Source organism: Vibrio tetraodonis, assembly GCF_003350295.1.
Taxonomy (GTDB): domain Bacteria; phylum Pseudomonadota; class Gammaproteobacteria; order Enterobacterales; family Vibrionaceae; genus Vibrio; species Vibrio tetraodonis.
Genome location: NZ_QLYY01000010.1, coordinates 1 through 57,671, shown reverse-complemented (window position 1 = coordinate 57,671; position 57,671 = coordinate 1). Strand labels below are relative to the sequence as shown.

62 protein-coding genes (1 of these 62 running past the window's edge) are annotated in these 57,671 nt (G+C 40.3%); 21 read left to right on the top strand and 41 right to left on the bottom strand.

What is annotated here, in order from left to right:
- The 20 genes from DPF90_RS07455 to DPF90_RS07360 all read right to left on the bottom strand — a co-directional run.
- A protein-coding gene (locus tag DPF90_RS07455) for an HrpJ domain-containing protein (RefSeq protein ID WP_114785707.1) crosses the window boundary here: on the bottom strand, window positions 1-22 show its start. Its footprint begins 992 nt before the window's first position; only the first 22 of its 1,014 coding nucleotides appear in the window; its start codon is at window positions 20-22; its stop codon lies beyond the left edge, outside the window.
- Between the two features lie 2 nt (window positions 23-24).
- The gene (locus tag DPF90_RS07450) at window positions 25-687 is read right to left on the bottom strand and encodes a type III secretion protein (protein ID WP_114785706.1); all 663 of its coding nucleotides are present in this window, start codon (window positions 685-687) and stop codon (window positions 25-27) included.
- The gene (locus DPF90_RS07445; protein WP_114785705.1) at window positions 684-1,262 is read right to left on the bottom strand and encodes a type III secretion system domain-containing protein; all 579 of its coding nucleotides are present in this window, start codon (window positions 1,260-1,262) and stop codon (window positions 684-686) included. Before DPF90_RS07445 ends, DPF90_RS07450 begins: the two co-directional genes overlap by 4 nt.
- A gap of 2 nt (window positions 1,263-1,264) precedes the next feature.
- The gene (sctJ, locus tag DPF90_RS07440; RefSeq protein WP_114785704.1) at window positions 1,265-1,999 is read right to left on the bottom strand and encodes a type III secretion system inner membrane ring lipoprotein SctJ; all 735 of its coding nucleotides are present in this window, start codon (window positions 1,997-1,999) and stop codon (window positions 1,265-1,267) included.
- Window positions 1,996-2,304 (bottom strand): type III secretion system inner rod subunit SctI, encoded by a 309-nt coding sequence (gene sctI / locus DPF90_RS07435; RefSeq protein WP_240314485.1) that lies wholly within the window; start codon window positions 2,302-2,304, stop codon window positions 1,996-1,998. Before sctI ends, sctJ begins: the two co-directional genes overlap by 4 nt.
- Window positions 2,291-2,596, bottom strand: a complete 306-nt coding sequence (locus DPF90_RS07430) for an EscG/YscG/SsaH family type III secretion system needle protein co-chaperone (protein WP_114785702.1) — start codon at window positions 2,594-2,596, stop codon at window positions 2,291-2,293. Before DPF90_RS07430 ends, sctI begins: the two co-directional genes overlap by 14 nt.
- Entirely contained in the window at window positions 2,593-2,808 is a 216-nt protein-coding gene (gene sctF, locus DPF90_RS07425) for a type III secretion system needle filament subunit SctF (RefSeq protein ID WP_114785701.1), read from the bottom strand. Before sctF ends, DPF90_RS07430 begins: the two co-directional genes overlap by 4 nt.
- A 9-nt stretch (window positions 2,809-2,817) precedes the next feature.
- Entirely contained in the window at window positions 2,818-3,519 is a 702-nt protein-coding gene (locus DPF90_RS07420) for a helix-turn-helix transcriptional regulator (RefSeq protein ID WP_114785700.1), read from the bottom strand.
- A gap of 231 nt (window positions 3,520-3,750) precedes the next feature.
- The gene (locus DPF90_RS07415) at window positions 3,751-5,691 is read right to left on the bottom strand and encodes a lipopolysaccharide kinase InaA family protein (protein ID WP_114785699.1); all 1,941 of its coding nucleotides are present in this window, start codon (window positions 5,689-5,691) and stop codon (window positions 3,751-3,753) included.
- Between the two features lie 10 nt (window positions 5,692-5,701).
- On the bottom strand, window positions 5,702-6,190 hold the full coding sequence (locus DPF90_RS07410) for a tetratricopeptide repeat protein (protein ID WP_114785698.1): 489 nt from the start codon (window positions 6,188-6,190) through the stop codon (window positions 5,702-5,704).
- Window positions 6,191-6,251: 61 nt separating this feature from the next.
- Window positions 6,252-6,851 (bottom strand): type III secretion system translocon protein SseD, encoded by a 600-nt coding sequence (gene sseD, locus DPF90_RS07405; protein WP_114785697.1) that lies wholly within the window; start codon window positions 6,849-6,851, stop codon window positions 6,252-6,254.
- Between the two features lie 13 nt (window positions 6,852-6,864).
- Window positions 6,865-8,310, bottom strand: coding sequence for a type III secretion system translocon protein (locus DPF90_RS07400; RefSeq protein ID WP_114785696.1), 1,446 nt, complete (start codon window positions 8,308-8,310; stop codon window positions 6,865-6,867).
- Window positions 8,303-8,776: a SycD/LcrH family type III secretion system chaperone gene (locus DPF90_RS07395; protein ID WP_114785695.1), complete on the bottom strand. Its 474-nt coding sequence runs from the start codon at window positions 8,774-8,776 to the stop codon at window positions 8,303-8,305. Before DPF90_RS07395 ends, DPF90_RS07400 begins: the two co-directional genes overlap by 8 nt.
- An 8-nt stretch (window positions 8,777-8,784) precedes the next feature.
- On the bottom strand, window positions 8,785-9,576 hold the full coding sequence (locus DPF90_RS07390) for a secretion protein EspA (protein ID WP_114785694.1): 792 nt from the start codon (window positions 9,574-9,576) through the stop codon (window positions 8,785-8,787).
- 38 nt (window positions 9,577-9,614) lie between these two features.
- Entirely contained in the window at window positions 9,615-10,190 is a 576-nt protein-coding gene (sseB, locus tag DPF90_RS07385; RefSeq protein WP_114785693.1) for a type III secretion system translocon protein SseB, read from the bottom strand.
- 236 nt (window positions 10,191-10,426) lie between these two features.
- Window positions 10,427-10,771 carry a hypothetical protein gene (locus DPF90_RS07380; protein ID WP_114785692.1) on the bottom strand — a complete coding sequence of 115 codons (345 nt, stop codon included), beginning with the start codon at window positions 10,769-10,771 and terminating at the stop codon, window positions 10,427-10,429.
- 34 nt (window positions 10,772-10,805) lie between these two features.
- Window positions 10,806-10,994, bottom strand: coding sequence for an EscE/YscE/SsaE family type III secretion system needle protein co-chaperone (locus DPF90_RS07375; protein ID WP_114785691.1), 189 nt, complete (start codon window positions 10,992-10,994; stop codon window positions 10,806-10,808).
- Window positions 10,995-11,006: 12 nt separating this feature from the next.
- Window positions 11,007-12,212 carry a type III secretion system inner membrane ring subunit SctD gene (sctD, locus tag DPF90_RS07370; RefSeq protein ID WP_114785690.1) on the bottom strand — a complete coding sequence of 402 codons (1,206 nt, stop codon included), beginning with the start codon at window positions 12,210-12,212 and terminating at the stop codon, window positions 11,007-11,009.
- A 12-nt stretch (window positions 12,213-12,224) separates the two neighbouring features.
- Complete coding sequence (locus tag DPF90_RS07365) at window positions 12,225-13,676, bottom strand: EscC/YscC/HrcC family type III secretion system outer membrane ring protein (RefSeq protein WP_114785689.1); 1,452 nt, start codon at window positions 13,674-13,676, stop codon at window positions 12,225-12,227.
- Window positions 13,673-14,062 (bottom strand): hypothetical protein, encoded by a 390-nt coding sequence (locus tag DPF90_RS07360; RefSeq protein ID WP_114785688.1) that lies wholly within the window; start codon window positions 14,060-14,062, stop codon window positions 13,673-13,675. The genes DPF90_RS07365 and DPF90_RS07360 overlap by 4 nt, the downstream gene beginning before the upstream one ends.
- 189 nt (window positions 14,063-14,251) lie before the next feature.
- Between DPF90_RS07360 and DPF90_RS07355 the strand changes: the two genes are divergently transcribed.
- Together DPF90_RS07355 and DPF90_RS07350 are read left to right on the top strand one after the other, a co-directional pair.
- Window positions 14,252-17,038, top strand: coding sequence for a two component system sensor kinase (locus DPF90_RS07355; RefSeq protein ID WP_114785687.1), 2,787 nt, complete (start codon window positions 14,252-14,254; stop codon window positions 17,036-17,038).
- 160 nt (window positions 17,039-17,198) lie between these two features.
- Window positions 17,199-17,528, top strand: coding sequence for a BAR domain-containing protein (locus tag DPF90_RS07350; RefSeq protein ID WP_114785686.1), 330 nt, complete (start codon window positions 17,199-17,201; stop codon window positions 17,526-17,528).
- 109 nt (window positions 17,529-17,637) lie between these two features.
- Here DPF90_RS07350 and DPF90_RS07345 read toward each other — a convergent pair whose 3' ends face one another.
- From DPF90_RS07345 to DPF90_RS07320, 6 genes are all read right to left on the bottom strand, one after another.
- Entirely contained in the window at window positions 17,638-18,282 is a 645-nt protein-coding gene (locus DPF90_RS07345) for a two component system response regulator (RefSeq protein ID WP_114785685.1), read from the bottom strand.
- A 289-nt stretch (window positions 18,283-18,571) separates the two neighbouring features.
- The gene (locus DPF90_RS07340; protein WP_114785684.1) at window positions 18,572-19,621 is read right to left on the bottom strand and encodes an EscU/YscU/HrcU family type III secretion system export apparatus switch protein; all 1,050 of its coding nucleotides are present in this window, start codon (window positions 19,619-19,621) and stop codon (window positions 18,572-18,574) included.
- 2 nt (window positions 19,622-19,623) lie between these two features.
- Complete coding sequence (gene sctT / locus DPF90_RS07335) at window positions 19,624-20,406, bottom strand: type III secretion system export apparatus subunit SctT (protein ID WP_114785683.1); 783 nt, start codon at window positions 20,404-20,406, stop codon at window positions 19,624-19,626.
- Window positions 20,407-20,676 (bottom strand): EscS/YscS/HrcS family type III secretion system export apparatus protein, encoded by a 270-nt coding sequence (locus DPF90_RS07330; protein WP_114785682.1) that lies wholly within the window; start codon window positions 20,674-20,676, stop codon window positions 20,407-20,409.
- Window positions 20,673-21,323: a type III secretion system export apparatus subunit SctR gene (gene sctR, locus DPF90_RS07325; RefSeq protein WP_114785681.1), complete on the bottom strand. Its 651-nt coding sequence runs from the start codon at window positions 21,321-21,323 to the stop codon at window positions 20,673-20,675. Before sctR ends, DPF90_RS07330 begins: the two co-directional genes overlap by 4 nt.
- A gap of 128 nt (window positions 21,324-21,451) precedes the next feature.
- On the bottom strand, window positions 21,452-21,820 hold the full coding sequence (locus tag DPF90_RS07320) for a hypothetical protein (RefSeq protein ID WP_114785680.1): 369 nt from the start codon (window positions 21,818-21,820) through the stop codon (window positions 21,452-21,454).
- Between the two features lie 251 nt (window positions 21,821-22,071).
- On the opposite strand from DPF90_RS07320, the gene ccoN reads away from it, so the two are divergent.
- The 10 genes from ccoN to uspE all read left to right on the top strand — a co-directional run bounded on the left by ccoN (window position 22,072) and on the right by uspE (window position 31,018).
- Window positions 22,072-23,505 (top strand): cytochrome-c oxidase, cbb3-type subunit I, encoded by a 1,434-nt coding sequence (gene ccoN / locus DPF90_RS07315; RefSeq protein ID WP_114785679.1) that lies wholly within the window; start codon window positions 22,072-22,074, stop codon window positions 23,503-23,505.
- A gap of 13 nt (window positions 23,506-23,518) precedes the next feature.
- Window positions 23,519-24,139, top strand: a complete 621-nt coding sequence (gene ccoO, locus DPF90_RS07310; RefSeq protein WP_114785678.1) for a cytochrome-c oxidase, cbb3-type subunit II — start codon at window positions 23,519-23,521, stop codon at window positions 24,137-24,139.
- Window positions 24,140-24,154: 15 nt separating this feature from the next.
- Window positions 24,155-24,331: a cbb3-type cytochrome oxidase subunit 3 gene (locus tag DPF90_RS07305; RefSeq protein WP_114785677.1), complete on the top strand. Its 177-nt coding sequence runs from the start codon at window positions 24,155-24,157 to the stop codon at window positions 24,329-24,331.
- Window positions 24,328-25,314 (top strand): cytochrome-c oxidase, cbb3-type subunit III, encoded by a 987-nt coding sequence (gene ccoP, locus DPF90_RS07300; RefSeq protein ID WP_114785676.1) that lies wholly within the window; start codon window positions 24,328-24,330, stop codon window positions 25,312-25,314. Before DPF90_RS07305 ends, ccoP begins: the two co-directional genes overlap by 4 nt.
- A gap of 82 nt (window positions 25,315-25,396) precedes the next feature.
- Window positions 25,397-25,876 (top strand): FixH family protein, encoded by a 480-nt coding sequence (locus DPF90_RS07295; protein WP_114785675.1) that lies wholly within the window; start codon window positions 25,397-25,399, stop codon window positions 25,874-25,876.
- The gene (locus DPF90_RS07290) at window positions 25,860-28,256 is read left to right on the top strand and encodes a heavy metal translocating P-type ATPase (protein WP_240314484.1); all 2,397 of its coding nucleotides are present in this window, start codon (window positions 25,860-25,862) and stop codon (window positions 28,254-28,256) included. The genes DPF90_RS07295 and DPF90_RS07290 overlap by 17 nt, the downstream gene beginning before the upstream one ends.
- Window positions 28,257-28,261: 5 nt before the next feature.
- Window positions 28,262-28,426 carry a cbb3-type cytochrome oxidase assembly protein CcoS gene (ccoS, locus tag DPF90_RS07285; protein ID WP_114785674.1) on the top strand — a complete coding sequence of 55 codons (165 nt, stop codon included), beginning with the start codon at window positions 28,262-28,264 and terminating at the stop codon, window positions 28,424-28,426.
- A complete protein-coding gene (locus tag DPF90_RS07280) occupies window positions 28,423-29,094 on the top strand; it encodes a sulfite exporter TauE/SafE family protein (protein WP_114785673.1) in 672 nt (223 codons plus the stop codon). Before ccoS ends, DPF90_RS07280 begins: the two co-directional genes overlap by 4 nt.
- Window positions 29,095-29,184: 90 nt before the next feature.
- Complete coding sequence (locus DPF90_RS07275; protein WP_114785838.1) at window positions 29,185-29,934, top strand: FNR family transcription factor; 750 nt, start codon at window positions 29,185-29,187, stop codon at window positions 29,932-29,934.
- A gap of 130 nt (window positions 29,935-30,064) precedes the next feature.
- Window positions 30,065-31,018: a universal stress protein UspE gene (uspE, locus tag DPF90_RS07270; RefSeq protein ID WP_114785672.1), complete on the top strand. Its 954-nt coding sequence runs from the start codon at window positions 30,065-30,067 to the stop codon at window positions 31,016-31,018.
- Window positions 31,019-31,067: 49 nt separating this feature from the next.
- Here the strand turns inward: uspE and DPF90_RS07265 are convergent, their stop codons facing one another.
- The 5 genes from DPF90_RS07265 to DPF90_RS07245 form a co-directional block, all read right to left on the bottom strand.
- Complete coding sequence (locus DPF90_RS07265) at window positions 31,068-31,871, bottom strand: C40 family peptidase (RefSeq protein ID WP_205395175.1); 804 nt, start codon at window positions 31,869-31,871, stop codon at window positions 31,068-31,070.
- A gap of 204 nt (window positions 31,872-32,075) precedes the next feature.
- Entirely contained in the window at window positions 32,076-32,969 is an 894-nt protein-coding gene (gene ttcA, locus DPF90_RS07260) for a tRNA 2-thiocytidine(32) synthetase TtcA (protein WP_114785670.1), read from the bottom strand.
- A gap of 150 nt (window positions 32,970-33,119) precedes the next feature.
- The gene (locus DPF90_RS07255; protein WP_114785669.1) at window positions 33,120-33,779 is read right to left on the bottom strand and encodes a DUF2987 domain-containing protein; all 660 of its coding nucleotides are present in this window, start codon (window positions 33,777-33,779) and stop codon (window positions 33,120-33,122) included.
- A 16-nt stretch (window positions 33,780-33,795) separates the two neighbouring features.
- A complete protein-coding gene (locus DPF90_RS07250) occupies window positions 33,796-34,629 on the bottom strand; it encodes a glucosaminidase domain-containing protein (RefSeq protein WP_114785668.1) in 834 nt (277 codons plus the stop codon).
- A complete protein-coding gene (locus tag DPF90_RS07245; protein WP_114785667.1) occupies window positions 34,622-35,425 on the bottom strand; it encodes a DUF2189 domain-containing protein in 804 nt (267 codons plus the stop codon). The genes DPF90_RS07250 and DPF90_RS07245 overlap by 8 nt, the downstream gene beginning before the upstream one ends.
- A gap of 362 nt (window positions 35,426-35,787) precedes the next feature.
- Here DPF90_RS07245 and potA point away from each other — a divergent pair, with 362 nt between their 5' ends.
- From potA to DPF90_RS07225, 4 genes are all read left to right on the top strand, one after another.
- Window positions 35,788-36,924, top strand: a complete 1,137-nt coding sequence (potA, locus tag DPF90_RS07240) for a spermidine/putrescine ABC transporter ATP-binding protein PotA (protein WP_114785666.1) — start codon at window positions 35,788-35,790, stop codon at window positions 36,922-36,924.
- Window positions 36,905-37,765 carry a spermidine/putrescine ABC transporter permease PotB gene (gene potB / locus DPF90_RS07235; protein ID WP_114785665.1) on the top strand — a complete coding sequence of 287 codons (861 nt, stop codon included), beginning with the start codon at window positions 36,905-36,907 and terminating at the stop codon, window positions 37,763-37,765. The genes potA and potB overlap by 20 nt, the downstream gene beginning before the upstream one ends.
- Window positions 37,765-38,529, top strand: coding sequence for a spermidine/putrescine ABC transporter permease PotC (gene potC / locus DPF90_RS07230; RefSeq protein WP_114785664.1), 765 nt, complete (start codon window positions 37,765-37,767; stop codon window positions 38,527-38,529). The genes potB and potC overlap by 1 nt, the downstream gene beginning before the upstream one ends.
- A 290-nt stretch (window positions 38,530-38,819) precedes the next feature.
- Complete coding sequence (locus DPF90_RS07225; RefSeq protein ID WP_114785663.1) at window positions 38,820-39,857, top strand: extracellular solute-binding protein; 1,038 nt, start codon at window positions 38,820-38,822, stop codon at window positions 39,855-39,857.
- Window positions 39,858-40,206: 349 nt separating this feature from the next.
- On the opposite strand, the gene DPF90_RS07220 is transcribed toward DPF90_RS07225, so the two are convergent.
- The 5 genes from DPF90_RS07220 to cobB all read right to left on the bottom strand — a co-directional run bounded on the left by DPF90_RS07220 (window position 40,207) and on the right by cobB (window position 45,116).
- On the bottom strand, window positions 40,207-40,950 hold the full coding sequence (locus DPF90_RS07220; protein ID WP_114785662.1) for a M15 family metallopeptidase: 744 nt from the start codon (window positions 40,948-40,950) through the stop codon (window positions 40,207-40,209).
- Window positions 40,950-42,227: a TRAP transporter large permease gene (locus DPF90_RS07215; protein WP_114785661.1), complete on the bottom strand. Its 1,278-nt coding sequence runs from the start codon at window positions 42,225-42,227 to the stop codon at window positions 40,950-40,952. Before DPF90_RS07215 ends, DPF90_RS07220 begins: the two co-directional genes overlap by 1 nt.
- 31 nt (window positions 42,228-42,258) lie before the next feature.
- Window positions 42,259-42,690 carry a TRAP transporter small permease gene (locus DPF90_RS20595; protein ID WP_114785660.1) on the bottom strand — a complete coding sequence of 144 codons (432 nt, stop codon included), beginning with the start codon at window positions 42,688-42,690 and terminating at the stop codon, window positions 42,259-42,261.
- Window positions 42,691-42,764: 74 nt separating this feature from the next.
- Complete coding sequence (locus DPF90_RS07205) at window positions 42,765-43,811, bottom strand: TRAP transporter substrate-binding protein (protein WP_240314483.1); 1,047 nt, start codon at window positions 43,809-43,811, stop codon at window positions 42,765-42,767.
- Window positions 43,812-44,393: 582 nt separating this feature from the next.
- Window positions 44,394-45,116, bottom strand: coding sequence for a Sir2 family NAD+-dependent deacetylase (cobB, locus tag DPF90_RS07200; RefSeq protein ID WP_114785659.1), 723 nt, complete (start codon window positions 45,114-45,116; stop codon window positions 44,394-44,396).
- 288 nt (window positions 45,117-45,404) lie between these two features.
- Between cobB and DPF90_RS07195 the strand changes: the two genes are divergently transcribed.
- Together DPF90_RS07195 and DPF90_RS07190 are read left to right on the top strand one after the other, a co-directional pair.
- Window positions 45,405-47,297 (top strand): methyl-accepting chemotaxis protein, encoded by a 1,893-nt coding sequence (locus DPF90_RS07195; protein WP_114785658.1) that lies wholly within the window; start codon window positions 45,405-45,407, stop codon window positions 47,295-47,297.
- A 180-nt stretch (window positions 47,298-47,477) separates the two neighbouring features.
- The gene (locus DPF90_RS07190; protein ID WP_114785657.1) at window positions 47,478-48,554 is read left to right on the top strand and encodes a M23 family metallopeptidase; all 1,077 of its coding nucleotides are present in this window, start codon (window positions 47,478-47,480) and stop codon (window positions 48,552-48,554) included.
- Window positions 48,555-48,610: 56 nt separating this feature from the next.
- Here the strand turns inward: DPF90_RS07190 and DPF90_RS07185 are convergent, their stop codons facing one another.
- From DPF90_RS07185 to DPF90_RS07175, 3 genes are all read right to left on the bottom strand, one after another.
- On the bottom strand, window positions 48,611-49,204 hold the full coding sequence (locus tag DPF90_RS07185; RefSeq protein WP_114785656.1) for a hypothetical protein: 594 nt from the start codon (window positions 49,202-49,204) through the stop codon (window positions 48,611-48,613).
- 1 nt (window position 49,205) lies between these two features.
- Window positions 49,206-50,765 (bottom strand): FAD-binding oxidoreductase, encoded by a 1,560-nt coding sequence (locus tag DPF90_RS07180; RefSeq protein WP_240314482.1) that lies wholly within the window; start codon window positions 50,763-50,765, stop codon window positions 49,206-49,208.
- A 227-nt stretch (window positions 50,766-50,992) separates the two neighbouring features.
- Window positions 50,993-52,474: an FMN-binding glutamate synthase family protein gene (locus DPF90_RS07175; RefSeq protein ID WP_114785655.1), complete on the bottom strand. Its 1,482-nt coding sequence runs from the start codon at window positions 52,472-52,474 to the stop codon at window positions 50,993-50,995.
- Window positions 52,475-53,102: 628 nt separating this feature from the next.
- Between DPF90_RS07175 and DPF90_RS07170 the strand changes: the two genes are divergently transcribed.
- Window positions 53,103-53,828 carry an SDR family NAD(P)-dependent oxidoreductase gene (locus tag DPF90_RS07170; protein ID WP_114785654.1) on the top strand — a complete coding sequence of 242 codons (726 nt, stop codon included), beginning with the start codon at window positions 53,103-53,105 and terminating at the stop codon, window positions 53,826-53,828.
- A gap of 8 nt (window positions 53,829-53,836) precedes the next feature.
- The gene (locus DPF90_RS07165; protein ID WP_114785653.1) at window positions 53,837-54,688 is read left to right on the top strand and encodes an amidohydrolase family protein; all 852 of its coding nucleotides are present in this window, start codon (window positions 53,837-53,839) and stop codon (window positions 54,686-54,688) included.
- Window positions 54,689-54,692: 4 nt separating this feature from the next.
- Here DPF90_RS07165 and DPF90_RS07160 read toward each other — a convergent pair whose 3' ends face one another.
- Both DPF90_RS07160 and DPF90_RS07155 read right to left on the bottom strand, forming a co-directional pair.
- Window positions 54,693-55,868: a mandelate racemase/muconate lactonizing enzyme family protein gene (locus DPF90_RS07160; protein ID WP_114785652.1), complete on the bottom strand. Its 1,176-nt coding sequence runs from the start codon at window positions 55,866-55,868 to the stop codon at window positions 54,693-54,695.
- Between the two features lie 32 nt (window positions 55,869-55,900).
- Window positions 55,901-56,671: a class II aldolase/adducin family protein gene (locus DPF90_RS07155; RefSeq protein WP_114785651.1), complete on the bottom strand. Its 771-nt coding sequence runs from the start codon at window positions 56,669-56,671 to the stop codon at window positions 55,901-55,903.
- 772 nt (window positions 56,672-57,443) lie between these two features.
- Here DPF90_RS07155 and DPF90_RS07150 point away from each other — a divergent pair.
- Window positions 57,444-57,671, top strand: a 228-nt coding sequence (locus DPF90_RS07150; RefSeq protein ID WP_162813996.1) for a transposase, incomplete at its 3' end; no start/stop codon positions are given.

Sequence of the window (57,671 nt, the reverse complement as noted above, 5' to 3'; positions counted from 1 at the left end):
GCATGTTTGCATCGACTCTCATTGTTAATCTCCACTGGCAATCTGTTTCAAAGCTCTATTTTCTGAAAAAGAATCAAGCAACAGCTGTAATTGCAAATCTAAATCTAGTCGAATTACTAAAGATTCAGACGAAAGCTCAGCTTGAGCATCATGCAGTTCGGACTTGATCTTAACCTGTAATCGCTCTCCAAATGCATCTTCCATTACTGGATAGAGCTCTTGTGGAACAAAGAGTGTTAGGTCATGTTGGCTACTCTGTTGGGCAACCTGGTCGGTTAGTCTTTTGATCATAAATTGACTAATATCTTGCTTACTTGACCATTTTTCGATTACTGTTCGCATTTGCTGTCGGATTCGTTCTTTAAGGCTGTCAATCAAATTCCGTTCGATATTTTCTTTGTCTAACAACCAAGTTACAGCGTCACTAGCGGCCTGTTGTCGAGCTTCTTTTTTCCATTCTTCTTGTAACTGCCTAGCTTCGTTATGCGCTTCCTGTATTATTTTTTCCGCATGTTTATGCGCGTTGTCTCGTTTGAGCCGTGCACGGCGTAAAATTGTAGCGATTCGAGTACGAGCTTTAGACTCAATATTCGAAGAACGCACAGCCGACTCAATCGCTTGTCTTGAGGCTGTGTCCCCCACTTTTTTAAGCTCACAACATATAGCTGAAATAAAGAATGGACTCATAAGAATTTCTCCAGTCTGAACATCCAATTAATAACGTTCTCTACTTCAATCTGAGATACTTTATTAGGTATTTCCATTACAGGTAAACTCAGTGACAAAATCTTCCCAAAAGCGTGTCCACTCCAATACTCAAACAAAGCACTAGCCGAATAAGACTCTGCTTTAAATAGCATGGTATCTGGCAACCATTGAGGTGGATGCGTTGCGTGTGGCCACAATGCAATAAGCTGTTCAAGCTGAGTCTGGCTAAACCTCTTCTGCATAACTTCTCTATATTGGCTATCCCATATATAATCTGGGCAGTTTTGAGTGATTAATCCGGTGGCTACCAATAAAACTGGAAGTTTATTTATCACTGATAGCCATCTTTGGATAATTTCTAGATCTTCTGTCAGCCAAAAATGTTCAAGTCCAAAGCGGCTTAGGATTGCGTTATCAAGTCGTTGTTCAACTAAATCATTCGTTGTTGCTAGGTCTTTCCAATTCTCTAGATCTAACTTCTTCCACCACTCAGAGTGAAGTCTGGGGCTTATGTTACGTACAGTCTTGTTTAATTGAATAACGTCTATTGCCATAGTTAATCTTCCCTTTTACGTCTTATGGCCAAGCATGCAACGCCAGCAATAAATACACTTCCCAAACCGACTGTTACAGGCGTTTTATTGGCCGTAATCCAATTTTGAATGTCCCCCCAGCCAGAAGTAGAGCTCGGTTGCACTACGGGTTGATAACGAAAATCAGCAGGTTGTAGAAACAAACTGATGTTTTCATATTGGAGATCCGGAACTGCATTTTTAATCAAATTACGGATTTGTGTTTCAGAGCTGCTCAAGTTTGCCTCTGGTGAGTACTTTATATATACAGCAGCAGACTTATCTGTTGTGTTAGCACGGCTACTTGATGCACTTTTAACATTTTGAGCAATGGAAACACGTGCACTAATCACACCGTCCATATTTGATAATGTTCGTTCTAGCTGCTGTTCTTTTAGGTAGCTCATTTTCGCTTCTTCTTGAGCAGGAGAAGAGACCAGTTGGCCTGATGGAAAAAGTTGCTCAATATCAACATAGTTTGCTTTGGGGTAGCCATTTTGTCTTAGTAGTTCTACTGCATTGATAAACTGATCTTTTTCTATCTTTAACGTTACTTTTCCGGTTTTAGTATCAATATCTGAGTTCACGTCGATGTGATTAAGCATTAATAATGCTACCATTTGGTTAGCTTCTGATTGAGGGAGGTTTTGGTAAAGTTCCACCTTACAGCCCGACAATAAAAGCGCTAACATTAGAGTGAGCCATTTATATTTCTTCATTGCATTGTCACCAATTTGTTGATCGATTGAGAGAGACTGCCTGCTGTTTTAGCCGCTAGATCGACTTCTACTAGCGATTGTGTAATTAATTTCTGGCTCTCAATAGCTTGTTCAGGCGAAATACCCACTGAGGAATCTGAGTTTGGTTGAACGTCAACGAGTTCGCTTAATTTTGACGTTTCATTGACTCCCTGTTTCATCAGCTGACTGAATTTATCTACTAACATTTCATCTGGATTAACTGATTCAGTTTTTTTTTCCACTGCATCAACTGCTGCTTTCGCGATTGCACTAATCTCCATCATGACCTCCAGTAATCAATGAACATATTGTTTTGGTATCTGCACTATCTGCAGATGACGCGTAAAGAAACCGTAGCCCTTCAACCCGGGGGGAACTCAATCCGTTAAGTGTTCGTATCGCTTTGGACCTTTTGTCTAATGCAAAGTAAATTAAACTGATACAAATACACCTGTCTTCGTCATCATCGATCAAATAGGGAAATGCCTCTACAATGCAAAGTGCCTGTTTCTCAAGTCGATGATTGGCTGCTGCGAGCGCTGCTTCTACAAGAAGTTGTTTATCTGATTTTTTCATATCTTTGAAATAATCCCTTGCACCATATCTTTGACCGCTTTAATCAAAGCACTCTCATACCCCATAAAATTTGAATATTGCTGCACGGCAAACTGGGCCTTTAACATTTCATCTGGGTTATTAGGGTCAGCCTGAGTCATCTTGGCCTTTATATCTTGCGCGGATTGGGCAGACTTAAGAGATAACTCATTGATAATTGAATTCAGATCCATAACAAACTCCTACCTTCTTCCTGCACGTAAATCTGAGGGACTGCAGTGATAGCGCTTTTTAAATGCCCCTATAAAATGAGAGTGGCTGCTAAAGCCTGCATCGAACGCTACATCCGCTATTTTTCGATCTGTTTCTAGGATCGTTTGCTTTGCGTAAGTTAAACGTTGTTCAGTGATCCATGCTTTTGTCGACTGGCCATAATATTTGTAAAACGCAGTATTTAATTTAGTCACGTCCATCTGTAGCAGTTCTGCATATCGTGTCACTGACCATTGCTCATAAAGGTGTTTATTTACAAATTCAAATATCTTGTCATTGGGGTCGGCATATTGATTTAGTAAGTTTGAAAAGTACGGCTTATCCATTTCTAGGCAATAGGTAAAAACGAAACGAAGCATTACAGTCTTACTGACTTTGTGTAATTGCTTAATCACATTCACAAGTTCGTCGAAAATAGGCACTGCTTTGACTGATTTATTCAAAGTGCGATCATCGACATAATTCTGATTGATCAGATCTGTAAGCAAATGATAGATTTGGCATATTTCACCAGGATAAAAAAAGATGCTCATCCAATCACCGCGGCTTGCTGCGTGTATTTCAGCTTCTTCTGTCACCATAACCAGTTGATTGGCGTCTATTTCCGTACGTTGACCTTGATAATCGATATGACCTTGTTTATTGAACAATACGACTTGTAATGCTTTCATATCAACAACCTTTTATTTCTGAGCCTAGAGTTAGTTTGCCAAGGTCAAGCAATATCTGGTATCAGGTCTTCACCTGAGTTATGACTTATAAATAGAAATAAGAAGGAGGATGACATTCTTATTTGCCAAATATCATTTAATCCTTACTTTATAAGGAATACTTCTAAATGAAAAAGCCCTCGTGGGATACGAGGGCATGCATATATTAGTTACATCGAAAACGAATTCGTATTAACGATTTGTATCAGCCGTTAGGATCAAACCGGAAACTGCTTGCTGAGCGTCTCCAAAAACCTTGTCTACATCCTCATTAGCTTTTAGCCTTTCGATAATTCTATTGCCAATTTTCTGTAGATCATCAGCAACACTTTTCGTTTCATTACCTTGCTTGATAAGCTTATGCAACGGATAGTGTTTTTCTCGTATTTCCTCATTTTTGGTACTTAGCGCAGAAAGTGCGGGAGCAAATACATTTCTTCCCACGGTTTCCCCAAGGTGCGCTCCTTCCTTGTTAAATAGGTATTTAATGTCATCGTATTTATGTTTACTAAAGTCTTGCTCCCCATAAACCGTACGACCAAAGTCTATCAACTGTGTGAAGAATTGAGAGTCCAGCTCTCGAACCAAAATATTCTCCATATGCAGGTCACGATGAGACACCTTGTTAGTAAACAACACTTTCAACATATCAATTAACTGATTTGCAAGCTGTTGTTTTTGCTGCGTACCCAATTGGATATCTTGTGAACCAATGTATTTGACAAGTTCACTTGTCTTCACTTTTTCATCGTAAAGATCAAATTGAGCATAATCACCTTGGATACTCTTATCCAAACCGGCAACTGGCTTTTGTAATGAGACTATAGCCTCAAGATCTGTCTTACCCGCGCAGTATTTACTTAACCCAGCCTCTAACGCAAAATCTTTTTTTCCTGTCTCAGTTATCGCATGTAGATAACCGTGCTGTTTATTAACTTCCTTATTTTTTCCGCCAAAAGCATATTCCAGGTCTTTGAGGCTATCAACTCTAGGATTTTCGATTTTGTGGTCTTGTAATAAGTAGCCGGAGAGCTTGCTCTTCATACTAGGCTCTGTTGCTTGAAGAGCCATCAAAGCCTCTATCTCGCTCTTAAGGCGTATATTTTCAGCCATTAGAGAATTAACTTTTTCACTAGCATTCTGTTTCTCATTTTCTACGAACTTTAGGTTGCTACTAAGCTTTTCGACCTGATCAGTCATCTTTTTAAAATCACTATCGAGTTGTCGTTGTACATCGCTTATCTTTTGTTCCCACTGCTGACGTTCAGCCTCCCTAGCCTCTTGTATTTTAGTCAAATCATTTTTATGTGCAGCGTCTTTATTCGCTATTAAAGAACTATTAAGATTATCTTCAACGTCTTTTTTATGACTTTCAAGCTCAGCTTTAACCCTATCATGGATAATTTTGTTGCTACCCAGATTGAATCCTAGTATTTCATTACCTGTAGCAGAAGTCCCTACTTTTATAAGCTTAGCTGTCGATATTGCACTGGTTGCTGCACCGAGGTTTGAGGGAATCGAAACAGTACCCGCATAGAGGGTTCCTATCGTCAAACCCAGTCTAAGCGTTGCCGATGTTGCTCTTGCCCAAAACTCAGCTCGATCATCCTGCAATCCCATTTTATCCAAAAGCGCATAAACAAGGTTCGATAGTGTATCTCCCCCCATTCTTAAACCTTGCTCTCCATGTGCGGCTTTGTACCAGTTTGCAGCAGCACATCCTGCATCAGAGACTGCGAGGGCAAACGCCACTCCAGCCGCTGCCGTCAGCGGTATACCTAAACCGCCACTAATAACGGTTGCGGCAATTGCTAGCCCAAGTCCAACACCAGCAATAGCAACATTAAATAATTCTTTGAAAAACGTACTCTTAGCTACATCAATCCCCGCTTTTTCAGCCTGCTGATACAAGATCGTAGACCTTTCTATTAGCTGTTTCGTGTTTGACTGATGAGGTTCTAAAGGAGATGTGGATTCTTCTGGATAGGAATTATTTACAGGGTCTGAAGGTGCAGGTAGAGATACATGAGAAGCATCAAATTGACCAAGCTTAGGAGTTTCTGATGCATCAACATCAGGAAAATTACTGATTTGAGATAGTCCAGAGCTCGAGACATCTAGAGTCGTAACCATTATTTTGCTCCTATAAGTTACACTGATTTATTTCATCCAAAAGCGACAGAGCAAGCTGCCTTATTTCTGGCTGCTCTGGGGGTAAAAAACTTTGCGTAACACTTGTTCGTAAAGCATCTAATGCTTCGTTCGGCTTATCGAGTGATAAATAACACTGGCCAATTCTGAATGTAACACCAGCATCACATGCATCCATCAAGGTGGCGTAACCATAAAATATCAATGCATCTTCAAATTGCCCTAGGGCATGTAAGGTTGAGGCTAAGCCAAACAAATACTCTCTACGCCAAGGATCATTCATAACAAGGTATGTAAAGTGAGTCATAGCTTCAGCCATATTGCCACTGTGGTATTCTTCTAAAGCACCTTGGTAGGTATGGACTAAAGTTCCTTCATCAATATTGTTCAATTGAGCTAATGTCTGGTGACCATTGATCACACTCTCTATTGATTTTTTAATTTGGTTAGCATCGATTGAAAAGGCATCGGTATTCATCATAGAGGTTCCATTTTGTGTTGAGAACACCATTTGCATGGCGCTCTCACATTAGGGGTTGATATTAATTGCGTACAGCTGAGGTGATACGTCCATGGAGCTCGACGAGCTCTTTAACGAGAGAGCGCATTTGATCAGAGATCTGACGAGCTTTATCACTCAGTTCATTCACATTCTTGTTATAATTCTGAGAATTCATTGCTTTAAATTCCCCATCCATTTTTTCCATTTCTGCATCTTTTGTCATTGAAGCGGAAACCGTTGAACCGACACCATCAACCCCTTTACCAAGAGCCTGACCTAAATGGGTAGCACCTTCACCAAATTTTCCGGTTGCACCAACCCCGGCCATCCCTATGACACCAGAGAGAATCTGTAGTCCTCCAGCCCATGCGGCAGACTCAAAAGCACTCTCTATTGAATCTCTTTTTGAGTCCATTGAGGCTTTTTGCACGTCCCATCCAAGCAATTGTTGCTTTTGATTGTACTCTTGTAAGATGTTTCTGAGTTTTTTAAATATTTCAGCTAACTTCACAATCAATTCATTTAGCTGCGAGATTGCGTCCATTGCTTCGCTTCCCGATACATCATGGCCATAATCTGAATTATTGGTAACGTAATCAGCTGTTTGAGTTGCAGTATTATTTTGAACTTCTCCAGTCATAAATCCCCCTTAGCTACACTGCTGAAGTCGCAATGCGAGCTTGTAACATACCGGACTCATTGATAACTTTTGTTGCGCCATCTAAAGAGTCACCTTGCTTATCGACTAAGTCTTTAATTGTTTTGGATTGCTGCTCTTTGGCTTTGTCGTACCAGTCATAGCAAAACTCCATGAGATTTTGTTTTAAAATCAGTTCCTCAATCTGCTTTTGGAGTTTGGCTTTTTCTTCAGTCACAATCCCACTAGTAATTGCCGTACCTGAGCGTGCTGAAGCGCGAATCAAATCAAGTGACGTGTAAGTGCATGCTTTAATGATTGTTTTTATCACCTCATTACGCACTGCAGTTGTTACTTGTTTGGTAATTTCTTGGGCGGTCATTTGCACGCCCTTCTCAATAGCCTTAGTAGCTGCTTGTTCTACAGATTTGGTCACTAGCTGCTGAATGGCTTCTTCACTAAATGCTTTTGCAAGTGATTTGGCGATTTGACCGCCACGTTCTGCCACCTGCTCTACGCCTTTGCTCACTCCACTCATCAGTTGTTTACTGACTTGTTCTGCGACTTGTTCAGATACTTGTTTACCAACTTGTTGAGCAATGTTAGTGACTTCTTGTGTTGATCCTTTTGCAATACTTTCAACCAGTTTAGGGGCCGCTTCTTGCATTGCAGTTTCGGTTCCTTTGGCTATGGATCGTGTCGCTGAAATAGCTCTACCGGCTTGGAAAATATCCAGTGCCATTGCGACAACTTCAGCGCCAAGCTGAACTTTTCCTGCAACATCGATAACTTGCTGACATTTTTCCTTATCGGCACCACACAAGATTGCGGTTTCAGCAGCAGCTTTGACCATACCGGCAATACCAGCAGTTAGGTAAGCTGCACCACTCGCCATATCCATGGCACCACCGACTACATCCCCAACAGCGACGCGAGCGGCGCCTTCTATGAGTTTAAATACACCAATGACAGCTTCCACTGCACCAACAATCCAGTCAAAGATTGCGCCAAATATTCCACCTTTCTGCGCCTTTTCAGATTGCTCTATGCGTTTACTTAATTGATCTTGGAATTCTTTAACTTGCTGGTCACGAAGTACTGCTTGAGTATCCGTCATCAGCCTAGCAGCTTTCGCTGCGGCATTTGCCGTATCGCCAAAGGTTTTTAAGCCTAAATTCGCTGACATAAGCACCATATCGTTCATCGAAGCCTTTTCAAGCTGGCTGATGGTCGCACTGTCATCTTTATGAAATGCTGATAGTACTCGTTGCAGCGCCTGGCTAGCTGCATCAGAACTTACTACGTTTCTCTTAACATCATTTCCATTTTCAATAACATCTACTAAGCCTTCCTTAGAACCAGAGGAAGGGAAACGTGATCTGGCCTGTTTTGTATTTTCAAGGCGCTCAACATCTGAGGTTGATCCCACTGAGGTTTGAGTATTGAAGTTAACACTAGTCATGGGACACCTCCTGAACAAGTTGAGCTAAACCTTGTTTAGCCTTCACGGCTACTTCATCCCATTTGCCATCTTTATGGCATTCACTAACTCTAACGGCTGCCTTATAGGATTTAACCGCATAATCTTTGTTTCCGACCGCGAGATAGTTTATCGCCGCAAAATAGGGACTACGTGGGTCTTCGATTCTTATTATCCCAGAACGACCGAAGCAAAAAATGGCTTCTTCATGCTCCTTAAGCTGATGACAGCATGTACCTAAGGAAAAAAAGTAATCGAAGTTCCACTGGTCAATTTTCATCAACAAGTAAAATATTCTTTTGGCACCTTCATAATCGCCGTAGTTCATTAGTTGTGTACCGTAACGATAAAGAAGGCCCAAATCTTTCTCATCGACATCCGCTAACATTTTTAAAGAACCACCTTGGTGGAGGAATGTCTGCAATGTCTCAAAATCTTTTTGTTCCATAATTCCTCCTAGCGAATGTTTTGTGCGATGGATTTATTCATTTCTGCCAACATGGTTTGCATGCTGTTAAGCAAACTAACGGTGACATTGTAGGTTTGCATAATTTTCTGCAGTTGCAGCTGTGACTGAGATACAAAGTCAGACGCTCGGTTTGATACAGTTTCGAGGGCTGACTTCACCGCTTTCAGCTTACCTTGATCTAAACCTCCTGCGGCTTCTAGCGCATTTGCAATATGCTGCATATGAGCTTTACTCACTCTTTGGCCTGACATGTAGCCGACCTCAGGTAGGCCCCATATGTAGTCGCAAGCCCTTTTCCCATCGACTTTAATGCCGTGCTGGTCCATGTATGTTACGACGTCTTGCCAACTGTATGACTGCATGCCTTCTGGACCACATTCGTTAATTTTTGCTTTGAGTTTCTCAAGATAACTAGCAGAAGGATCATTGGCTTTTAGGTATTCGCTAATTGACTTTCCATCAACAGTAAAGCCATTATCCTTCATATATTTAATGACCTCTGGAGGAATTTTACCTGTTGCCTTATCGCCTTCTTTTGCCACTTGAGCTATCACTTCATCAACGCGATTCGCCATATCTTGTGCATTACGAGAAACATCTGCTTTAGCTTGCATTTGACTATATTTAGCATCTGCTAGTTCAGACAGTAGATTCATAAACAAATATAAAACAGCCACACCGCCAGATAATACACAGTCACCATCTATTGCATTTTTTAACTCAACTTTGTCATTATTTACTGACAAAGGAGTATTAATGCCTTGATCAATTTGAAGCATAAAAACCCCCTATTATCAATTAATATATTTGCCGAAAATTATCGAATATTTTGCGCTATTGATTTATTCATCTCTGCTAGCATTGTTTGCATGCTATTTAATAAGCTCACTGTTACATTGTAAGTTTGCATTAATTTCTGCAACTGCAATTGCGATTGAGATACAAAGTCAGATGCTCGATTTGACACTGTTTCCAAGGATGCTTTTACGGCTTTTAACTTACCCTGATCAAGATGGTTTCCATTTTCTTTCAAATATTGATCGATAGTTTTTCCATCGACTTTAAAGCCATTGTCGCGCATATAATTGACAACATCTTGAGGTAATTCACGGGTGGCCTTATCACCTTCTTTTGCAGCTTCGGCAACTTTTTCATCCACTCGGTTTGCCATGTCTTGAGCAGTACGAGAAACGTCTGATTTTTGCTGCATTTGGCTATATTTTGCATTCGCCATTTCAGAAAGCAGGTTCATAAACATATAAAGCACAGCGATACCACCTGAGAGTACACAGTCCCCCCTAGACGCTATAGTGTTTTTTATATCTTCACTTTGTTGTGAGTTGATGATGCTGGTACCTTGGGTACCTGATGTATCGTAAAGATTAACAGCCATAATATATTCCTCTAATTTCTAGATTATTACTACAAGCTGGGTTCTAAATTGGAAGTTCACTATTTAGCATCTCAGTTTGTATTTGAATAATAAAATGATTGATCTCTTTTTTATTTCCAATATAAAGACCAACCAACAAATAGTGGTATGACCAGATATTTGAAATTGTTTTACTTACAAAAAAACCGATGAATAAAAATATCATCGGTAAATAATTTAACTATATAAATAAGTAATCACATATAGTTTTTATATCTCTTTTTCTTAGGCTTAGACAAAGCCTCTCCACTTGCATTATCTTCCTCACCTATTGCTTTAAAACCTTCTTGTAGTTGTTTAAAGTTTTCTTCGAGCATAGTGACTTTTGACATGATAGCCTGCTGAGAATTCTGAATCCCTTCTGGGAATGCTTGGTTTAACTTTTCGAGCTTGGCGCGGGCTTTAGGATCATGGCTTGATTGTTCCACCAACACTTGAATCTCACCTTGAAGCTCTTGAAATTCTCTCATTTGTGCTGCGAGCACACTCCTGCGATGGTTTAAATCCTCCATCACAGCTTTAATATCATCTAATGTGTCCATGATTACCTCCTAGGTAAGTAATAAATTAGTGTGTTTATTTATAACGTTTCGCTAGAATGCCAATGACATCTTTTGCAGCGTCAATGGCTCCATTTAATGTTTGGATATTTTTATGTGGCTCATTAATCAGTTCTGCCTTGGCTTTATCTAACTGACTAATTAACGCATCTTTGATCTGGGGGTCATTTTTTAAACATGTCTCTAAGTTGGTAATACGTGCCATAATTCCTCCTATTTATAGAATGAATGGTATATGGATGACTTCACCATCACGGCTTAAGTCCAATCCTTTTAAATCGATATGGCTAACAACATAGCCATTCTCAAGCTTGCTATTCAAATTAAGTCGACTGCCATTGCTTAGCTCAACAAAAGGATGGCTTGCATTACCACCAAAACTAACTATCTGACCGGATAAATAACGAGTTAAATTTTCTCTGATAGGAATATTCTCAAACCTAACATCAACCACTTGGCCTGTACTCGTCATAAGATCTTTGTTGACTTGATATATTTGGCCACGAACATTGTCATTGATTTGACCAGTAACGAGTATGCTCTCTTGCCGCCTTTCAACCATTACACCATTTAATAATTTATGTTCACGGAGTGCATCAATGAGCTTTTGAACATACCCTCCTATGTCATTAGCCACTTGCCAATGCTTTAACCCCTGGATTTGTTCCAATTCTGTTGTAACCTTATCCCATTGTTCACCTGATTGAATCGCTCCTGAAATTCGTACTTCACCCATGCGGCGAGTAGGTGAAACATGGACATTCTGATAGCCATTCGCACTTAGAACGGACTCAACGCTACCTACTAACTTATCCGTGCAGGTTGTTTTGGCATTAAAACGGATAGAGTGTTGCTTGAGCCCTTCCTTTAGCCTAGCCATCGAGGTAGAGTTATCACAATACCCTGTGAGTGTCACAATTCCATCAGGCCCCCAACTTGCGTCTACTTGATGTAACGCTGGCACATTAAGCTGACTTTGCAGCCATAAGCGTGGGTTAAATACTGGTTCAACCTTGGCTGGAAGCATGAGTACACATAACATGGTTGCCAGAGCGATTAAACTGGTTGCTAACAAAAAGATGTTGCTCAAGCGGCCGGATTTTTTAGTTGAGTGCGAAGGCAATTCTTGCCAAATTAACTCTTGTTCACAGTGGCCTAAAATAAACCCGACCCCAGATAATTCTATGGGTTGGCCAAGAGGTAAGTACTCTGTAAGGTTCGATCTTTTACCATTAACCCATGTAGCTACATTGCTCTTTACCATCACTCCTTTATCATCAACGCTAAGGCTTATGGCATCGGGTTGATCAATTGGGACCATGATGTCACCACTAGGTCCCATAGAAAGTTCCCCTGAAGGGAGCTTTAACTCTCTCCCTTGCATTGGGCCTGTAAGCCATAAAAGTTTGATACTTGCTTCCATAATCAGTCCTCGTTATTGATTAACGGGTTCAGCTTTGATTAGAAACAAACGCATTACGCTCTGTTTACTGTGATCAGTACTTCTAAACAGCCCCCCTAATAACGGTATGTCTCCTAGAAGCGGAATTTTATTCTCCACGGTATGATCTTTATCTTGAACAAAGCCACCGAGTAACAGGCTTTCTCCTGTTCTTAACGTTGCCTGAGTTGCAATCTCTGAATTTTCAACTTGAGGCAATGGGTCTTTGCTACTAAAAGGTTTAGCTTGTTGTCCATCCTGAATATTAAGTGACAGCATCACTTTTTTATGATGATTTTCATTGACTAGCCTTGGAGTCACTCTGAGTAAAGACCCCGTTGTGACAGACTCGAGTTTAGCGACTTTCTCGCCTTCAACTTTGGTATAAAAAGTGACATTTTTATCTAATACTGCCTGAACATTGTTAAGGGTTACGACAGAAGGTCTAGACAACACTTTTGCTTTCGAATTTTGTTGTAGGGCATTTAGCCTAACCATAAAATTCCCTGTGTTACCAATCACAGTCGAAAAATTATCACTACTTAAGCTTCCTTGATTGAAGGTCACACTACCCCCACCAATCTTGGCAGCCGCAGACCAATCAATTCCCAATTGGTTGAAGTCAGAAGTATCAACATCAATAATTGTGACCGAAACTTCAATCATGGTTGGCGTAATATCCAGTTGCTTAATCAAGGACGCGTACATGGTCATGTCTTGCTTGTTTGTTCTTACAATCACAGCATTTTGTCTCGAGTCTGCCGAAAAGCTTGCTGTTTCTTCTTTAGATTGAGAATTATCTTCCTGATCAATTTGCTTCAATACCGACACGACGCCGGGTACAGTGACGTCTTGACTACGATAGCTATATACAGTGTCAGTTGCAGATGCATATTTTAAAGGGAAAATACGTACCTCTTTTTGTGACTTAGCGTGTTGCTGCGAGTCAGTATCAAGCTGTTTTACAAATTTGGTAACCGAACTAACGCAAGCAGGAACGCCATTAACTTGTACTGCACGAAGCCCTGAGATAGGGGTAACTTCACAAGCTACTTTATCCAAAAGGTTAGCCTTAGCGATGTAACGAATTGCCTGATCATTTGAAAGAGATGAAAGCGAGACGATTTCATTTGTCACTTGTCTCGCCTTGTAAACATGCAACAAGTCACCGTCATAGTACCACACTAAGCCGTATTGCTGAGCTAGCATGGTAAGGATCTGTTTAGGCGTTTTTCCATTTATCTGGCCGCTAAACGTGTCAGTGACTTGATTGCTAACATCAATAGGAATGCCATAATTTTTGCCCACATCTTCTATAACCGATTTCAATGGCGTGCCACGGCTATAAAGAACAAAGGGCTCTCCTTGCCATTGCACTGAAGAAATCGGTGCTGCATGAACAAAATTGATAGTCAAAAGCAATAACCAACATAGTAACTTTTTCATAGCTTTTTCCTCCAGATACGAGGTTTATTGGCTGCGGCTGTTTTTAACATATCTCGTTCTAGATAATGGATTAATGCCAACTGCAACTGTATGGACGAAGTAAGTTCTTCATCATCTAGGTCATTGGGGTAACAAGACCACAGAACCCACTCCTCTCCCCGCTTTTCAAGTGCACAGTCCCACCCCTGTTCACAAGCAGCCAACACAAGTGTTGCTTGCCTTAGCCAACTGCGATCAGTTGGAGGCGTTATCATTATTCCGAACGTGAAATAGTATTCTGATGTGATACAGCTAGCTAATCGACCAGCACAAGAAACTTGCCAATGACTATTTGCAGGCAAGTCAGTTGTGTCGATATAACTCATCGCTAGTAAACGTTCGAACATTGAAAACCTCTTTTCTGTTTATGAAAACATTATCAATTGTTCATTGATTACTGACTATCAGGTGAACACCTTAGTCGCAAATCGGTGCAAAGATATTACTATCTTTCAACAGCAAATATGGACCTTGGGCGGCAATTCGCGCTATGGTAGAACTAGAAAAAGCGTGTAACTACAGACTTAGGATTGGACATGAAAACTAGCTGGAATTCCTCCCTCGTCACCAAGCTCACTGTCGCATTTGTCTCCGTTTTTATTGGTCTGTGGGTTCTAATCCAAATTAGTGCGTTTGATAACACCTACAAGGGGACTCTAAATCAAACACTCAAAAGCTATAATGAGATGGGCGAGATTCGAGCACAAATGAATCAAAGTTTGTTTCAACAAGCTATGGAAGATACGCAGCAATTTGAACAAAGACTCGAACAGTTTAAAACCTTGAAAATTGATCCTGACATCGAGCTGGTTGCTCGCCAATTTAACATTGGTCAAGCGCCTTTGGACAAAGAGCATAAGCAACTTTGGGCGCTACAAACGTTTGGGATCGCCGGGCAACAACGTTATGTCGATACCTTTATCATAGAGCCGAATAAACATGTCTCAATATACTCTGCATCCGAGCGAGAACGGGAACATCAAGAGCAGAGAATTCAAGAGATTATTTACCTTGCTAAACTTCCGGCCAAAGAGGGCTTTCGTTGGAGTGAGCCTAAGTATGACCGCGAACGCAACAGTGTTTACATTCTGCTAAGCTACACACTAGATCCCGACAATAGTTTGGCACGTCAGGTTGGCTTTGCGATTAATATTGAAGATGTACTTACAGTTTCCAATGTCTATGCCAAAGATGATATCAATTTATTTATCACTCGAGATGACATAGTCCCTATATTTGGTCAAACAGGGATAAATGACACGATAAAGAAAGAGTTGAAACAGTTTATTGACTATAACCAGAGTTCTAATGCTGTTAAAGGTAAACCTAAATTTGCTCAAATCAACAACTTTTATGTAGTCAGTAAATTTATTGATGGCCCAAACTGGCATCAAATTTCGTTAATACCCAAGTCTAAAATTGAAAAACTGGCCTATGCACCATTTTATAATGAGCTTAAGTGGTCTCTCGTATCCTTCGGCCTTATGACCATTATTATGCTTGTCATATTGAGAAAGTCTCTTGCTAACCCCATTCGCAGTTTTGTAGACATCATTAACAGCGATCGACAGCCAACCTTTGATAGACGGCTGTCTGAATCCCGAAAAGACGAACTGGGAGACATTGCAAGGGCATACAACATGCTACTTGATACAATAAAGTCGAGCTACGATGAATTAGAATCGAAAGTTGAGCTACGAACGGTTGAATTAGCGCACGCTAAACAGGTCGCAGAAAAAGCAACGGCTAGAAAAAGTGAACATCTTACGAATATTAGCCACGAAATAAGAACACCACTTAATGGTATTATCGGTTCGCTGGAATTATTACGAAATACTATTTTAACTGACCAGCAAGCTGATCTTAGAAATACAGCTTATACATGTGCTAAATCATTATTAAGCATTATTAATAACTTGCTGGATTTTTCGCGTATAGAAGCAGATCAAATTGAATTAAATATTAGCGATAACCCCCTTCTTAAAATCGTAGATGAGGCTATGTTAACCATACAGTCTTACATTATAGATAAACCAATCCAGCTAAAAACAATTGTTAGTTCAAACACTCCAGAAACTAGCTCATTTGATCCTATTCGCGTTAGACAAATCTTGGTTAACTTGTTGGGTAATGCGGCAAAGTTCACTGAGCAAGGTGAGATTGTTTTGTCTATTGATGTCATAGATAAACAACTATGGTTCTGTGTCAAAGATACAGGGCCAGGAATTCGAGAAGATAAGCTCAATGAAGTATTTGAACCTTTTCGACAATCTTCACAACATCAGGTAGGAACTGGTTTAGGCCTGCCTATTTCACGTAAATTGGCAAATATAATGGGCGGCAGTCTCACAGTAACAAGTGAATATGGTGAAGGCTCAGAATTTATCTTCAAAATGCCTCTAAATAACTCAGGAATGCTTCTACGCCTTAAAGAAGCAGTTATTGAAGCACCTGAAACACTTCACCCACAGATCCAAGCATGGGGCGGCCACTGTATTTGCAGTGACTCTGATGCACTTAAAAACGAAGAATTTCATTACTTACCTTGGCGTTTATGGAAACGACTATACGAACTGCAGCATGGTATTTCCACACAAAACACGCATACAAATCCAAAAGAAATGATTCCATGGAAGCTAAAAGTGTTATTGGTCGATGACGTTGTAACTAATCGTGACATAGTGAGCAAAATGCTGATTGAACTGGGCCAAGAAGTGACATGCGCCAGCAGCGGAAAGATGGCTCTAAAATACAGTGAACAGCATGTATTCGATTTGGTGTTGATGGATATGAGGATGCCAGAGCTCGATGGATATCAGACGACCAAGCTATGGCGAGAAAGCGAAACAACGCTAGATACCGACTGCCCTATCATAGCCCTGACTGCAAACGCTAATCCGTCAGAGCATGATAATTCGATAAACCTTATGAACGGCTACCTAACCAAGCCTGTGTCTATGAAAGAACTCGCTAAAGTATTAGAGCATGCAGCAGAAATTCAAATAGATCGCGACATGCAACCAGACATTAATGTGGAGTCAGATACTCCTATTATGGATTTTAATGAAGGCGAGTTTACCCAACGCTTAACCAATCACTTCAAAGAGATGGCCAATGCTGCAAGGGAAAGCTTCGCTGATAAGAATTGGTCTGAGCTCAAAGATATCTTACACAATGTAAAAGGCAGTGCAGGACTTGCCGGTGCTACCAATGTCTTCGATACGGTAAGCACGCTAGAGCATCAAATTGAAAACGGCCAACAAATAACCGGAGAAGAGTTTTCTCAGTTAATCAATGCTCTAGAAAAGTACAGCAGTAAATAACACGTTTGTAGATTTTTATATGATTGCAGAATGCATGACGCTATAATTTTTCTCAAATTTTTAGTCGCTTATGGTAGAGTATCCGAAAATCAAGATAGTAAACCGAGACTATCCTTATCAAGGAGGTTATGTGTCGGTTTAATTTTTAAGAGGTTAATCTATGAATTATTTGTTAGGATTGTTTGCACTCATTTTATCTGTATCAGTACAATCAGCTCGGGAGAATATTGCTCAAAATAAGACTATAACGAAAATATCCACTTACCATACAGAAGCCGTCATTTATTATTCACCGGTGGTAACGAACCGCCAAAACTGCACAGATACGAGAACCAACGCGTTCAAAATTGACCTTTCAAGTGACTCTGGTAAACAGCTCCTCTCCACAGCATTAACTGCGGCGGCAGCTCAAAAGGAAGTAGGTTTCGGTATTGATGGGTGTTTAGGCGGCAATTTGCCCAAAGTGTATAGAATTGATGTGGTATTTTAGTCATCATTCTATGCTTTAGTTAGCAGAAAAGACTCTAGCCTTGATACAATCTGACAGGTACCGATTCGAAAAAGTAAGTATCTGTCAGATCAAACCTAGATTCGCACTCCTAAATACCCATCCTGTGCGCCCACTTCATTAAATCTGCTACGTTGTGTGCATCAAGTTTACGCATTATATTCATTCGATGGGTTTCTACCGTCTTTAATCCAATCAGTAACGCTTCTGCAATGTCACGGTTGCGTTTACCTTCGAAGATAAGTTTAAGCACTTGCTTTTCACGTGGTGTTAAAACGGGAATATCGCCTTCTTCAACCAGGCTTAATGCCTCGATGTGTTTGGCATCTAACGCGGGATCTAAAAAGTTTTTCCCCCGAGCAACACTTTTAATCGCAGCCAGTAACGTACTTTTTGACCCATTTTTGAGCACGTAACCATTCGAGCCAGCGTCCAAAGCTTCGCGGGCTTTCCTTTCCTCATCTGAGGCAGTTAACACAATAATCATCATGTCAGGCCAGCGTTTGCGTAATTGTCGTATTGCCTCTACACCAGACATACCAGGTAAATTGAGATCCATAAAAACCATATCGGGTTTGTGTTTCAAGCACTCCTCATAGACGCTCAAACCGTCCGTCACAAAACCAACCAACTCCAAGTTAGGGTAAGGAGCAAGACAACTCTTTAAACCATCGAATATAAGATCATGATCGTCTACGACCAAAATCTTTAACTGAGTGTATTCACCAAATGTCATTGTCACCCTCCACATCCATCAACCGATAGGACTTAGATTTATTATAACTAAACGGTTATGAACTTATTGATGCTATTGATAGTTAATCTAACACTCAGTGGGAAGTTATCAAGAATGTTTTTCATTTAAGTGATGTAAATTGGTACCAATGATGAAAGAAAACAGAAAAATGGTCAAAGTTCAACCAGTGGTTAGGGCTTCTGTTTGCAGAATTGCAGAATTGCAGAATTGCAGTATTTGATGTGTTTAAGCTGGTGTTGGTGCAAATAACGTTTAGGACATAGACACTTTAGTCCTCAGCATCATAGGATACATTCATTACCACGCGAAGTAGCTCAGCTACAGGTTCGAATAAGGATTCAGGAATCACCTGACCAGATTCAACTTGATTAAACAAGGCTCTTGCGAGCGGTATATTTTCTACTAGAGGTATGGCGTGTTCTTCTGCCATATCTACCACATGAAGCGCCATATGATCTTGTGCTTTATCTAGAACCACAGGTAGAGGCGTTTCATCAGCCTGATAGTACAAACAGACTGCAATATGAGTTGGATTTCGAACTATGACGGTTGATTTTTTAACATTTTGCACAAGCGAGCCATTTGCTGTTTCTCGCTGGAGCTCTCGGCGCTTTTGTTTAACTTCTGGATTACCTTCTGTTTCCTTGTATTCTTGCTTCGTATCTTCTTTAGACATTTTCAACTCTTTCATTGTTTGAAAATGCACAAAGGCATAGTCTGCGACTGCAAACACCAAGTAACAGATTAAAAATGCGCCCCAAAGCCACTTCACCAGAGTGAAAGTAACGGTAACACCACACTCAGCACCACAAGAAGGTAAATATTGAAACATATTAACATGTTGATGAAGTAGGTAATAAAAAACTACCGTCAAAACTAAAATTTTAAGTATATTTTTTAATAACGCGAATACACTTTTCATTGAGAAAATATTCTTGGCATTATTAATTATATTAATTTTATTAAAACTTGGAGTGAGGCTCTCCGATGCCCACACTGGGCCAGTTTGAGCCATACAACTGATGACCACTGTGATAACAAGAATAACAACCAGACCAGCCATAAAACGGAGCATAATAAAAACAAACGCGGCCAGCACAGACTCGGCAGCAATCTTGATTGGAAGGTTTATCGAGTTGATTGAAATCTCGATCATTTTCCAGACCGCGTCCATCATTCCCTGCCCTTCAATGATAAAATAACCAAGAATCACCGCCATTTGAAGCCCTGTTACAATTTCAGTGCTTTTTATAACTTGGCCTTTTTTACGAGCGTCTTTTAGGCGTTTCTGTGTGGGTTTCTCAGTTTTTTCGGCCATAGTTATCCCTTAATCAGCTGGAATAGAGTAGAGATTTTTCCTTCAAACTGATTGATTTGAGCAAGATAATGAGAAAGAGCAAAATGCATACTCACCAGCAGTAGGAAAACGACCAGAATACTTTTGATAGGCATTGATAAGAAGAATACGTTGAGTTGCTCGACTGAGCGGTTAACAAGACCTAGACCAACGTCGACCAAAATCATTACAACCATCGCAGGCAAAGCGAAACTTAAACACATGTCTGACATCATTTGCCATTGCTGACCAATGAAGATAAGTAGGTCATTATTAAATGACAACGCTGACTCAGGTGGGAGCGAAGAATACGACTGATATAGAGCAGTAAGCAGGGCGTTAAACCCTCCTGTCACCAGAAATAACACGCCTAGAACTTGAGTAAACAGCATACCAAATATCGAAGATTGAAGTCCCATTAGTGGATTCAACACTGTCGACATTGAAGCGCCTCGCATAGTGTCAATGACAAAACCAGCCATATCTATTGCCCAAAAAGGGATTGCCGCACAAAAGCCCACAATTAGGCCTATCAGTAATTCCTCACCATAAACCCAAATAAGCTCAACCAACGGCTTGGAAGAAAAATCAGCAGGATGGGCTTGCATCATAGGTATAACAGGAAGCGCGAACATTAAAATGAGCGCGTTACGAATAAGCCCGCTTCCCATCGCCCCGCCTTTAAAAAGTGGCAGCATCAACATCATACCTAATGGACGCATCATGCATAGGGCAAGGATTGGTACATATTCATTCAGGGCAGACATCTAGCCTCCTACGTAACCAATTTGGTCAAAAGCGAGTCCAGCATAATTGAGCAATGTGCTGCCCATCCAATGATAACTGACAGCTAAGGTAATACAGACAGCAACGAGCTTTATCAAAAACTGTAACGATTGGTCTTGAATCTGAGTAAGAGCCTGAAATAAACTGACCAGGATCCCTACTACTGATGCAACCAACACAACTGGCATAGAAAGTATCAGCACAAGCCATAGTAATTCTGAGGTAAAGTGGACGATAACAGCTTCATTCATGAGAAAGACCCCATAAGCTGACCAATAAGCTTATCCCAACCGCCCATAAGTATAAAAATAAGTAGTTTGAACGGCAGAGCTATTGTCATTGGTGATACCATCATCATACCCATCGCGAGTAATATGTTGGAGACAATTAAGTCAATGGCAACAAACGGCAGGTATAGCAAGAAACCAATTTTAAATGCTTCAATTAACTGACTTAAAGTAAATGCGGGTACCATGACAAGAAGCGAATCTTTGGACAGTTCATTTTGGTACTGTTCAGGCCAAATATCATGTCCTACCTTAGAAAAAAACTGAATTTGTGTTTCACTCGTGTTATGGCTTAAAAATTGGTGGTATGGAGCGATTATCTGACTGGACACTTGTGTGAAAAGGTCAGGAGAGCTCCAATCTATAGGATGCGCCATTAGGTTGTCACGAATAGCCAAGCCAACAGGAGCCATAGTAAACATGGTTAAGATCAAAGCTAAACCATATATTGCCATATTGGGTGGGATCTGCTGGATTCCCAACGCATTTCGCAGCATCGAGAAAACAATTGACAGTTTTAAAAACGATGTCCCCATAACTGCAAATAACGGCAGTAAAGATAGACAGAATAATACAACGATAAGTTGAATTGGGTTGTCCAGTAAGGCCATACGTATCTCCTCTTATACTCAGAGTATGAGTCTGCTACATAAGGCACTTTTATAATATCAGGTGAGGACCTGAGATTAATTCAGTCTAAATTTATCATTTGAGTATTTTGAAAACACCCCAGTTACTTTTAATTTTTAACGAAAAAAGACACTTTGAATGGGTCCGCCGAATTTTTGTTTTTGAAATAAAATTCAATTACTTGATTCCTAGGAATTGGAACTTTCCAAGTCGTTTCGTCTTCTTCTATCCCCAGTGATTGCTCAGGGTTGATCATTGTCCAACCGCCTGTTGGTTTTATTATGATTAACTTAGCGCCTTCTAAATAAGCAATTAGAGAACTATCATTAACATTAACCGTACACTTTGGGGTTAAATTGCACTCGAGTTTATCCTGCTTGTCGTAGTCCAAAGTACGCCATGTAAACGCTGCAACCAAAAGGGTTAACATGATGATAATTTGGGCAAAACGACCAGGGGTAAGTTTTTCGGCTGCCATGCGGTAGTCTTCTCCGTGTAACAAACTTCAAAGTTTTAGAATAAAAGGTCAATACCAGACCAAGTGTAAGGGTACTACACTGTCATTGATATACTAAATGCAGTATAGTTGCCGGCTGAAAATGCCACTTTTTTCAAAATCCACAAGGAAGTTTAACCAGTTGTTTAGTAGTAACTTTCTAGATGATTTGGGTGGCATTACGACATGAGTCGTGTTGGAAGTAAAGTGTAGTTAATTAAAAAATTGGAAGCATGCAAATGAGCCAAGAAAAGCAGCTTGAACAAAACTACAACTATACGGTCGTCCGCCAATTTACCCTAGTTACAATTTTATGGGGCATTGTCGGTATGGGCGTTGGTGTTTTGATTGCCGCTCAATTAGTTTGGCCACAGCTAAACTTTGATACGCCGTGGTTGACGTACAGTCGCTTACGTCCTCTGCATACTAATGCGGTTATTTTTGCGTTTGGTACTAGTGCACTGTTCGCAACATCTTACTATGTTGTTCAGCGTACCTGCCAAACTCGTCTATTTGGTGGCCCTCTCGTTGCCTTTACCTTTTGGGGTTGGCAAGCCGTTATTCTATCAGCAGCAATAACGCTACCTATGGGAATGACTACCAGCAAAGAATACGCCGAGTTAGAGTGGCCGATTGATATTGGTATAGCCTTGGTCTGGGTTTCTTATGCGGTAGTGTTCTTTGGAACGCTAGTCAAACGTAAAACATCCCATATATATGTTGCTAACTGGTTCTTTGGTGCCTTTATCATTACGGTCGCTGTACTTCATATCGTAAACAGTATGGCTATCCCCGTTTCTTTGACTAAGTCCTATTCAATATACTCTGGTGCTGTCGATGCCATGGTACAGTGGTGGTACGGGCACAACGCTGTAGGTTTCCTATTGACTGCTGGTTTCCTCGGCATGATGTACTATTTTGTCCCCAAGCAAGCTGAACGTCCTGTTTATTCTTATCGCCTTTCTATCGTTCACTTTTGGGCACTTATTTCATTGTATATCTGGGCCGGTCCGCACCATTTGCACTACACCGCATTGCCTGACTGGACACAATCAATCGGTATGGTGATGTCTCTTGTTTTGTTCGCTCCTTCATGGGGTGGTATGATAAACGGCATCATGACGCTTTCCGGCGCGTGGCATAAGCTTCGCTATGACCCAATACTGAGATTCCTTATCGTTTCACTCTCTTTCTATGGCATGTCCACTTTTGAAGGCCCAATGATGTCAATCAAGACAGTCAACGCGCTATCTCACTACACCGACTGGACGATAGGACATGTTCACTCAGGGGCACTTGGTTGGGTTGCTATGGTATCCATTGGTTCTGTCTACCACCTAGTTCCACGATTATTTGGTCAAGAACGTATGTACTCCGTGAGTATGGTCAATGCACATTTCTGGCTTGCTACAATCGGTACTGTTCTCTATATCGTTGCGATGTGGATTTCGGGAGTAATGCAGGGCTTGATGTGGCGAGCAGTTAACTCAGACGGAACACTAACCTATAGTTTTGTTGAATCTGTACAAGCGTCGTATCCGTTCTATTTTGTACGTTTCCTTGGTGGCGCCATATTCCTTACAGGGATGCTGCTCATGGCTTATAACACGTACAAAACAGTATCTGCACCAAAGGATAGCTTAAAAGCTGTCCCGCACCCAGCATAAGGAGATGAACAGAATGAGTTCTAATTCTAGTAATCGCCACGAAATTGTTGAACGTAATGTCGGGCTTCTGGCCATCCTCATCGTTTTTGCAATAAGCTTGGGTGCGCTTGTGGAAATAACACCGCTTATCTTCCAAAAACAAACGACAGAACCCGTTGAGAACTTGCGTCCATACACTGCCCTACAACTTGAAGGTAGGGACATATACATCCGCGAAGGATGTAACGTATGTCATAGCCAGATGGTTCGCCCATTTCGATCTGAGACTGAACGATACGGCCACTACTCTATTGCGGGTGAAAGTGTATGGGAGCATCCATTCCTTTGGGGTTCAAAACGTACTGGGCCTGATCTAGCTCGTGTGGGAGGACGCTACTCTGACGAATGGCATCGAGTTCACCTTATCAACCCACGAGAGCTGGTTCCAGAATCAAATATGCCTGGATTCCCGTGGTTAGCTGATAATGTACTGGATGGTAAGTACACTCAGAAGAAGATGCAAATCTTCCGTGATCAGTTTGGTGTTCCCTATACAGATGAACAAATCACAAATGCGTCAAAAGATGTAGAAGGTAAAACAGAGATGGATGCCATCATTGCTTACCTACAGTCTCTTGGTCACGCAATGAAGTAAGCAAGGGGTGAGATTATGGATATAGGTACTATTCACGGTATTTGGACCATAGTGCTGTTCGTATGTTTTATAGGCGTAGTATGGTGGGCGTTCGGTAAAAGCCGTAAAGCTCGTTTTGAAGAAGCTGCGAACCTTGTTTTTGCTGATGAAGAGCAAACACCCTCTAAAGAACAAGGAGTGACTAAACAATGACGACATTTTGGAGTCTTTGGATAATCATCATTACAGTCGGTACATTAGTAGGCTGTGCTGCGATATTGAATTGGTGCCTTAAAGACAAAACAGGCATTGAAGAAGGCGCAGATATGGGTCATGAATATGATGGTATTCGTGAATTAAATAACCCACTACCTAAATGGTGGACGTACTTGTTTGTCGGTACGTTTCTATTTGCGGCGATATACTTTGCGCTTTACCCTGGAATGGGAAGCTTTACGGGTTTACTCGGCTGGCAGAGTTCTGACCAAACTGTGACAACGCTTGAGGAATCTAAAGCATCTATTGCTGAAGCGCAGAAAGATAAACGGCTTGTTCAATATGCCAAAGAGTTAGACGATGCTGATGCTTACTTTGGAAAAGCATTTAAACGTCTCGCCTATGTAGATGGCGGAGAGCAATTACGCTCCGTACCTGAAATTGCAGCAGACCCAGAGGCGTTAAAAGTAGGACAGCGTTTATTCTTGCAAAACTGCTCTCAGTGTCATGGCTCAGATGCACGCGGTCAAAAAGGCTTTCCTAATTTAACTGATGACGACTGGCTTTATGGTGGTGAACCAGAAGCGATTGTTACTACCCTTTTGCATGGCCGTGTAGGACAAATGCCAGCTTGGAAAGATGCTTTGGGTGAACAAGGCGTTAAAGAAGTCGTTAGCTATACTCTTAGCCTATCAGGGCGTTCGGTCAATGCACGAGAAGCCGAAGCAGGCAAAGCTCGCTTTGTCGTTTGTGCTGCCTGCCATGGAACAGACGGTAAAGGTAACCCAGCTGTCGGCGCTCCAAATTTAACCGATCAAGTCTGGTTGTATGGAGGTTCTCGCGCTGACGTAACCGAGACGTTAATGAATGGCCGATCGGGTGTAATGCCTGCTTGGAAAGACATTCTTGGCGAGGATAAAATCCAACTTGTTTCTTCTTATGTTTGGAGTCTGAGCAACTCAGATTCTGGAAAAGAGTAAACGTTCAATAACAGCCCCTTCTTTAGGGGCTGCCTTTCTTGTAGATTAACTCTAGTGTCTTTAAATATGTGCGAGCTTTTTTATGGTAAAACCTTGGTATAAGCAGTTTTGGCCCTGGTTCTTAATTATACTACCAATGACAGTTGTAGTTTGGACCATCATTACTGTGATTGTTTTTTCAAACAACTCAGTGTCTCTCGTAACTGAAGATTACTATAAGAAGGGCAAAGCTATAAATATCGATATTTCAAAGATTAATGTCGCAAAAGATCTTCATCTATCCGCGACTGTATCCTCAGAAAATAACAATGTAGTGATCAGTTTTAACAAAGGTCAACTCAAGCATTATCCAGCGATAACAGCCTTGTTCGCTCATAGAACCCTACCCGATAGAGATTTTACTCAACTACTTACATCAGACGCAGGTGGGCAATACAGGCTTACACTTGATAAGTCACTCCAAGGGCCCTGGTTTATTGAATTAACACCCCATGATGAGCAATGGCTTATCCAAGGGCGAGTGACCTTCCCTACTGAGGCCAACGTTGAACTCACAAAATAACCTCAGCTTACCTTCTCCGTGCTACCACTGCGGAGAAGAAGTACCAGATAATACCAATTTCAGCGTTGAAATTTTAGGCCAAAAGAGAGTCATGTGCTGCCCCGGATGCGAAAGCGTCGCGCAAACGATACTCGATAGTGGCCTTGTGTCTTATTACCAATATCGTACTACTCCTGCACAAAAAGCCGAGTTAATCCCTGAGCAACTCCAAACTCTAATCCACTACGACAATGAAGAGGTACAATCGGAGTTTGTACGCCATAAAGAGCAAGATTCAGAAGTGACATTGTCACTAGAGGGTGTCTCATGTGCTGCATGTGCATGGCTGATTGAAAAACAACTTGCATCACAAAACGGCGTTGTGTCTATGCGGGTCAATACTACAACTCATAGAGCAGTTTTGGTTTGGGATAAAACTCAAGCGCAACTTAGTGAATTACTATCTGCCATACACAGACTCGGGTACAAAGCTGCACCTTTTGAGGCAGACAAGCAAGAAGCAACCTATCACAAACAGATGAAACAGTACTTGTATAGGCTCGGTATTGCGGGACTAGCAACAATGCAAGTCATGATGCTGGCTGTTGCTCTTTATCTAGAAGTGTTTGGGGATTTAGAACCGGAATTCAAAAATTACTTCCGCTGGGTGAGTTTAATTTTTGCTACGCCTGTGATGCTGTATTCCGCACTGCCTTTTTATATCAATGCATGGAGAAGTATTCAGGGAAAAACGCTGGGCATGGATGTTCCTGTATCTTTGGCTATGATTTTTGCCTACTTCTCCAGTCTTATCGCTACTGTAACAGAGTCAGGAGAAGTTTTTTTCGAATCTATCTCTATGTTTGCTTTTTTCCTGCTTCTTGGCCGGTTCCTAGAGATGCGTGCAAGGAGAAAAGCCGCAGCGGCAAGTGGTAACTTGCTTAAACTCATCCCAGCCATGGCCACACGGTTAGATGGTGAGCAAGTTCCGGTAAAAACGCTCAAAGTGGGTGATCGTATTCGTATCTTACCCGGTGAAAATATTCCATCAGATGGCAAGATAGTGCTAGGTCGAGTACATATTGATGAGTCCATGTTGACTGGAGAGTCCATTCCTGTAGTCAAAAATGTGGATGACTATGTTTATGCGGGCACCATGAATGGCGAAGAATCATTTGAGCTTGAAGTCACGTCAACAAAAGCAGATTCAATGATCTCCAGTATTATACGGCTTCAGGATGAAGCTCAACTATCAAAGCCTAGAATTGCTCAAATTGCGGATATTGTAGCGCGCTATTTTGTCGCCGTTATTCTGATCACAGCCGCGAGTACATGGGTATACTGGCACCAAACTAAGCCAAACGATGCATTTTGGATCATGTTATCTGTGCTCGTTGCTACATGCCCATGTGCGCTCTCACTGGCAACACCTACAGCCCTAACATGTGCAACATCAAGATTAGGAAATCTGGGGATCCTTCTGCGTAAAGGTCATGTTTTTGAGACCCTATGTAAGGTCAACCATCTCGTTATAGACAAAACTGGGACCTTAACCCACGGAGAGATAGTAATTAGTGATATACAAACTTTCTCATCTCTTTCAGAAATTGAAGTTTCACAGATAGCCTCTTCAATCGAGTCTCATGCAAATCATCCAATAGCACGAGCATTCGACACCTACAGAAATCCCAATATTCATGTGTCGGATGTCGAAAATATTATAGGATCTGGACTAGTAGGCAACTATCATGGAAGCATAATCAAAATAGGTAGTGCTTCTTTTGTTCTAGACACTCATCACACCACTAAGCCTAACCAAATTTACATGTCTCTAGACGGTGAGCACATAGCGACATTTACTTATCAAGACCCAATTCGCGCAGAATCCAAAGCCTTTATTGACCGCTTTCAGCAAGCAGGAATCTCTGTCACTCTTCTTACAGGAGACTCACATCAAAATGCCGAGCTAACAGCCAATGAAATTGGTATCAAAAAAGTGGTCTCTGAGGCAAAACCAGAAGATAAACTCAACTATCTTAATAGCTTAGATAAAACAGAAATTACCATGATGCTTGGCGATGGCATTAACGACGCCCCAACTTTAGCTGGCGCTCATTTGTCAGTCGCTATGGGCGGGGGCACTGATGCAGCGAAGGCATCGGCAGATATGGTGCTACTCGGCGATCAACTAGACAAAGTATTGGCAGCCAGAGACTTGGCGTTACAGACACGCAATATAATACGCGAGAATTTAGCTTGGTCACTTGGCTACAACGCACTCATCCTTCCGCTAGCCGTCGCTGGTTTAGTTGCCCCATATTTTGCTGTCATTGGTATGTCTGCAAGCTCGATTATAGTAGTATCTAATTCTCTTCGTTTGCTGAAAGAAAAACAAGGTTAGTAATCATGGAAAGCCTTTATATCTTAATCCCGATAGCAATTGTTTTAGTCTGTGTTGCAATCGCCATTTTTATCTGGGCAGTAAAGAGCGAGCAGTTTGAGGATTTGGAACGTCAGGGCCATAATATTTTGTTCGAAGACGAAAAAAAAGATGAGAACACTCCTAAATGACACCTGACTGGCTCGGCGCATTTTTAATCGGTATAATTGGGGCTGGACATTGTATGGGGATGTGCGGTGGTATTGCATCTTTGCTAAGTTCCAACTCTCCTTCACACTCAGTATTCGTCCCTATCTTTTATAATTTAGGTAGACTGATAAGTTATTGTGTTATAGGAGCTATTGTTGGCGGCGCTATTTCTACTGTCGTAGAATTTAGCCAAGTTAACCAATCACTGACTTGGTTACGGTTAATCGCAGCCCTATTCATGATTCTACTCGCTTGTTACATAGGTAAATGGTGGCACGGCTTGGTCTATATCGAGCGTTTGGGTCAAAAGCTATGGAAACGGATAGCCCCTGCTGGTCAATCACTCTTACCATTAAAGTCCCCTCTTTATGCTCTTCCTTTCGGTTTAGTCTGGGGATGGCTTCCGTGTGGACTCGTCTATTCTACATTGACCTGGGCAGCGGTTTCAGGAAGTGCATTAAATGGTGCCTTCATTATGGTGGCATTTGGTCTGGGGACAATGCCCGCGATGTTATTTATCGGTATCAGTGTCAGTCACACAAACAAACTCCAAAAATCCAATTTCCTTCGCCAATCTGGCGCTGTCATCATTTTGCTTTATGGGCTCTATACCGCCCAACAAGCAATAACCTTGCTATCAGTAAGTTAATATGCTCTTGTTTTTTGTAGGTTTATTCTACTACCTTTTCCAAAAAATGAGTGCTAAAATGTTGATGTATATCAATTTGTGAAGTTTGTTATGATTCCTGAAAAGCCTGCGACAAAACGTATCCAATCCGGTGGTTGTGCAATTCACTGTCAAGACTGTAGTATCAGTCAATTGTGCATACCTTTCACTCTCAATGAAAACGAACTAGACCAACTCGATCAAATTATTGAACGAAAAAGGCCCATACAAAAAGGACAGGAACTGTTTAAAGCGGGAGATAGTTTAAAATCTCTCTACGCTATTCGTTCAGGGACTATCAAAAGTTACACAATAACTGAGCAGGGAGATGAGCAGATTACTGCCTTCCATCTTGCAGGCGATCTTGTCGGATTTGATGCTATAACAGAAGACTCTCACCCAAGCTTTGCTCAAGCGCTAGAAACATCTATGGTATGTGAAATCCCATACGAAACCCTTGATGATCTATCGGGCAAAATGCCCAAGCTCAGACAGCAAATCATGCGTTTGATGAGTAGTGAAATTAAGGGTGACCAAGATATGATTCTTCTACTCTCTAAAAAGAGTGCAGAAGAACGTCTAGCGGCTTTCTTATATAACCTATCAACAAGATTTTCTCAAAGAGGATTTAGTCCGAGAGAGTTTCGTCTTACGATGACAAGAGGAGATATCGGTAATTATCTTGGGTTAACTGTTGAAACCATATCTCGATTACTAGGACGCTTTCAAAAGTCGGAAATTTTGAGTGTAAAAGGTAAGTATATCACTATCCTAGACCATGACACTCTTATGGAACTCGCTGGTGTCTCTTCAGAATCCTAATAAGTTCAATGACGTAGCTCAAAACTGAGCTGCGTCATACTTTTGCTCTCTATACCACTCTTTTGCTAAAAATCTTTCACTAGCTGCGCTACATTAATCATATAACTCTCCCTACACTTAAGGAGTTACTATGAGTATCTATAATAAAATACTTGTCGTTGCCGACATCAACAAAGATGAGCAGCCAGCCTTGGCTCGCGCCATGCAACTTGCGGCTCAAAGTCGTTCTCGTAGTAAAGTGTGTTTCTTTTTATCGATCTATGATTTCTCCTACGACATGACATCAATGCTATCTGTTGATGAGCGTGATGCTATGCGCCGTGGTGTGATAGGACAACGCGAACAGTGGATGCATAAGGTAGCGAAGCCATACACAGAGCAAAATCAAAATGTAGACTTCGATGTAAAAGTAGTTTGGCACAACCGTCCCTATGAGGCTATCATCGCAGAGACCTTTGCCGGCAATCACGACATTGTAATCAAAGGAACTCGAAAACATGACGTTTTAGAATCCGTCATATTCACCCCTACTGACTGGCATTTATTGCGTAAGTGCCCTTCTCCTGTATTGCTAGTGAAGAACTCAGACTGGCCGGAAAATACCAGTATACTCGCCTCTGTCCACGTGGGTTCAGAAAACGACACCCATCTTGGCCTTAATGACAGTATGGTGGAACAATTAAATAGCTTAAGTGAACGTTTAGGGGCCAAACCTTATTTAGTCAATGCTTATCCTGTCACACCTGCGAATATAACCATAGAGCTCCCTGAGTTTGACCCCAATACTTATACTGATGCGGTTCGTGGCCACCACCTAACTGCAATGAAAGCATTGCGACAAAAGCATGGCTACGACGAACAACAGACCGTCGTTGAACAAGGGCTACCAGAAGATGTTATACCCGAATCTGCAACAAAGCTAAACGCTGCGATGGTTATTGTAGGAACAACCGGCCGCACTGGCTTATCCGCTGTATTTATTGGTAATACGGCAGAACATGTCATAGACAAAATTAACTGTGATGTCTTAGCTCTAAAACCTAATGGTTATATAAGTCCACTTGACCCTAAGGCAGGTACTTGATTTATATTAAGGCCACTCATTGAGTGGCCTTAATATCACTGGTGTTTGATTACTTGAACCGTTTTGCCTCGATAAACGAGTCACTCCAATAATCAGAATTTAGATTGCTTATCTGCAAATAGGGTGCATTAGAGCCATTGTTATCAGAGACAGTAGCGTTGATAAACAATAACTCTTCTTCATGCTCTTCCAAAAATAGCCCAACATGACTGACCTTTTGATTACCAAAGAATAACAAATCACCTGGTTTAAGTGCTGATTTAGGCACATCAACTAACCCACTCCAACGAGACTGAGGGCCTGAGTCTCTAGGTAAATGGACTCCAATAGTCTTATACATTTCTTGAACAAAGCCAGAGCAATCAAACCCGAAACTCGATCTCCCACCCCAAGTATATGGAACGCCAATAAATAATTTAGACAGTTTTAGCATCTCCGTCATATCGAGCTCTAGGTTTCCAATATGAATATCTCCTCTCTGAATCCAAGCAATTCCTCCATCTAACAAACGAATTCTTATCCATCGGCTACCCCATTTGTTAGGATCATCCATTGCGGTTAGCTCGACACCAAATGGAAGCTTAAGTAAAGGTTTATGTTTTCCAACACTATCTGAGCTATAGAGCAGTGTCTCTCTACTTAACGTTGTAATGATCTGACGGTCTTCAAAGTAATCATCCATCTGAGCTACATTATCTCGTAGTATCCAGCCCTCATATTGGTCACTGGAACGAACAAATAACCATTCAGAATCTTCTTTTAATACCGTTACTTCCTCAGCATATTTTGCCTGAGATACAACAGAGCTAGTCTCACTAGCATGTTCATACATATTGGTAACAGATTTATTCACCCTTTCCTCAGCCGAGGAAAATGAGGAGAAAAATATGCAAGTACATACTGCACAGATTAATAATCTTAACTTCACGAATTGATCCTACTATAAACGACAACACCCTCGTAATCGAGGGTGTTGTCGTTTATAGTCTATGGATTTACTCAGTGCACCAAACAAAAAAACACAAAGAATCTATTAAGTCAAAAATGATAAAAATATCTAAACATTGGTTACGTCAATAAACATAGATTCATCGATGTTTGTAGAAGACACAGTTGCTTCCGTAAACTCATACTCTTCTCTGTCTCCATTTCGAGACAAAGGAAGGTTAACGAAATCAAATATCTCTCTGTCAGCGAGCTGACTAGGACTAACATTCTGGATAGACTTGAATACCTTCTCTACTCTGCCTGGAGTCTTATTATCCCACTCTATAAGCATGCTTTTAACCGCTTTACGTTCTAGTTTTTCTTGCGACCCACAAAGATTACAAGGGATAATAGGAAACTCTTTATGCTCAGCATATTTAATCAGATCTTTCTCACGACAGTATGTTAAAGGGCGAATAACTACATTACGACCATCATCGGAACGCAATTTTGGAGGCATTGCTTTCAATCTCGCGCCATGAAACATATTAAGAAAAAGCGTTTCAACGATGTCATCTAGGTGATGACCAAGTGCAATTTTAGTTGCACCTATTTTTTCAGCAAATGAATATAATGTGCCACGACGTAGACGAGAGCAAAGACCACAAGTGGTTTTACCTTCCGGTATTTTCTCTTTAACCACTGAGTATGTATCTTTGTCAACGATATAATAGGGAATATCCAAAGTTTCAAAATACTCAGGTAAAATGTGCTCTGGAAAACCAGGTTGTTTTTGATCGAGATTAACAGCAATTACTTCAAACCTAATAGGTGCCGATTTTTGTAACTGCAATAGAATATCGAGCATAGCGAAAGAATCTTTTCCACCGCTAATGCATGCCATGACAACATCTCCGTCTTCCACCATGTTGTAATCCGTGATGGCATTACCCACATTACGTCTAAGACGCTTTTGAAGCTTGTTATACTCTAGCGTTTCTTTTCTTGTATCTACCTGATTCATTACCTACTCACAAATAACTATCGTAACTATAAAATGTCTGAGCTGTTACTAGGGGGCAAGATTATACGTACTTTTCCATCAGTATGAAATGCTTATCTGTCCCAACCGTAGGAGTAGCTAGCATGCTCCAAGATAACAATGTGAATAGAACTAATTTGCCTCGGGCAAATAAGGTAAGACGCGACTGGTTTCTTGCGGAAGCATCATGGTGCCTCCTTTACCTATATCTGATAATGCAACTTGCACTTTACCATTTACAATCGGCTTTGTACCACCATTGGAAAACTCAACCTGTCCGTTCAGTTGATTTTCAAATTCCATAGTCACACCTTCAACATCGGGGGTAAACCAACTAGCAAACATGCCGCCTAAATCTTCAAGCATAGTTTGCATTTGAGGCATTAACTTCTCCACGTCTGTATAAGAAACTTTGCCGCTTAGTGGCTGCTTAGTCATGACAACCATAGAAAAGTCGCATCGTTCATTTTGAGGAGTTTGAACAAAAACTAAAGGGTTGGCTGACTTGAGATTATTGTCTATAGGTACTATCAACTCGTGATAGCGAGTGGATTTTAGTTCTTCATAGTGTTGCTCTTTTTCCATCCAAGCTTTTTGAATAGTGCAATTTTGTTTTGTTTCTGCATTGAGAAAGAAAAAACCTACTTTGACATCTTCATGGCCTTGCTTAGTATTTTGCTTTAGGTGGGTAAATAGTTTTGAGTAAGTGAACATGTATTCTTGAGCTTGTATAGGTAATGCATGCAACGAGAGTAATCCCCCAAGGGACAGGGTAAAAATTAGTTTGTTCATTTCACTGGCTAGCTTATTATTCGTTATCTTTCCAAAAAGACTGATTGTGCCTTATCATTGCCTGCAGATCTTTGACATACTCCTCACCTCTTTCGGAATATTTTAGCAATCCTTGTGTAAGAGCAAGAGCCGCCGTTGTGTCTGTCAAGCTTTCACCACGCAAATGTCTCTGGTAACGTATTTCTCGAAGCTCCTCGTAGGCTTTATTACGATTCACATTCATAAAATAGCCTTCTATCGATTCCTGTACTGAGGTAAACTTAGCGACTTCATGAGTCATGCCATCCCCTCTTTTCAGTGGAACAACGCCACAACCAGCAGTGTAACACCACTGCCCAAAGTAATTATTAGCCTGAGTTGCAAAGCGAGAGGTTCCCCAGGCAGACTCATTAGCACCTTGTACCAAGACCAAAGCTTCAGGGATGACGTCAACACGATGAAGCATCTGATCAAGCCATTGCTGATCAATACCCGATGAATTAAGCTTCACTCTGTACCGCTTAGATAAGATCTCTGCATATTGTTTATCTTGCTCCGAAACCATACCAGAAAGAAAGTCATCTCTGATAGCATCAAGTCTGTTTCGTTCATTCAAAACACGTTGATTTTCATACGCAATTCCTGGGCGCAAGTAGTCAAAAAACGCTCTTTTCTTTGCTGTTACATTCTCAATAGATGCAAAGTCTGGCGCTTCACCAATAGAGAAAGCATCAAAACTTGGCAAGGCTATCGGTTGAGTTGCTGGCGTGGTTTGCTGAATTTTGGGAGGTTGACGCTTTTCATAGTCATAGAAGCTGCAACCGGCTATTACGCCAGCTGCTGCAAGAGCAACGAGCTCACTTTTACGCATTGAACACTTGTGAATTGCCGTCATTATCGTCCTCATCGCTTGGTCCATCTGTTGTCACAATTTTTAGCCTGATACCAAACATATCTCTGTAGATAATACCTTTGATATGAAAATAAAAAGGGATAACCAAGATTAAGCCCAAACCATAGAACACAGCCCCAAGGATGAACATAAATACGACCAATAAATATATTCCGGCAAGGACAAAAATCTTTTTATTAACCGCTCGTAAGGATAGCAACAAAGATTGCATTGGGGGGATTTGTTTCTCACAAATTAGCAAAACCGCATTGCTAAATGCGAGTGACAAATACATGGACAAAAACGGTAGGATCATCCCAGCAACGAGCTGCGCAAGCAAACTAAATATTGTAGCGATAATCACCGGAATCGTGAATTGTAGTCCCTTTGCAATATGCCGCGGTTTGGTCGACAGACCTGCCGCATGGCTCATCGCCATTAAACTTACACCTGCTACAACAGGAGCACTTACTACTTCATAGCTAAAATTAGCAATGAAAATTGCTTGAACAATTCCAGGGTTAACCTCTTCTGGTTTGGTCAATATATCGGTAATGATCGATAAATCACCAAGTTGTAACTTCAGTGCTACATAAAAAATCACTACTTGAGCGACTATCAACAAAAGTATGCTAGGTGAAAATGAAAGAAAGTTTTTTATTGTATGTTGCCATGCTTCTTTGAGAACAGCACCTGCCTTAAGCTCATACTTTCCTGAAAGTGCTCTTTCCACACTTCCACCCAAATTAAAATCTTTTTCTATACCATTGTTCATTAACGTTTCCGGTGCCGAGCCCACGCCTGCTGATGTAAGTTTACTAACAAGTGCAGTTGGATTAAGAGTTTATAGCATTATACCGAAACCTCACTTTGCCCACAGCCTAATTTTCTTTATCTGCCTTGATTTAAAGACCAAATGATTGATAATTAGCCAAAAATAATAAGTAACAACAATATCTTAAGTATGTATCATCAACGAAACAGCAGATCTTCATTATCAAAGTATGGCTTACTTACCCTAGTTACACCTACATAATTTTAGGGGTTAAATATGAGAAAACACTTTGATTTCATACTCTGGCTTATTATTATGCGCCCCTCTAACTTTTGTAACTACTGGCTAATTTCTGTTGACCACTGGGAGAAAAACAGACGTTGAACAATAAACAGCTTGAAACAAAGCCCGTTATCGAATTATGCGGGGTCAGTAAAAGTTTTGATGGTAAACAAATTATCAAAAACCTTGACCTTGATGTAAACCATGGCGAATTTCTTACTATATTAGGGCCGTCGGGCTGCGGGAAAACAACCGTCCTCAGAATGATTGCAGGCTTCGAAGATGCAGATGAGGGAAAGGTTATCATCGACCAGCTTGATGTCACTCAAATTCCTGCAGAGAAAAGACACGTCAATACTGTTTTCCAAAGTTATGCCCTATTTCCTCACATGACAGTATACGAAAATGTAGCATTTGGGCTGAAAATGCAAAAAGTGCCTAGCTCGGGCATACACTCTAGAGTGCTAGAAGCATTAAAAATGGTGCGTTTGGAAAACCTTGCACAACGTAAACCCCATCAACTGTCGGGAGGGCAACAGCAGCGTATCGCAATAGCCCGAGCAGTAGTTAATAAACCTAAAGTTCTGCTGCTAGATGAGTCATTGTCTGCCCTAGATTATAAATTGCGTAAGCAAATGCAGGTGGAGTTAAAACAACTTCAACGCCAGCTAGGTATTACATTTATTTTTGTCACTCATGATCAAGAAGAAGCGTTATCGATGTCAGATCGTATCATAGTGTTACGTGATGGTGTCATTGAGCAAGACGGTTCACCAAAAGAGATTTATGAAGAACCTAAAAACCTCTTTGTTGCTCGGTTTATTGGTGAAATAAATGTTTTCGAAGCAAGCATGATCGAGCGATTAGACGAAAAACGTGTATTGGCCTCAATAGAAGGTGTCGAGTCAATTGTTTATTACGATAAAGATACCGCTCAAAAGGGAGATGAACTCAAAGTTCTTTTGCGTCCGGAAGATCTACGTCTTGAAGAAATAAGTGAGTCAGAACAAAAAGGCATTGTCGGCCATATTTTGGAACGTACCTATAAAGGTATGACTTTAGACTCAATCGTTCAGCTAACATCTGGAATGCGTGTGATGGTCAGTGAGTTTTTCAATGAGGACGATCCAGATGTCGATCATTCTATAGGGCAAAAAGTGTCGGTCACATGGGTTGATAGCTGGGAGGTCGTCCTAGATGATAAGCAAGAAACTTAACTTACAAAGTGCCATTATCTTTCTTGTGGTTGGGTGGCTTACTCTGTTTGTAATGGTCCCCAACATCATGATCATAGGCACGAGTTTCCTCACTCGCGATGAATCAAATCTCATTGATCTGACGATAACATATAGCAACTACACGCGCCTGCTCGACCCTCTTTACTCCAAAGTAATCTGGCATTCATTTTATATGGCGTCTGTTGCAACCTTATTATGTCTAGTTATTGGCTATCCATTTGCCTACATAATGGCATCAATGCCAGTCAAAATACGTCCCATAATGGTATTCTTAGTCATTGTTCCTTTTTGGACCAATTCCTTAATTCGTACTTATGGGTTGAAGATCGTCATTGGTACACAAGGAATTGTGAACAAGTCTTTACTGGCTCTCGACATTATCGATAAACCGCTACGTATTATGTATACGGAAGCAGCCGTCATGATTGGACTTATCTATATCCTGCTTCCCTTTATGATTCTGCCTCTCTATTCCACCATTGAAAAATTAGACAGGACATTCATAGAAGCAGCAAGAGATCTTGGTGCCAATAAATTTCATACTTTTACCAAAGTCATTCTACCTCTTACCATGCCAGGTATTATTGGTGGATGTCTACTAGTTCTTCTTCCAGCATTAGGAATGTTTTATATTTCTGACTTACTCGGAGGCGCAAAAAACCTCTTAATAGGTAATGTCATCAAAAGCCAAATACTTAACGCAAGAGACTGGCCGTTTGGTGCCGCAACAAGTATTTCACTTACTTTAGTGATGGCGATAATGCTTTATGCCTACTATCGGGCCGGTAAACTATTGAATAAAAGAGTGGAGTTAGACTAATGGAGAAACGTATCAAATTTGGCTTCCTCAGCTTAGTTTACGCCTTTCTCTATCTACCGATCATTGTTTTGATAATAAACTCATTTAATGCAAGTAAATTCGGTATCAAATGGGGAGGCTTTACAACCAAATGGTATCATGCACTGGTAAACAACGACAGCCTAGTACAAGCCGCTTGGCATTCACTTAATGTTGCGGTTTTTTCAGCAACCGCAGCCACTATTATTGGTAGCCTTACTGCAGTGGCACTATTTCGTTATTCGTTCAAAGGAAAACCTTTGGTTAATGGATTGCTATTCGTGGTAATGATGTCACCCGACATTGTGATGGCGATATCCTTATTAGCGCTATTTTTACTTTTAGGCGCTCAATTAGGCTTCCTAACCTTATTAGTTTCACATATCACGTTCTGTTTACCTTTTGTCGTGATCACTGTTTACAGTCGATTAAATGGGTTTGACGTTAAAATGCTCGAGGCGGCAAAAGACCTCGGGGCAAATGAATGGATTATTCTCAAGCAAATCTTGTTGCCCCTCGCCAAACCCGCTGTCGCTGGGGGATGGCTACTCAGTTTCACCCTTTCGTTAGACGACGTTATCGTTAGCTCATTCGTAACAGGTCCAACATATGAGATTTTACCATTGAAGATATACTCCATGGTAAAAGTCGGGATCTCGCCAGAAGTCAATGCTTTAGCAACAATCATGTTGATAATATCTCTAACATTAGTTGCTATTTCTCAATGCTTGGCAAGGCAAAAATAGTCAAACTACCAAGTAGTTATAGCTACTTGGTGGTTATATGAACATATAAATCAAATCCAATAAATGGCATAGATTGTACTATATGGATAAAAACTAAACGCAAACTTTCATATTTATACTGATGCATAAAAAATCACTGTCATTTCTCATAATTTAGATTCATTTTATGCCTATTCAGTGATTTGATTGATATAATCCTTGGCCGAGATGATTGTACAATCAACTCATAATTAGGCTTAATTTTTATAAACGCCTCATTGGCAAATTACTCAAAGGCAAAACTTATAACAATGAAAAATAAATTTTTCTCTAGCGCTTTATGCGCCGCGTCTTTAATCGCATCTCCAGCAATGGCTGCGGATCAAGAGCTCTACTTTTACAATTGGTCAGAGTACATTCCTAGCGAAGTATTAACGGACTTTACCAAAGAAACAGGCATCAAAGTCATCTACTCAACTTATGAGTCAAATGAAAGCATGTATGCCAAACTCAAGACCCAAGGCTCTGGCTATGATCTAGTCGTTCCTTCTACCTATTTTGTTTCCAAAATGCGTAAAGAAGGCATGTTGCAGAAAATCGATCATAAGAAGCTTTCCAACTATGTTGGTCTTGATAGCAACTTTTTAAATAAACCTTTCGACCCAGACAACAGTTACTCTATCCCTTATATTTGGGGCGCGACAGGTATTGCCATCAATTCAGACATGCTCGACAAATCTTCTATTACGAAATGGGATGATTTGTGGGACAGCAAATGGGAAGGCCAACTGATGCTCATGGATGACTCTAGAGAAGTATTCCATATGGCATTAGCTAAGCTAGGCTACTCACCAAACTCTACCAACCCTGATGAAATTAAAGCAGCTTATCAGGAGTTGAAAAAGCTCATGCCAAACGTATTGGTATTTAACTCAGACTTTCCTGCAAACCCATACCTAGCAGGAGAAGTGTCTCTAGGTATGCTTTGGAATGGTTCTGCATATATGGCACGCCAAGAAGGCGCACCTATTGATATTATTTGGCCAGAAAATGGGCCTGTTTTATGGATGGATAGCCTATCTATCCCATCAGGCGCTAAAAATATTGAAGCTGCACATAAGATGATAAACTTCCTTATTCGCCCAGAAAATGCAGCAAAAATTGCGCTAGAGATTGGTTACCCAACACCAGTGGCTGCTGCGAATAAATTATTGCCGAAGAAATTTGCGAATGATCCAAATATTTATCCACCAAAAGCCGCTATGGAAAGTGGTACTTGGACAGATGATGTCGGCGAAGCAAGTGTAATTTATGACGAGTACTTCCAAAAGTTAAAAGTAAGCAACTAATAGCATTTCTGAGATTGTTAATTAAAGTGGTAAATTATTTATTAATTTAATAAAATAAGATTAGTATATTTATTAACAGATCTTAAGTTGACGATATGCACACTATTTTTAATAGTGTGCATATTTTTATTATGAGAGACTCATTTATTCTTCCTCTAAAAAGAGTGATGTGAATTAAAAACAAATTTTATTGATGTAGAACGGATGCATTTAATTATAAGTCTAGCTTTTCGTTAAGACTGTTGTTGCATATTTTCTGTATCAGTCGTTTCATCGCTTTAACAGAGAAAATCAATTTTAGGAGTTAACTATAAGAAACCTACCTGGTACTATCACAGCAAAATGCTCTCTAGTCTTCTTGAAAGTTCCATAAATGCTCAATGGTTAAGGGTTTCGTCGCGCCAAATATTGCTTTTTTGCACCCCATATAATTAGCCCACATCTGATTACCATAATCATAGTGCCACCATTCGCTTGGTAAGTTTGTGAACCCAGCTTCGATCATTGCATTGTACAGTAGACGTCGATTTTGCGCTTGCGTTGTTTCCGGAGTATCTTCTAGCGCACTTGACCATGAAAGCAAACTGTTTTCATCAAACTGAGTACCCATATCTAACAGACGACCATCTCCATCACATAGGGTTACGTCGACAGAACCACCAGTTTGGTGAGGGCTCGGACATTTTGAATTATTACTTGGTGGAGAAACTAATGTCCTGGCGATTAAGCTGAGTTCAGATATATTTTTATCCGCATGAATCGGTGCCCTTTTAAGTTGGGTAATCAACGTTTCATACAGATATTCTTGGACATGTATCGGTCGCCAACCATCCAATACCACTAATCGAATACCATTTGGTAAGCTACGCGCTACCTCCAATAACTTATAGAATACACTTTCACGAACAAAGCACTCTTGTACTGCGTACTTAACACCCATTTTATAGTAAGCAGGGTAACAAACAATTTCATCTGAGAGTGATAAAGGGAGTAGACGTTCTCCACATTCATCAATTGTGATTTGCTCTATATTGTTCCAAATAGGCATGTCTACTGGTGGGATTTTCACAACATCGATTATTCTTTCCTGCATTAGTTAAGCTCCTTTGGGATAAATAAAACAAAGTCTGGCACTAAAATCACAAGCAACAAAATTAATAGTGCATAAAAGATAAATGGTATAATTTCTCTAAACATTATTTCCAAATCAATCTTACTTACCGCACTGGCTACATATAGGCATGCACCCATAGGCGGTGTAATCAGGGCAATGGTGATGTTCATAGTGACGACAATTCCTAGATGTATAGGGTCAATGCCTGCATACGTAGCTATCGGAATAAATACTGGTGTCAACAGAATAAGCGCTGAAACCTCTTCCATCAGCATGCCGACAAAGAATGTAATACCACTCAATACAAATAGAATAATAGTCGGGCTCTCAAAAAACGGAATAAACAAGCTCGTAAAGGCTGCTGGCACTTGGGCGAAGCCTAATAGCCATGTCAGTACTGACGACGATGCGATAACCACAAAAATAGCCGTGGTAAGTTTTGCCGTATCAATGAAAGCTTTTAGAATGCTTGACCACTTCAATGTGCGTAATACCAGACCAATAATCAGCGTATATAAAACGATAATAGAACCAGACTCTGCCGGTGTGACAAAGCCGGAAATAATACTTAGGACTATCAATATCGGTGCTATCAAAGCAGGAAAAGCTTGTACAATAGCAGTGAAAACATGTTTTAAGCTTGGCTTGCACCGAAAGGACTTTAGTTCATTTATTTCCGCGTATCGCCAGTTCGCAATAAACAGAATTACCCCAAGTGTTAATCCAGGTGTAATACCAGCCAAAAATAGATCTCCAACGGGCGTATTAGTTAGTGATGCATAGATAATCATAAAAATGCTTGGTGGAATTATGGGGCCGATTAGCGAACTACCTGCCGTCAAACTAGCTGCAAAGCCGACCGAATAGCCCTCTTTTTTCATCGCGGGTACTAACAATGTACCCAGTACCGATGTATCCGCTACCGCTGACCCGTTTACACCAGAGAAGAATATACTTGAAATAATGTTGACGTATCCAGTACCACCTTTCAAGTGTCCGACAAGCACCTTAGAGAGGCTCATCAGCTTTGGCGTTAAGCCGCTTTCATTAAGTAAGTTACCAGCAAGAATAAACAAGGGTATCGCCATGAGTGAAAAACTATCAATACCACTAAAAAACTGTTGTGGAATAATTCTAAATGCGATTTCAGTGTCTAAAAAAAAGAAAAACAAAATAGAGGAAACCAATAATGAAATAAAAATCGGCACACCTAAAAACAGGTTAAATAATAATACCAATAATACAGAAACAATCATCAAATAAATTCCTTCTTATTGATAAAACTCACTAATTCAACAAGAGAAAACATAGTGATAAAAAGAATCCAATTGGTAATAAGTATAAAGGTATTGATTTACTCACCCCCAAACCAATAGTATTAAAACTTGTAATAGATGTTGCATAACGGAAGCTAGAATACATTATGAATATCGAAACAAATATTGTCATTAAATGACGATATAAACTTATAGTAAACGAAAGATTACTTTTGGTAAATTTATCTAAGATACTAATTCTCATATGTTCGTTGGTATTAATAAGGACTCCTGACATCAACATGACGGACCCAATTAAAATATACCTCATTGCTTCATCAACCCAAATTGGTGAAGAATTAAACACATGTCTTGAAAAAACACCCACGATCAATATCACTATATTAAAAAACAAACACAATATAGTTAAATTCAATAATATTTTCTTAATATGTACAAACATTTAAATTAGCTTATATACTGTAAGACTAATGGCGCCAAAGCGGCGACAGCACCCAGATAATTAGTATTAATGTATTAATTTACATCTTTTAATGCTAGATCTATCCAGCTTTTATCTATGCCTTGGGTTTCTAGCCAGTTAATATAAGACTCTTTTGAGGCATTTCTAAATTGCTCGATTTCTTCTTCTGTTGGCTGGTAAACCTGCATGCCATTTTTGGATAGGTAATCAATTCTACTTTCCACTTGAGACTGAATCGACTTTCTATTTAGCGCGTTAGCCTCTTTGACCGCAGCGATTAGGATCTCACGTTGTTTTTCGGTGAGATTCTTCATCAAAGTGTCGTTTGCGACCAAGAACTGATCTGAATACTGAATATTTGCTAACGTCAGGTAATGCTGAACTTCATTTAAACTACTCATGATAATATACATGGGTGGATTCATTTGACCATCAGCAACACCCATTTTAAGGGCCATATAAACATCAGTCCATGGGATTGGCGTGCCTGACGCTCCAAACGATTTGTATAACGCCACTTGGCTTTTGTCCATTGCTCTAAACTTAAGGCCTTTAAAATCAGCTGGTGTACGTATTTCACGCTCATTGTTTGTAAATGCAAGAAATCCCCCTTCTTCCACAACAGCGAGAATATGTGCGTTATTTCTCTGGTAAAATTCAGTTCGTGCTTTTTTCCAGTAATATCCTTCATCAAAGAACTTACGTGCCTTCTCGAAATCGGTAAATAAAAATGGGATAGAACTAACAAATATCTCTGGGAAAATTGGGGAAATGCCTCCAAAAGAGGCTATATTAAGACCAGGCGAGTTAATTACCTGCTCCATACGTTCTTGCTCTTTACCCAAGATGCTATTCGGATAAAGATTTATTTCTATTTTTCCATTCGAGTTTTTCTCAACAATGGCTTTTAGATTAGATGCAAATAAATGTACTGCGTTTTTATCGGCATTTGCAACTCCATTATAGCTTAAGTTTATAGACTGCGCTTGGACCAAATTCGATATACCAAATGTTACAATAAAATAAAAAATGGATAGTTTAAAAATTTTTATTTTAGGAAATATATTAATCAATGCCATATCTATTAGTTTTAACTCCATTCATAACCAAAGCATTAATATAACTTCCTATTTTTAATTTAACAATAGACATCCATTAACCTTAACATTAATTTAATGTAAATTTAATATTGTATTGACATGTTTTTAGTATTAATTACTTTTTATTAGATTATAGTTTAGCGTTAAATGTGAGATATAATTTATATTTTTCATATATATTTTCTTACCTTAATAAATATTTATTTATCCTATTACTTTCAATCAATTCCTAATATATTTCAACTTGGACTGGCCACAGCCTATTGCTTTTATAGGTTCGAGGTTTAACTTTGTCTTTCTATATTTATCTGATTTTAGCTATCTTCTTACCAAATAAGTATAAAGACTGAAATCTGTAATAGCAGGATTGAGTGATATCAATCAAGGTGTGTATTATAGAGGCTTTGATCACCTAATTAGATATAAACCAACAACTTAATATAGGTACAAAAACAAGGCACACAATGACAATTACATACTTAAGTGACTGGTTTAGCGGTGAGAATAATAAGGCGAATTAGTGTTTACAATATACTATACATTGAGTTACTTACAATATGTAAATTGTGCTGATTATACTCATTAAAGATCAAAAGTTTTAAGTAGTTCATCTACCAGTCTTGGTACCTCTATACTCGCCTTACCATAACGTTTTTCTTCAAACTCACTTTCAACAGCGCTTGGCTCTAGATTTAATTCCATCGTATAGGCTCCGTTTGCCCTTGCTTCATGAACAAAACCAGCCGCTGGATAAACCACCCCTGAAGTACCTATTGATATGAATAAATCTGCATTTTCTAGAGACTCATATATCTCGGCCATTCTCAATGGCATTTCTCCAAACCAAACGATATGTGGGCGGAGCTGAACTGGAAATTGACAACAATGACATAAATCACCAGTATGAATGTCCCCTTTTTTCTCAACTGTCTGATTCGACCCACTGCATCTTGCTTTTAAGAGTTCACCATGCATATGGATGATGTTTTTATTTCCTGCTCTTTCGTGAAGATTGTCAATATTTTGCGTGATGATTGTTACTCTGCCCTTTAACTCTTTTTCTAAACGCCCAAGAGCCAGGTGAGCGGGGTTAGGTTTAATCCAATCTTCTTGTAGCTTTGCACGCCTTTGGTTATAAAACTTCTGCACCAATTCTGGATCGCGCTCAAATCCTTCAGGCGTTGCAACATCCTCAATGCGATGATCTTCCCACAAGCCATCCTGAGCTCTGAAAGTTTGAATCCCAGATTCTGCTGAGATTCCAGCCCCGGTTAGTATCACGATATTTGTATAGGGAAAATTCATCCGGAGATCCTCTGTGTTTAACTATTCTTTAGCTTATCACTTAAGCTTTCACTTCATAATACAGAGGACTTAGACCATAGTCTAAATCCCTTATTTAGGTTGCATTTCTGTGAACCTACACCAAGAGACTGGTACCATTTATGCGTTTCTCAATTCACTTTTACTTAGCTCGAATCGTCTTTCGAGCATAACTTGCAATGTTCTCATTTGATGCTATTCCTTTAGTGTTCACATTAAATATAAAAATAGTTGCACAAAATTAAATGTCAGAAGCTACGGAGAGATCGAATGGAACAGTCTAGGTCGAATAAGAAGCCATTTTCTTTTGCAATATCAATTCGCGGCAAGTTACTTCTAATTAATCTCACCTTGTTAACCTGTGTTGGCTTATATGCATTTTATGAACACGCGAGTTTTTCAAGCTTTGAGTCTCTAGAACATGCAGCAACAGAAAACTTACAAGCTTCTGTAGATTTGTTAACGTTACGACGTCATGAAAAAGACTTCCTAGCGAGAAAAGAGAACAAGTACCCTAAACGATTCGATGACGTATTTAATATACTCTCCCAAAGGCTAATTGACCTAAATAGCTTATTGAAGTTACATAACCTTCATCTAGAGAAGCAAACCACAAATATCATTGAAACCTTAGATAGATATCAACAACAGTTTCACTTACTCGTGGATAAAGTGAACAGTATTGAGGGTATAGAAACTTCGGACAACCATAGAGGACGCTTAGAGAATTCGAGGAAAAAATTAAAAAGTGCGGCATCAAGTTATGACAGCTTTCATTTAGAAGTTGAGCTTCTGGAGCTGATAGAGAAAGATTATCGATACCTCGCTGACTCTACTGTAGAGAGTAGTAATAACCTGCTGAAAGCAGTATCTAAATTTGCCAAGAGCGAACATGTTCCCTCGTCATTGAAACCAGAGTTCGATCAGTATAAACAAGATGTAGAGGCATTAGTTTCAGCTTCTAAAGAACTAGGTCACTCCGCAAGCGAAGGTTTGAAAGCGCAACTGCGAAAAAATGTACATAATGCTGAAAATGGTATTAAGTCACTTCAAACAGAAATAAGTCACGCAATTAAATTAAAATCTGAACAAATACGGACTCAGCTTTTAGTGTTTGGCAGCGCTATTGTAGCGATACTATCTATACTGCTGTTCTTTATCGGACGTAGTATTCTCAGTCGCATTAATGCCATTAATATCTTAATGAAAGAAATCGCCAATGGAAATGGCGATCTCACCGTACGGATGAATGCCAAAGGGAATGATGAACTCGCTCAATTGGCTAATTCTTTTGATATATTTATTTCTAAGTTGCACGGAAATATTCAAGATGTGGCTAAAGTTATGAGCATCTTGGGAGAAAGCTCTGAAAATTCAAAAATGAGCGCTGTTAAGAGTATGAACAACGCTGAACAACAAAAAATTCAATCTGAGTCTGTTGCTACTGCCGTTAATGAATTAGTCATGACAAGCAATGAAATCACTGCCAACATAGAGTGTGCAGCAAATAGTGCAGAAACTATCAAGCAAGATGCACAAGGAGCATTGGAAATTACGCTTGTTACCAGTAAAAGTATGCAATCATTATCGTCAAGTATTTCAGAATCACAGGCTTTAATAGTAAACCTAGCAGAGCAAAGTAAAGAGATTAATCAAGTCATTACCGCCATTCAAAACATTGCTGAACAAACAAATCTTCTTGCACTAAATGCGGCAATAGAGGCCGCGCGCGCAGGCGAATATGGTCGAGGGTTTTCTGTGGTGGCCGATGAGGTTAGGCAGCTTTCTCTAATGACAAACAATTCAACTCATCAAATAGAATCAACCATCCAAGAATTAGCGTCAGGTATACAAGATACAGCGACAAAAATGTCATCAAGTATAGATTTAGCATGCCATACAAAAGAAACGGCTAGTGATGTTGTTAAGGTCATAGAAGACATGGTTATTCGTATCAATACTATGTCAGATATGAACACCCAAATTGCGACAGCTTCAGAGCAGCAATCTATGGTATCAGCTGAAATTGACCGCAATATTACCGAGATAGCGCATCTTGCCAGTGATACCCACCATATTGTGTCGGGGTCAGTACACTGTAGTGAACAAGTGTCTAGTGTTAGCCATAAACTCGAAAAGATTGTTGCACAGTTTAAATACTAGCGCTAATCGATAAAGATATATTACTTTCGTTAGATAATTAGGCACCGCACCTATTGCGGTATAATTGCAGGTCGTACGAACAAAGTAGACAACAGTAGAAACAGTTCTGTGGTGTAAATCTGCTGTCAGCATAGAAGGTGGTCGTAAGGACTTGCCCAATACAGTTGACTGGAGAGACCAATGAAAACGATACTACTCACACTCGCCCTATTTTGGAGTGCAAATAGCGTTGCGCATTCGCTTATGCCCCCTATTGATATAGGAAACATTGATAAAGTAAAGGTAGGGTCACTCAATAACCAAACCTTTATCTCTGAAAATAACTTCGTTTTTAGACCGCTTGAGCACCCTTTCAATATGCAAATGTACTTTGCAGAATACAATGAGTGGCATCTTCTTGAGGAAGATCTGCTACATTGGAGCGGTGCTATGGGTATAGACCCAAGAGTTGTCTTAACCACCCTAGCAATGACTTCAGGTTGGAACCCTAAGTCTAATCCAAGTGATCCTGAGCTATCACGATATAAGCTTGATATTAAACAGATAACAAATTACCTTTCACAGTTTTTTTATCAGTCCATCAATCAAAGTTTATCTAATGATCAAGCAATAAACTTTGCGCTTTCATCTTCGCTCAAATCTAGCGCTTTATGGCCACAATGGGTCAGTTTTTATAAAGAGTGGTTTGGTGAACCTAGCTCTGACCAGAGTAGGAAAAAATCAGCCCAACCTGAGATGCAATGGCCATGGAGAGCAGGTTATAATTGGGTCCCTAACGGACCCCATTCACATACTGGTTCAGGATTTCCACTGTCATCTATTGATGTTTCTTATGATTGGCCACGTTGGGGAGGACAGACTTACAGTGTTACAGCTGCCCATGAAGGTTATGTGTCAATATTTTCAAGGTGCCAGCTAAGAGTGACACACCCTGATGGATGGGCGACCAATTACTATCATATGGATGATATCGATATCCAACACGGAGCTTGGGTTAACAAGAATGACAGAATAGGTACATACGCAAGCCAAAAGAATATTGCCCTTTGTCAGGGGGGCTCATCGACAGGGCCACACCTGCATTTCTCGGTCCTATTCAATGGCCGCTTTCAGTCACTACAAAATTTATCTCTTGGCCCTTACCAGGTTGACGTAGGAAGATATAGCTATGACAACAATTGTCGTTATACATGGATGACTGACAAACGAAGCAATAATAAACGTTGTTTCTGGTCGCGAATTGATAACCCTCTGTAAGTATATGTGCAGAATCTCCCGTTCAGTATTGGGAGATTCTGATACGACTTGTGACACTAAAACTTAGAGGCGACACTCATCGCGATATCTTTCACCCCATTTATTCGTCGCTTTATTGGTTGAATTGCCCAGTACCTCAACAAAATAAGCACTATCTGAACAAATATATATTCTCTTCTACAATACAGAACGCACAAATAGTCAAATTTATCTGTCTTTCCTTCAAACAATACGTTGGGAAAAACAAACTTTTGCCGTTTGGCTATCTTCGAATTTCGAGCCCCGGCCATGTAGTAACGCTTTCTGGTTGTATATGCTTTCCAGCTAGCAATTAGAAATATGTAACCTCGATCAAAATCAGATAACTCATTTTTCACCCAGATACTTCCACCTTCCACCACCTCATTGGCAGAATGAGACAGAGTATGTTGCTCCATTTCTTGCGGAAGGTCTGAAATATAGACTAATGGGTGTTCACAATTGACAGTATATCCTGCCCACATTTTGCCATCTTGGTCATAAAGCGCCTCAACATGTGTTCGCCGACGAAGCTCTTCAATAGTGATTGTATTTCCAGATATTGCTTTGTAATTCAGTGCAAACTCGCCATATTCTGAATCCGTTTTAATGGATTTGAGTTTTTTATTCATCTTATATGGCCTCGCCCATTTGGTAACGTCCTGGTGCAACAATATTATAAGGGTCTAAAGCGACTTTAATTTTATTGCGAAGAATTAAAGCATCAAGTTCCAGCTCCTGATCACTATTAAAAGGCATTTCATCGACCGCTCGACGGTAACAAGGCCATTGATAACGTCGATAGAGATCGTTCAATTTTTGTCTTAGCTCAGTCGCCCTTTCTATTTCGTTTGGATTAGTCGCGTCATAATAAATGCTGATTATTGCTTGGCACATATGAGCGCTTACAGCAGTGATGGTGACACCAAATTCAAAACCAGCTTTATCAAAGGCTTGCTTTGACAGGCGCATACATTTTTCAACTTCTTCACCAACCATAGGGATAGATGGTGCAATCCAGAAAAAACCAGCGCCATCACGGACTGGATCCATAGATTTTGGAATCTTTCCGGTATATCGCCAATAACAACCTTTCAGGGCAAGATCTTTAGGATTTCCTTCAAACATATCCATCATTTGTGTAAAGTCATTAAGGCTATTTGATAAACGTTGGTAGAAAGAAATATTCCCCAATAGTCTTCCCGCTATATTCGCTAAAGAATTAACGTGTCGAAGTGTATCGAAACTAATAATGTTGACCCGCGCAATAGGTTTTAATAATTTTTTTACTCGTTTGGCTTTTTCCTTCGCGACACTTTTTGTGCCAGCAATAAGAAAGGCTCCGGACCAAGGGGTGATACCATGCTTTTTACAAAGTGGATCAATGTCGTCTTCACTAATGCCTTTAGATGGATTCCATTTATCAAAATTAAAACGTTCCATCATTGTCAACATACGATAATGATTCCCTAAATGAGGTAAGCCGTCTATACTCCCTTCCGCTTTGAGCTGACGCATTATCTCGATGTATTTAGGTAAATCTTTCGAAGACGTCAAACGAACTAAGCAGCGTAAGCTTGCTTCAGGTTTTAGCATTAATTCAAACTTCATCTTACTGACTACAGCTAGATTGTTTTGCGTAAAAAGTTCATGTAGGTTAGCTGATAGACCAGCTCTACCGTTGTAACGTACACTGCGGCTGAGTTCTAAAACCTCACCACTCGACAAGATAAGTTCGCTGATAGTAAAATGCCGACTGCGATTACCCACAGGTCCATGACCGAAACCTCGCTCTAATACATTACCAACGATACTGGTATCAGGCCCTGCTCCTGTGCAGTCTAAAACCCAATTAGTATGCTTAAGATACTCAGATAATTGGCCCTGTGTGACACCAGCTTCAATTTCTACGACCCCAAGATCTTCATCAAAACTTAGGATACGATTCATCCTACTAAGATCGAGTAAAACACACCCATCTTGCGCCGGTGCGTTGTACCCATATCCCCAATTATTTCCTTTACTTATGGGATAAAATGGTTGTTTATTAATAAATGCTTGCTTAATAAACTGTTTAAGTTGCTGGTCGTTTTCAGGCTTGAAAACATCACAAATCATGCGTGAATGCTTACCAAGACCACTATGGACTTCAATATTTCGTGCACAGAAATCCTTCTCTTCAACACAAAACAAAACATACTCCTTTATTTGTTTGAATATCGTTGATTCATCCTAAAACTGTGCAATTTGTAACGCAGAATAGAATTAGGGTTGGATTATGTCACAACGCCAATAACAAACAACGCACATATCTAAAACCTGAACATATTCAACAAAATAAAGCTTATGTATTTAGCGCGCTATTAATATGGTTATTTTTAAACCTCGAAATAAAATAATTATGGGAAGGTAGAATAAAATTATTTATGATGTCGGTAGAGTTCATCTAGAGCAACGGATAAGCCATCTTCTTTTACTATTCTTATATGCTCTCGCTTTAAGCCTCTCGCATTGATTAATCCACATGAGTGTGCAATCAGCCCGATTCCATAATGGATATATTTGTTATAGTTAGCAACGCGAGTCATTTTATCCCCAACATTAAGCCCCTGCTGAAGACGTTTATCATGTGTAGTAATACCTGTCGGACAAGTGTCTTTGTTACATTGCAAAGCTTGAATACATCCCAGCGCAAGCATGTGCCCTCGCGCTGACACAACAAAATCAGCACCCAATGCAAGCGCCCAAGCAACTTTAGAGGGTGTGATAAGTTTGCCAGACGCGATGACTTTTACGCGAGAGCTCAGTCCATACTCATGAAGAATGCTGACCACAATAGGTAAACTTTCTTTTAGAGGTAATCCAACATAATCCATAAGTGGTTGAGGGGCAGCACCTGTGCCGCCATCAGCACTATCGATAGTAATAAAATCAGGAGCACTATCATGACCTCGTTTATCGATCTCATTGAACAAATCATAAATCCATGCTTGTGAACCCAATACAGATTTAAAACCAACTGGCTTTCCCGTCACATTTCGAACCCGACTGATCATATCAAGTAAATCACTAACACTACGAACATCAGGGTGGCCATTTGGGCTTATTGAATCTTGCCCCTCAGGTATCCCTCTGATTTTTGCAATTTCAGCCGTCACTTTTCGACCGGGCAAAATTCCCCCTTTCCCCGGTTTTGCTCCTTGACTCATCTTAATCTCAAACATTTTAACGCTGTCATGTGACGCAATTTCAATTAGCTTTTCATCGGATAGATTACCCAAACTATCTCGAACACCATACTTAGCTGTCCCTATTTGGAATACTAGGTCACATCCGCCTTCCAAATGGTAAGAACTTAGCCCCCCTTCACCTGTGTTTAGCCAACATCCCGCCATCTGAGCGCCTTTTGATAAAGCCCTAACCGCAGGTTTAGAGAGTGCTCCGAAACTCATTGCTGAGATATTAAAAATTGAAGATGTGACATAAGGGCTTCGACAATTGGAACCAATAGTTATGGGGGCTGGAGACACCGCATCCTCTTCCAGTGTAGGAAAAGCACAGTTCATGAACATAATTGTGCCTGTCGTATCCAAATTACGTGTTGAGCCAAAAGCGATTGTTCGATCTACATTTTTCGCGGCTTTATAAACCCAGCTTCGCTCGGCTCGATTAAAAGGCATCTCTTCTCGGTCCATAGCAAAAAAGTACTGCCTAAAAAACTCGCCCTGTTTTTCAAACAAATACCTAAAACGACCAATTACCGGATAGTTATGTCTTATCGCGTGGGTATGTTGGCGCTTATCTACAATATACATGTAAATAATAGCGATCACTCCGCCACCAACGACGAGAGTAAATAGTCCTGAAAACAGATCAATTCCTATAATAAATAACTCACCCATTGCGCCGCTCCACTTTGGTAAAACACTTATTTTCTTCGTCTCTTGAACACTATAGCTGACTATTTACCACTTAACTGTTCTCAAAAAAGAACAACTCAACTTCAGTCTTTGCGACTGCTATTTAGCCTCAAGAACACTTAACTTCCATATATAAGAACATAACGATAACAGGAGCAGAAAAGCCCAATAAGGTTCGACGATGTCTCATGTTTTCCTCTTTGTCAGCCAGGGTAATGGTTACTGAGACACGCATTAGAAATGGTGTAAAATTTTTGTTAATCGCTTCTATGATTAACAAAGCTCTAATAAACTTAACTCAGAATTGACTGCAATTTATTGAAATTAGGATACTTTACTCGTTGACATAAGTATTTATTCATAAAGGTTAAATGTAACTTTTGTGCAATCGATAAACTCTGGTTAAACAAGTTTAGGAACACCCGCTTTTAGCTCAGTTAATCATTGGACTATCAAAGGGATATGATAGAATTATCAATAGTGATGAGTTATTTAACAACGCTATTTCCGTTGTCGTCCTGCGCCTGTATCGGCCCATACTCACAAATATTGACAAATTACAATTAAAAACCATGTGATCAAGTCGTGGTTTTCAAACGGAGAAATGCAGATGAAAAGAACGTGTGTGATCACAGGTGGCAGCTCAGGAATTGGACGAGCTATCGCGACTCTTTTTGTTGATAACGGCTACAAAGTTTATAATTTAGATATCAACCCTAGTGATAAAGGCATTCATCTCGCTTGTGATATCACCAATCATGAAACTGTACAAAATCACATCAATGATATTGCTCAAAACGGTTCCATTGATGTCTTGATAACAAGTGCCGGTGTGCACTTTTCCGCTAATATAGAAAACACATCAGAGCAGGATTTTCAGCGAGTATTTGATATTAACGTCAAAGGGGTTTATTCCGCTATACAAGCCGCTTTACCGACTATGAAAAAACAGCAAGCAGGCTCAATTATCATCATCGCATCAGAGCAAGCGCTCGTGGCTAAACCTAATTCTTTCGCTTACAACATGAGTAAAGCCGCGCTGGCTTCCCTCGCCAAAACCACTGCTTTGGATTACGCCAAATACAATATTCGAGCAAACGCTTTATGCCCTGGAACCATTGAAACACCTTTATATCACAAAGCGATCGAGCGTTACTGTAATGCTTCTGGTTGTGACATAGACGAAGTCCACAAGAGTGAAGCAATGCTTCAACCGCTAGGACGTTTAGGACAACCTGAAGAGGTTGCGCACTACGCATTATTTCTTGCAAGCGATAACGCATCATTTATTACAGGTACTACTCCAGTAATCGACGGCGGTTACACAACAGGATAAACTCAGCAATGTTTAAACTAATCGATCCTCACCTACACTTTTTTGATCTTACTAAAGGCGATTATCACTGGCTCAAGCCGACAAATCCGCCGTTCTGGTCTGATAAACCTCTTATCGCTAAAAACTTCAATCAAGAGGATCTGCAAGTCAGCCAAGAACTTGAACTCAGTGGCTATGTACATATTGAAGCTGGGTATGATAACCAACATTTTTGGCGAGAAGTTGAATGGTTAGAATCAAATAAGAGCTTGCCTTTTAGAACCGTTGCTTCAGCTGATCTGACTCGCTCCCCCGAGCTATTTACGGAAGATGTTAACAAGCTAAAACAGTACTCTTCAGTCGTTGGAGTAAGGCATATCTTTGATGAAGAGGCGCTTAACTTGCTCAATAACCCCGCCGTCATCAAAAATCTTGAGCAATTAGCACATCACGATTTATCCTTTGATTTGCAAATGCCATTCTGTGATGCAGAATCTGTCGATGCTTTGTTAACTCGTATGAGCTCTTTTTCTCACCTTAAAATCATAATCAACCACGCTGGTTTTCCACCATTACCTCATGAACCAAGCTGGAAAGTCTGGCAGAACAACATTAAGTCTATCGCGAAGTATCCAAATGTAGCGGTGAAATGCTCAGGCTGGGAAATGAAAAGCAGAGATTATAGTATGGATTGGATCACTCAAGTTATTGCTGAGTGCTTAGAAGCTTTTGGCCATGACAGAGTGATGTTGGCAAGTAATTTCCCTTTATGCCTATTTTCAAAAAGTTATGAATCTTATTGGGGAAGCTTTTTAGGTATATCCAAGCAAAATATGCAGGCATTAATGTATGATAATGCCTGCCAATGGTATAAATTCTAAGCCGTTATTTTACCGAAACATGAGGTGATCGCTTGATTACCTCATCATTTAGTTCAATTCCAATTCCGGGTGTGTCTGGTGCTTGGAAAAAGCCATCTTTTGGCTGAGGATCTTGAATGCAAAGTTCTCTATTCCAATCCTTAATCGCGTAAGTATGATGCTCATGTATTAAAAAGTTAGGGATTGCTGTTTCCAAGTGAAGCGACGCAGCCGTTGCAACTGGCCCACCACAAACATGTGCTTGTATTCTGATGTCATAGACATCCGCATAATCGCAAACTTTCTTAGCTTCAGTAAAGCCACCACATAGTCCAACATCAGGTTGCAACACATCGATACTTTGATCTTCAAAGTATGGCCTCACATCCCAACGATGATACAAGCGCTCTCCCCCAGCGATTGGAACATTAACTCTTTCAGATACTTTCTTATGAATGGCAGAGTTTAGGTAATTGACCGGCTCTTCGTACATCATGCAGCCGACTTCTTCGACAACCTCTCCCATTTGAATCGCAGATGCCGCACCCATCAATGAATGAGATTCAAAAATGATGTCAACGTCTGGGCCTACTGCTTCTCTTATCGCTCTCAAACGGTCACCAAATAGGCGCATTTGTGGCTGAGTGAATAGTTTAGTCCGGTCAAAGGATGATTCGCCATTTTGGTCATAAACAATAGGATCGACTTTAACCGCATCGTAGCCTTCCGCTACGGCTTTAAGCGCTGCTTCAGCGTACTCTGCAGGTTGAATGAGCTTTTTACATTCTTTATCCCAATCAAATTGTAATTGGCTTGCATAAGTGCGTAGCTTGTCGTTGGTTTTGCCGCCAAGAAGCTGATATACAGGTAAACCAAGTGCCTTACCTTTGATGTCCCACAATGCCGTGTCAATCGCGCTCATGGCCGCATACAAAACAGGCCCACCACCTAACCCCCAGAAGCTCTCTCTGAGCATCCTTGACCACAGTTTCTCAGTATTAAAAGGGTCAAAGCCAATCAACACGGCTTCTGCGATTTCTTTGATCATGGCAGCAGCTGCACTGTGGCCCCAATCGTAAGCAAGGCCAGCTTCCCCTACACCTGAAATCCCTTCATCAGTATGAATACGAACAAATACGGGATTCCAAGGTGGTCTTTTTGGGCAGTGAATATCAAAAATTTCTATTTCGGTGATTTTCATTGAAACAAACTCAACTGTAAATAATTAAACAACTAAACATCAAAATCAGGGTAACGCTGTTTTACTTTTCTCATCATTGCAGGCCATGCCTTTTGACCACCGGTTAAACCAGAATGCACTACGTTGGCTTGGGCTTTGATTCCATCAACAATAGATTGGTCGACAAGGTGATACTTCTGGCCCGTTGCTTGAATCTGCAACTGGATTTCACAGGCTCTTGTCAGATCGTACATATGCATAAATGCATCGCCAATAGTCTTACCCATAGTTAGCGCGCCATGATTGCGCAATAGCATAAAATTGGCATCTCCAAGATCATCCTGTAAACGCAGCTTTTCTTCATGGTTGACCGCTAGTCCTTCGTAATCATGATAACTCATGGAAGCCAATGCGAACATTGAGTACTGGCTTAATGGAAGGAGCCCTTCTTTTAAACTGGCAATCGCAACCGTCGCATCTGTATGAACATGAAGGGCACATTGGTCGTCAGGCCTCGCTTCATGGACTGCGCTATGAATAGTAAAGCCTGCCGGATTAATGTTAAAAGGCGTATGCGGATCTACGATTTTGCCCTCAATATCAATTTTGACTAAGTTTGATGCGGTGATCTCATCAAACGAAAGACCGAATGCATTAATCAGTAAATCTTCTGTTCCCGGTATACGAGCAGATATATGTGTATGGATGAGATCGTCCCAACCATGCATAACGAAAAGACGATAAGCTGCTGCAAGCTCTACTCTTGTCTGCCACTCAACATCTGACACCTTATCCTTAATGCTCAAAATAGGTATGTCGTACATACTCATACTCCAACTTATACAAACTTATGACATAGTAAACTATATAATGGACCATGGTACCAACAATAGAGTCGGAGTTGGATGTCTAAATGAGATGTTTTGCTATTTTCATTACATAGGCCTCGAGTACACTGACCAAATAAAAAGCCATAATGTCAGAATATGAAGGGGGATTGATATAGCTTAAAAATACATACGCAAACTACCCGTGCATAAAAATAAACCCGTTTATCAAGTAGTCATGAGATAAATGAGTACATTTATAATACAGAAGCAATTATTGACAACTTAAATATCAACATTAGCGCAAACCGATTAAGTAACATATTAGCAAATAGGAGAGCACTTCTAATTGACCATACTGTAAAGAAAAACATAGACACTTCAAAAGGTTGTTTTATGTATAAAGCATTGAAAAATAAACATTTTGTAAAACCAATTTATGCATATAGCTATTGGCTCGCTATATGTTGTCGCATTTATTAGACATAAAGTTATTTTGTGAAATTTTCTATTTTAAAAATGCCCTTAGTTTGTCAAAGTATTCAACCGTTGGTTAAGAAAAACAAAAATTAATTATTTACAAAAACGTCAGGTAGGATTATTGATGTAACTATTTTTCATTTAGCCGTGAAAAGTAGAAAAACAAAAATACGAAATTAATTTCACCATAAAGAAATAGTTTACATTGCTGAAATATCCTACTGTAGTGGTTTAATGATCCCGGACATCAAATTAGGTGGTAAAGTCTCCACCGTAAATGAGGTGTTCAATGACAAAACGACAACGACGTACATTTTCTTCTGAATTCAAAGTAGATGCCGCAAGCTTGGTTCTTGATCAAGGTTACTCAATATCTGAGGCGGCACGCTCTCTAGACATCGGTGATACGGCTTTACGACGCTGGGTCGATCAACTAAAGATTGAGCGTGGCGGAGAGACGCCAACGGTTCAAGCTCTGACGCCAGAACAGAAGAAGATCCAAGAGTTAGAAGAAGCT

Bases quoted from the DNA above. Each gene is read 5' to 3' on its own strand.
- DPF90_RS07345 (WP_114785685.1), bottom strand. From the start codon at position 18,282: ATGACATTTGGTGAATACACTCAGTTAAAGATTTTGGTCGTAGACGAT.
- DPF90_RS07220 (WP_114785662.1), bottom strand. From the start codon at position 40,950: ATGCAGGAAAGAATAATCGATGTTGTGAAAATCCCACCAGTAGACATG.
- DPF90_RS07380 (WP_114785692.1), bottom strand. From the start codon at position 10,771: ATGGACACATTAGATGATATTAAAGCTGTGATGGAGGATTTAAACCAT.
- DPF90_RS07320 (WP_114785680.1), bottom strand. From the start codon at position 21,820: ATGGCAGCCGAAAAACTTACCCCTGGTCGTTTTGCCCAAATTATCATC.
- DPF90_RS07165 (WP_114785653.1), top strand. From the start codon at position 53,837: ATGTTTAAACTAATCGATCCTCACCTACACTTTTTTGATCTTACTAAA.
- DPF90_RS07245 (WP_114785667.1), bottom strand. From the start codon at position 35,425: ATGAACAATGGTATAGAAAAAGATTTTAATTTGGGTGGAAGTGTGGAA.
- sctI (WP_240314485.1), bottom strand. From the start codon at position 2,304: ATGATGGAGATTAGTGCAATCGCGAAAGCAGCAGTTGATGCAGTGGAA.
- ccoO (WP_114785678.1), top strand. From the start codon at position 23,519: ATGAGTTCTAATTCTAGTAATCGCCACGAAATTGTTGAACGTAATGTC.
- DPF90_RS07375 (WP_114785691.1), bottom strand. From the start codon at position 10,994: ATGGCACGTATTACCAACTTAGAGACATGTTTAAAAAATGACCCCCAG.
- DPF90_RS07205 (WP_240314483.1), bottom strand. From the start codon at position 43,811: ATGGAGTTAAAACTAATAGATATGGCATTGATTAATATATTTCCTAAA.
- sctD (WP_114785690.1), bottom strand. From the start codon at position 12,212: ATGGAAGCAAGTATCAAACTTTTATGGCTTACAGGCCCAATGCAAGGG.
- DPF90_RS07390 (WP_114785694.1), bottom strand. From the start codon at position 9,576: ATGCTTCAAATTGATCAAGGCATTAATACTCCTTTGTCAGTAAATAAT.
- DPF90_RS07175 (WP_114785655.1), bottom strand. From the start codon at position 52,474: ATGGGTGAGTTATTTATTATAGGAATTGATCTGTTTTCAGGACTATTT.
- DPF90_RS07275 (WP_114785838.1), top strand. From the start codon at position 29,185: ATGATTCCTGAAAAGCCTGCGACAAAACGTATCCAATCCGGTGGTTGT.
- sseB (WP_114785693.1), bottom strand. From the start codon at position 10,190: ATGGCTGTTAATCTTTACGATACATCAGGTACCCAAGGTACCAGCATC.
- sctF (WP_114785701.1), bottom strand. From the start codon at position 2,808: ATGGATCTGAATTCAATTATCAATGAGTTATCTCTTAAGTCTGCCCAA.
- ccoN (WP_114785679.1), top strand. From the start codon at position 22,072: ATGCAAATGAGCCAAGAAAAGCAGCTTGAACAAAACTACAACTATACG.
- DPF90_RS07445 (WP_114785705.1), bottom strand. From the start codon at position 1,262: ATGGCAATAGACGTTATTCAATTAAACAAGACTGTACGTAACATAAGC.
- DPF90_RS07360 (WP_114785688.1), bottom strand. From the start codon at position 14,062: ATGTTCGAACGTTTACTAGCGATGAGTTATATCGACACAACTGACTTG.
- potC (WP_114785664.1), top strand. From the start codon at position 37,765: ATGGAGAAACGTATCAAATTTGGCTTCCTCAGCTTAGTTTACGCCTTT.
- DPF90_RS07400 (WP_114785696.1), bottom strand. From the start codon at position 8,310: ATGACTAGTGTTAACTTCAATACTCAAACCTCAGTGGGATCAACCTCA.
- ccoP (WP_114785676.1), top strand. From the start codon at position 24,328: ATGACGACATTTTGGAGTCTTTGGATAATCATCATTACAGTCGGTACA.
- DPF90_RS07395 (WP_114785695.1), bottom strand. From the start codon at position 8,776: ATGGAACAAAAAGATTTTGAGACATTGCAGACATTCCTCCACCAAGGT.
- DPF90_RS07355 (WP_114785687.1), top strand. From the start codon at position 14,252: ATGAAAACTAGCTGGAATTCCTCCCTCGTCACCAAGCTCACTGTCGCA.
- DPF90_RS07160 (WP_114785652.1), bottom strand. From the start codon at position 55,868: ATGAAAATCACCGAAATAGAAATTTTTGATATTCACTGCCCAAAAAGA.
- DPF90_RS07295 (WP_114785675.1), top strand. From the start codon at position 25,397: ATGGTAAAACCTTGGTATAAGCAGTTTTGGCCCTGGTTCTTAATTATA.
- DPF90_RS07255 (WP_114785669.1), bottom strand. From the start codon at position 33,779: ATGAACAAACTAATTTTTACCCTGTCCCTTGGGGGATTACTCTCGTTG.
- potB (WP_114785665.1), top strand. From the start codon at position 36,905: ATGATAAGCAAGAAACTTAACTTACAAAGTGCCATTATCTTTCTTGTG.
- DPF90_RS07170 (WP_114785654.1), top strand. From the start codon at position 53,103: ATGAAAAGAACGTGTGTGATCACAGGTGGCAGCTCAGGAATTGGACGA.
- DPF90_RS07190 (WP_114785657.1), top strand. From the start codon at position 47,478: ATGAAAACGATACTACTCACACTCGCCCTATTTTGGAGTGCAAATAGC.
- DPF90_RS07280 (WP_114785673.1), top strand. From the start codon at position 28,423: ATGACACCTGACTGGCTCGGCGCATTTTTAATCGGTATAATTGGGGCT.
- sctJ (WP_114785704.1), bottom strand. From the start codon at position 1,999: ATGAAGAAATATAAATGGCTCACTCTAATGTTAGCGCTTTTATTGTCG.
- DPF90_RS07330 (WP_114785682.1), bottom strand. From the start codon at position 20,676: ATGAATGAAGCTGTTATCGTCCACTTTACCTCAGAATTACTATGGCTT.
- sctT (WP_114785683.1), bottom strand. From the start codon at position 20,406: ATGTCTGCCCTGAATGAATATGTACCAATCCTTGCCCTATGCATGATG.
- DPF90_RS07420 (WP_114785700.1), bottom strand. From the start codon at position 3,519: ATGAAAGCATTACAAGTCGTATTGTTCAATAAACAAGGTCATATCGAT.
- DPF90_RS07430 (WP_114785702.1), bottom strand. From the start codon at position 2,596: ATGAAAAAATCAGATAAACAACTTCTTGTAGAAGCAGCGCTCGCAGCA.
- uspE (WP_114785672.1), top strand. From the start codon at position 30,065: ATGAGTATCTATAATAAAATACTTGTCGTTGCCGACATCAACAAAGAT.
- DPF90_RS07155 (WP_114785651.1), bottom strand. From the start codon at position 56,671: ATGTACGACATACCTATTTTGAGCATTAAGGATAAGGTGTCAGATGTT.
- DPF90_RS07215 (WP_114785661.1), bottom strand. From the start codon at position 42,227: ATGATTGTTTCTGTATTATTGGTATTATTATTTAACCTGTTTTTAGGT.
- cobB (WP_114785659.1), bottom strand. From the start codon at position 45,116: ATGAATTTTCCCTATACAAATATCGTGATACTAACCGGGGCTGGAATC.
- DPF90_RS07340 (WP_114785684.1), bottom strand. From the start codon at position 19,621: ATGGCCGAAAAAACTGAGAAACCCACACAGAAACGCCTAAAAGACGCT.
- ttcA (WP_114785670.1), bottom strand. From the start codon at position 32,969: ATGAATCAGGTAGATACAAGAAAAGAAACGCTAGAGTATAACAAGCTT.
- DPF90_RS07250 (WP_114785668.1), bottom strand. From the start codon at position 34,629: ATGCGTAAAAGTGAGCTCGTTGCTCTTGCAGCAGCTGGCGTAATAGCC.
- sctR (WP_114785681.1), bottom strand. From the start codon at position 21,323: ATGGCCTTACTGGACAACCCAATTCAACTTATCGTTGTATTATTCTGT.
- DPF90_RS07350 (WP_114785686.1), top strand. From the start codon at position 17,199: ATGAATTATTTGTTAGGATTGTTTGCACTCATTTTATCTGTATCAGTA.
- DPF90_RS07305 (WP_114785677.1), top strand. From the start codon at position 24,155: ATGGATATAGGTACTATTCACGGTATTTGGACCATAGTGCTGTTCGTA.
- DPF90_RS07225 (WP_114785663.1), top strand. From the start codon at position 38,820: ATGAAAAATAAATTTTTCTCTAGCGCTTTATGCGCCGCGTCTTTAATC.
- DPF90_RS07415 (WP_114785699.1), bottom strand. From the start codon at position 5,691: ATGGTTACGACTCTAGATGTCTCGAGCTCTGGACTATCTCAAATCAGT.
- sseD (WP_114785697.1), bottom strand. From the start codon at position 6,851: ATGACTGGAGAAGTTCAAAATAATACTGCAACTCAAACAGCTGATTAC.
- DPF90_RS07410 (WP_114785698.1), bottom strand. From the start codon at position 6,190: ATGATGAATACCGATGCCTTTTCAATCGATGCTAACCAAATTAAAAAA.
- ccoS (WP_114785674.1), top strand. From the start codon at position 28,262: ATGGAAAGCCTTTATATCTTAATCCCGATAGCAATTGTTTTAGTCTGT.
- DPF90_RS07195 (WP_114785658.1), top strand. From the start codon at position 45,405: ATGGAACAGTCTAGGTCGAATAAGAAGCCATTTTCTTTTGCAATATCA.
- DPF90_RS07365 (WP_114785689.1), bottom strand. From the start codon at position 13,676: ATGAAAAAGTTACTATGTTGGTTATTGCTTTTGACTATCAATTTTGTT.
- DPF90_RS07450 (WP_114785706.1), bottom strand. From the start codon at position 687: ATGAGTCCATTCTTTATTTCAGCTATATGTTGTGAGCTTAAAAAAGTG.
- DPF90_RS07185 (WP_114785656.1), bottom strand. From the start codon at position 49,204: ATGAATAAAAAACTCAAATCCATTAAAACGGATTCAGAATATGGCGAG.
- DPF90_RS20595 (WP_114785660.1), bottom strand. From the start codon at position 42,690: ATGTTTGTACATATTAAGAAAATATTATTGAATTTAACTATATTGTGT.